Genomic DNA, 46,813 nt, shown 5'->3' on the forward strand with positions numbered 1-46,813 from the left:
TGTACTGACCGGGGAGGTTGGTCAGGCGGCTGATGGGCGGGTGGCCGCCGATGCCGGTGTGGGGCCGATGGTGGTTGTAGGTGTGCAGCCAACCAGGAAAGGCCGCCCGGCGGTCGGCCTCGCTGATGAACAGCTGGGCGAAGGCCCACTCGGCGGTCATGGTGCGGTGAAAGCGTTCGACCTTGCCGTTGGTCTGCGGCCGGTAGGGCCGGGTGCGCTTGGGCGTGAGGCGCAGCTGGCTGCAGGCGGTGATCCAATCGTGGCTGCGGTAGCAGCCGCCGTTGTCGGTGAGCACCCGGCGGGCGGTGACCCCGCGGGCGGCGAACCAGGCCACCGCTCGGTGCAGCACGCCGGCGGCGGTCGGACCGGTCTCGTCCTCGCAGATCTCGGCGTAGGCGGTGCGGGAGTGGTCGTCGAGGACGACGTGGATGAAGCCGTGGCCCATCAGCGGGTTGCGGTAGCGGTTGCGGGCGCGGCCGCCATCGAGGTGCCGGTTGGCCTTGCCGGCCCGCTGACCCACAAAGCGCCAGCCGCCGCCGGCGGGAATGTTGCCCAGCTTCTTCACATCGGCGTGCAGCAACTCGCCGGGTGCGAGGTGTTCGTAGCGGACCGGCGCCTGCTCGCGGCGCTCGAGCCGGGACAGCCGGCTGACGCCGCAGCGGCGTAACACCGCGCCGGCGGTGGAGGGCGCCACGCCGGTCTCGGCGGCCAGCCGGTGCGCGCCCCAGCGCTTGCGCAACCGCAGTGACACGATCCGCTTCGTCCTCGCTGGGTCGGTCTTGGCCGGGCTGGAGTGCGGGCGGCTGGAGCGGTCGGTCATGCCGGCGGTGCCCTCGGCGCGGTAGCGGTCGGCCCAGCGCCGGGCGGTGGTCGCCGAGACACCGAAGCGCTCGGCGGCCCGCGTCGCCGGCCACTTCTCCTCGACGATGAGCCGGGCCATCCGCAGCCGCTGGCGCGGAGTCAGCGCGGCATTAGCGTGGAGCACGAGGACCTCCGGTGTCGTGGCAGTGGTCGCCTTCAGCAGCTCCACTCCACGCCCGGAGGTCCTCCCTCACAAGATCCGTCAATCAGATCCCGTGGTCACACGCCCGCGACCAACGTCTCCGGTCAGTACAGCTAGCGGGGCACGCCGGGGACGGGGAGGTCCGGGGCGGGGTCACCGGCGAGGCGTCCCCAGAGCAGCTCGTCGTGCCGGAGCCCGTCGCCGTAGCGGTACGACGACCGCAGCCGCCCCTCGAGGGTGAAGCCGGCCTTCCGCGCCACCCGGCCGGAGGCGGTGTTCTCGACGGCGTGGTAGAGCTCGACCCGCTCCAGCGGCACGGTCGCGAAGGCCCACCGGCAGGCCGCGTCCACGGCGCGGGGGGCGACCGAGCGCCCACGGGCGGCCGCGGCGACCCAGTAGCCGATCTGCGCGGTGCCCTGCACCCCGTTGACCGAGTGCACCGACACCGAGCCGAGCAGCCGGCCGGTGGCGGCGTCGGTGACCGCCCACGAGATGCGGCCCGGCTGCCCCGCGAGGCGCTGCAGCAGGGCCACCGCCCCGTCCCGCGTCGTCACGCCGCCCGACCACCGCCGGATGGCCTCGTCCTGCTGGACGGCCAGCACCTCGTCGACGTCGTCCTCCCGCCAGGGCCGCAGGTGCAGGGCGCCGACGTCGAGCGCGACCGGGTCCACGGCCGGTCATCCTCCGGCACCGCGCACCCACAGGGACGTCACTCTCCGCTCACAGTGCCTTGACAGCGTGTCCCCGGAGGGCGGGGCGACGGTCGGAGACGCCGACCCGGGACGGGGAGTACACGTGCGCGAGGAGCTCGTCATCGCCGCCACCACCGGTGCGCTGACCCTCTCCGGCCCGGCCGTGGCCGTGCCCGCCGTGGCCGTGCCCGCCGTGGCCGACACCGACGACACCGGGGACGCCCGGTCGTCCCGGGTGGAGCGCATCCGGGACGCGCCGGCCGACCTCGTCGACGACGGTTCGCTCACCCAGGAGCAGGCCGACGAGGTGGCCACCACCCTGGGCGAGGCGGACCTGGGGCCCGGCGGAGGGCACGGCGGGAGGGGCCCGGACCCGGCGACGGCCGCCGAGGCCCTCGGCACGGGCGAGGACGACCTCCGCACCGCGCTGGAGGCCGACGGCGCGACGCTCGCGCAGGTCGCCGAGGACCAGGACGTGGCCGTCGACACGCTGGTGCAGGCGCTGGTCGCCGCGGAGCAGGAGCGGATCGCGCAGGCCGTCACCGACGGGCGCCTTCCCCAGGAGGAGGCCGACGAGCGGCTGGCCGACCTGGAGCAGCGGGTCACCGACCGCGTGGAGAGCGAGATCGGGGGCCGCGGCCCCGGCGGTCCGGACCGGGACGGCACCGCACCGGACCGGCCCGCCGGCGACTGAGCCGCCCGGGCGGCCGCGGCGGCGCCGTCCTCACCAGGACGCCGCCGCCGCGGGCCGGCTACCCCACCGGCACCGGCGAGCGGGCGGCGAGCCAGGCGGTGAGGTCGGCCGCCGTCATGGGCCGGCCGTGCAGGTAGCCCTGGACGCTGGTCGCCCCGACGGCGCCGGCGAAGTGCTCCTGCTCCGGGGTCTCCACGCCCTCGGCCACGGTCTCCAGACCCAGCCGGTGGGCCATCTCCACGATCGCGTAGACGACGGCCTCGTCGGCGACCGAGGTGGCGGCGCCGGTCACGAACGACTTGTCGATCTTGACGACGTCGACGGGCAGCTCGCGCAGCGCGGTCAGCGCCGCGTACCCGGTGCCGAAGTCGTCGATGGCGATCCGGACGCCGAGGGCGTCGAGCTCCTGCAGCGCGGCGCGCACGGCGGGGGTGTCCAGCGCGGAGGACTCGGTGACCTCGATGACCAGCCGGTCGGCGGCCAGCCCGTGCTCGACGAGGTTGCGGATGACGTCGGCGACCGCGCCCGGCGCGGACAGCTGGGCGGCCGAGGCGTTGACGTGCACGGCGACGGGGTGCCCGGCGTCGTACCAGGAGGCGACGTCGGTGCACGCCCGGGCGAGCACGTGCGCGCCCACCGGGACGATCAGCCCGCGGGCCTCGGCGACGCCGAGGAAGGTGGCCGGCGAGAGCAGGCCCCGCTCGGGGTGCCGCCAGCGGACCAGCGCCTCCACGGCGGTGCAGCGGCCGTCGGCGGTGGCCACGATCGGCTGGTAGAGCACCTCGAGCTGCCCCTCGGCGAGGGCGACGCGCAGCTCCGCGGCGAGCGTGGCGTCGTCGTCGGCGGCCAGCAGGTCGGGGGTGAACCGGTGCACCCGGCCCTTGCCGTGGCGCTTGGCGGCGTACATCGCCAGGTCGGCGTGCTGCACGACCTGCTCGGCGGTGAGGCCCGGGCGGGCGCACGCGATCCCGACGCTGGCACCGACCTGCGCCGGCCGCCCGTCGAGCTCCACGGGCACGCCGGAGAGCTCGACCAGCCGCTCGGCGACGTCGACGGCGGTCTGCTCGCTCGCCCGCGGCAGCAGCACGGCGAACTCGTCGCCGCCGAGCCGCGCGAACAGGTCGCCGTCGCGGATGGACGCCGACAGCCGCCCGGCGATGGCCCGGAGCAGCCGGTCGCCGGTGCCGTGCCCGCGGTTGTCGTTGACGGTCTTGAAGTCGTCGAGGTCGACGAACAGCATCCACGCGGGCTCGCCGTCCGGGCGCAGGGCGGCGACGGTCTCGGCCAGCGCGGCGGTGAACGCCGTGCGGTTGGGCAGGCCGGTCAGCGGGTCGGTGGAGGCCTGCACGACCAGCTCCTGCTGGCGGGTGACGCTGCTGATGGCCAGGGCCATCTTGTCCCGCAGCCGGGCGGCGGCGGCGACCACGTCGTCGGGGAGCCCGCCGGGGGCACCCAGGTAGAAGCGGCCCGGCAGGCCGCGGTGCGGGAAGGCCCACCACCGTGCCGGGGTGCCGGCCACCGCGTCGAGCACGGCGGGGTCCTCGACCGGTGACCCGCTCAGCACCGCGGTGCCGGGGACGGCGAGGACCTCCGGCACGGACGCGAACTCCCCGACCCGGCCGACGACGAGGTCGCCGGTGCCGACGGCGACCGCCCGGCCACCGGGCACGACGCGGCAGAGGTCCCCGAGCGCCCGCCACCCGGCCTCGACGACGTGGTCGAGGTCGTCGGCCGCCAGCAGGTCGGCGGCCAGCTCGGCGAGGACGGTGCCGCACCGGTGGGCCCGGTCGCGCTCGACCACGCCCACCGCCAGGTGGCGCGCCACGACGGTGGTCAGGACCACGCCGGGCAGCGCGGCCGCGAGCACCGCGGCCGGGACGGCGCCGGTGTGCCAGGGCACGCGGTCCCACAGGAGCACCGCGACCGCGACGGCCGCCGACATGCCGATCCCGTAGCAGGCGACGTGCAGCGTGGTGCCGTAGAGGGCCCGGAACCACACCAGCGCCATGAGGACGCCGACGCCGGTGACCGGGTAGGAGCAGGCGAGCAGGAAGGCTGCGGCGGCCAGGCACTCCAGCCAGCACAGCCGGGTGACCTCGTCCCCGTGGCGGTAGCGGTGGACCCAGGCCAGGACCATGACGACCGCCGAGGCGAGCAGCAGGCCGGCGGCCGGGGCGGGCGAGCCGGGCAGCGAGCCGGCGACCGCGACGGCCAGCGACGCCAGGGCCAGCAGCAGGAACAGTGCCCTGGTCCGGCGGACGAGGCTCGGTCCACCACGGCCCAGCGCGTCGTGCAGCAGAGCGGTCACGGGAGCCTCCAGGGGATCGTCGGCCCGCGAGGGTTCCGCGGTGCCGTCCCGACCCGTGTCGGCTCGTGGCCCGGGTCGGCTGGAGGCCCGGCGGACGGCCTTCACCCCTCGGGGGCGGGCGTGCCTCCCTCGGGGTTCGCGGTGCGACGTCCGGTCAGGCGCGCGGCCCGACCAGCAGCTGGTCGGGGTAGCACCACCACCACGACTCGCCGGGCTCGAACGAGCGCACGATCGGGTGCCCCGAGCTGCGGGAGTGGGCGGTGGCGTGCCGGCGGGGCGAGCTGTCGCAGCAGGCCACGTGCCCGCAGGACAGGCACTCCCGCAGGTGCACCCAGGAGCTGCCCTCCCGCAGGCAGTCGGTGCAGCCCTCCGTGCTGTCCGGGGAGACGGCGGGGTCGACCTGGTCGAGGTGCGTGCACACGGCCATGCCAGGAGTCTGCTCCCCGCGGGCCGTCCGTCCAATGCCCGTGGCGATCGCCGGGGCGCATGGACGGGCCCGCGCTCACCCCGCCGCGGCGACCTCCGACAGCGGCAGCCGCACGACGAACCGGGTGTCCCCGGGGCTGGAGCGGACCTTGAGCACCCCGCCGTGCCGGTTGGTGACGATCCGCCATGCGACGTCGAGGCCGAGTCCGGTCCCCTGGCCCACCGGCTTGGTGGTGAAGAACGGCTCGAACACCCGGCGGCGCACCTCCTCGGGGATGCCGGGGCCGGTGTCGGCGACCCCGACGACGGCGGAGTCGCCCTCGCGGGCGGTGCTCAGGGTCAGCGTCCCGGACCCGCCCATGGCGTCGAGGGCGTTGTCGATCAGGTTGGTCCACACCTGGTTGAGCTCGGCGGCGTAGGCCGGCACCAGCGGCAGGTCCGGGGCGTAGTCCTTCACCACCCGGACGCCGGGCGGGATCTTCGCGCTGAGCACCACGAGCGTGGCGTCGAGTCCCTCGCGCAGGTCGGTCATCTGGTGCGGCGAGCGGTCCATCTGCGAGTACTGCTTGGCCGCCGCGACCAGGTGCGAGATCCGGCTGGTGCTCTCCAGCACCTCGCCGATGAGCATCTCGGTCTCCACGGTGTAGGACAGCCACCGCAGCGCCGGCTCGAGGAACCCCTCGTCCACGGCCTCGGCGACCAGGTCCAGGCACTCGACGTCCAGTCCCGCCGGCACGAACACCGCCGCCAGCTCCCAGGGCCGGGCCAGGCCGTGGTCCTCGAGCCAGTCGGTGAGCTCGTCCTCGCGGTCGGACCGCTCCAGCGCCGACAGCTCGCCGGTGGTGCCGATGCGCGCGACGAAGCGTTCCTGCAGGTCGGTGAGCCGGCGCAGCTGCTCGCCGTCGATGGTGCCCTCCGACAGCAGCGCGAGCTTGTGCCGCATGCCGGCCACCCGCTCGCGCAGCGCCGCGGTGGCCCGGGCCGCCGCCGCGGCGGGGTTGTTGAGTTCGTGGGTCAGCCCGGCCGACAGCTTGCCCAGCGCCAGGAGCCGCTCCCGCTGGCCGACGAGCTCCTCGGAGTTGCGGATCCCCAGGAACAGGCCCTGCAGCAGGTGCACGGCCATCGGGTACCAGCGGCGGAAGACCGCGGCGAACTCGGCCGCCGGGAGCGCCAGGAAGGTCGTGTCGGTGACCGCGCGGACCGTCGCGGGGTAGACCTGCTCGACCTGGTCGCCGAGGTAGAACTGCACCGCGCCGCTGTAGACGCCCGGGTGGTCGGTGCGGACCGTCTCCACCTCGTCGCGGCCGACCTGGCGGACCATGCTCAGCGTCCCCGACAGCAGCACGAAGAAGCACTCGGCGGGCCGGCCCTCGACCGAGACGTCGCTGCCGGCCGGGTGGCTGACGACGTCGCCGGTGCGCGCCACCCAGTCGAGCTGGTCGTCGTCGAGGTCGGCGAAGAGGAACAGCTCGCGCAGCTGCTCGCGGGTCAGGTGCGGCGTCGTCTCCGGAGGTGTCGTCGCCGTGGGCAGGGTGGTCATCGCTCCTCCAGGTACCGGTGCACCAGGGTGACGGCCATGGCGCCCTCCCCCACCGCGGAGGCCACCCGCTTCACCGACTGGGCGCGCACGTCACCGGCCACGAACACCCCGGGCACGCTGGACTCGAGGAAGTAGGGGTCGCGGTGCAGCCGCCAGCCGGCGGGGCGGGCGCCGTCGAGGAGCAGGTCGGGGCCGGTGCACACGAAGCCCCGGGCGTCGCGGGCCAGCACGCCGTCGAGCCACTCGGTCCGGGGCGCCGCGCCGATGAAGACGAACAGGTGCTCGGCCGGGACGGTCTCCACCCGCCCGGTGGCGTCACGCAGGTCCAGCTCCTCCACGTGCTCCCCGCCGCGGACGGCGGCCACGGTGGTGCCGGTGCGCACGACGACGTTGGGGATCGCGGCCAGCTGCTGGATCAGGTAGTGCGACATCGAGGCCTCCAGCGATGGCCCGCGGACCAGCAGCGTCACGCAGCTGGCGTGCCGGGAGAAGAACACCGCCGACTGCCCGGCGGAGTTGGCCCCGCCCACGATGTAGACGTGCTTGTCCGCGCAGGCGGCCGCCTCGGTGAGCGCCGAGCCGTAGTAGACGCCACGCCCGGTGAACTCCTCGGCGCCGTCGGCCTCCAGCTGCCGGTAGGCGACCCCGGTGGCCAGCACGACGGCGTGCCCGGCGACGCTGCCGCCGTCGGCGAAGTGCACCACCCGCGCCGAGCCCTGGGCCTCCAGCCGGACGACCTTGCGGGTGGTGAGCACCTCGGCGCCGAACCTGGCCGCCTGCCGCCGCGCCCGGTCGGCCAGCGCGCCGCCGGAGACGCCGTCGGGGAAGCCGAGGTAGTTCTCGATCCGGCTGCTCTGCCCGGCCTGCCCGCCGGTGGCCTGCCGCTCCACCAGCACGGTGCGCAGCCCCTCGGAGGCGCCGTAGACCGCCGCGCCCAGCCCGGCCGGGCCACCGCCGATGACGACGAGGTCGTAGAAGTCGGTGCTGGGCTCGACGGTGAGCCCGACGGCGGCGGCGAGCTGCGCCTGGGAGGGCGCCCGCATCGGCTCACCGTCCGGCGGCACCACGACCGGCAGGTCGTCGGGGCCGGCCCCGGCGGCGTCGAGCAGCCGGCGCCCCTCGGGCTCCTCGACGCTGTACCACTGGTAGGGCACGGCGTTGCGGGCCAGGAAGTCCCGGGCGGCGAAGGACGGCGCCGACCAGCGGTGCCCCACGATGCGCACGTCGAGCACCGGCGCGTCCGGGCTGGCCAGCCAGGTCTCGACCATGGCGTCCACGACCGGGTAGAGCTTCTCCTCCGGCGGGTCCCACGGCTTGAGCAGGTAGTGGTCGACGTCGACCAGGTTGATCGCCTGGATGGCGGCGTCGGTGTCGGCGTAGGCGGTCAGCAGCGCCCGCCGGGCCGAGGGGAACAGGTCCATCGCCTGCTCGAGGAACTCGATGCCGTTCATCTGCGGCATCCGGTAGTCGGCCAGCAGCGCCGCCACCGGGTCCCCGCGCAGCTTGAGCTCGCGCAGCGCGGTGAGCGCCTCGTCGCCGGAGGAGGCGCGCACGACGCGGTACTCACCGCCGTAGCGCCGGCGCAGGTCACGGGCGACGGCGCGGGAGACCCCGGGGTCGTCGTCGACGGTGAGCAGGACCGGCAGGGCCTTGCCGGCGGTCCGGCCGGACGTGCCGGGGAGCTCGGTCATGTGGCCTCCTGGGCTGGTGGTCGTGCGTCGGCCGACGCGGCGGTGGCGCCCGTGCCGGAGGACACGGCGAGCGCGGCGAGGTCGGCCTCGGTGGGGTGGCGCAGGACGCGTTCGGAGCGCCACACGACCACGGGCAGATCGCCCTCGGTGACGTCGAGGTCGGCCAGCAGCTCGGTGACGTCGTCCTCGTCCTCGACGTCGACGACGACGGCGCTGAGCCCCCGCTCCTCGGCGACGCGACGGAGCCGCTCGGTCTCCGGTGACGAGCCGGTGCCGACGATGCGCACGTCGGCGGCGAGGGCGAGCAGGAGGGAGCGGCGGATGAGGAAGGCGCGCAGCACCGTCTCCTTGAGCGCGTGGTCCTCGGCGAACGCCGCACGCACCTGCGCGTCGGGGACGGTGACCACCTCGGCCTGCTGCAGGACGACGGCGGTGAGGAACACCGGGCGGTCGCTGAACAGGTCGAGCTCGCCGAGGAAGCGCCGCGCGCCGTGCACCGAGACGACCCGCTGGTCGGGGTGGCCGTGGTGCTCGACGACCGCGACGGTGCCGGACAGGACGACCTGGAAGTCGTAGCCGGGGTCGCCCTCGCGGAACAGCGTCTCCCCCGGCGCCCACGTGCGGCGGGTCCCGTGGCGCTCCAGGAGGGCCAGCTGCTCGTCGGTCAGCAGCGGGTAGGCCCCCTGCCGGTCGGGTGTCTCCTCGAGGTCGGCCGGCAGCGGCGCCGCCCGCGTCAGGGACACCGCGTCCGGTTCCCGGCGCCGCGGGCCCAGCACCGGCAGCACCGGGCTCCCGGGCTCCTCCCGCGGCGCCATCGGCAGCGCGTCCTCCCCGCCGACGCCGGCCAGCAGCGCGGCGGCCAGCGAGTCGGCGTCGTAGGGCCCGGTGTGCCGGCGGCCGCCGACGAAGAAGGTCGGGGTGCCCTCGACCCCGCTGGCCTCGGCGGACTCGACGTCCTGCTCCACCCGCCGGGCGTACTGGCCGGAGCCGAGGTCGCGGGAGAAGCGCACGACGTCCAGGCCCACGGCGGCGGCGTGCTCGAGCAGGTCGCCGGGGTCGAGCCGGTCCTGCCCGGCGAAGAGCCGGTCGTGCATCTCCCAGAAGCGGCCCTGGGCGGCGGCGGCCTCCGCGGCCTCGGCGGCCAGCCGGGCGTGGGGGTGGACGTCGGTCAGCGGCACGTGCCGGAAGACGTAGCGCAGCCGGTCGCCGAACCGCTCCCGCAGCTCCTCGACCGCGCCGGTGGCCCGCCCGCAGAACGGGCACTCGAAGTCGCCGTACTCGACCAGGGTGAGCGGCGCGTCGACCGGTCCCCGCACGTGGTCGCGGGCCGGGTCGACCGGCGGGTCGAGCAGCACCGGCCGGGTGGTGCCGGACGGGCGGCGGCGGTCGGCGAGGCGGAACAGCGCCCAGCCCAGCAGCGCGGCGAGCACCGACGCCGCCAGCACGCCGACGCGGGCCTGGTCGGCGCTGCGCTCCTGTCCCTCGTCGAAGGCCAGGTCGACGATGAACAGCGAGATGGTGAAGCCGATGCCCGACAGCGCGGCGCCGCCAGCCAGCTGCATCCCGGTGAGACCCGGGGCCAGCCGGCCGAGCCCCAGCCGGACCGCCAGGCCGGTGCCGAGCAGGATGCCGACGAGCTTGCCGAGCACCAGGCCGGCGACCACGCCGATGGTCACCGGTGAGGACGCCGCGTCGCGCAGCGTCTCCCCCGTGAGGGAGACGCCGGCGTTCGCCAGCGCGAACACCGGCACGATGACGAAGCTGGTCCACGGCTGCCACAGCGCCTGCAGTCGCTCGCTGGCCGACACCGACCGGTCGATCGACAGCCGCGCCGCCCGGGCGAACTGGGGGTTGGGCGACTGCTGGTAGGCCCGCATCAGCCGCGCGGCGTCGGCGACCTCCTCGCGCCGGGCCGCGTAGGCGGGGGTGAACAGCGCGATGACGACCCCGGCGAGGGTGGGGTGCACCCCGGACTCGTGCATGGCCACCCACACGGCCAGGCCGAGCACGAGGTAGGCCGGCCCGCGCCACACGTGCAGGTACCGCAGCCCGATCATCAGGCCCAGCCCGAGCACCGCGATGGCCAGCGGGGTCAGCCGCAGGTCCTCGGTGTAGAAGAGCGCGATCACGCTGAGCGCCCCGACGTCGTCGGCGATGGCCAGCGTCAGCAGGAACAGCCGCAGCTGGGCCGGGCAGGCCGGGCCCACCAGCGCCAGCACGCCGAGCAGGAAGGCGGTGTCGGTGGAGATCACCACCCCCCACGCCGCGACCGCCTCGTCGCCGAGGTTGAAGACGACGTAGACCAGCGCCGGCACCACCAGCCCGGTCACCGCGGCCAGCGCCGGCACCGCGGCGCGGCGCCGGTCGGTGAGGTCGCCGATGACCAGCTCGCGCTTGATCTCCAGGCCGACGACGAAGAAGAAGAACACCATGAGCCCGTCGTTGACCCAGTGCTGCAGGCTCAGGGACAGCTCGGTCTCGCCCACCCGGAAGGCGAACTCGGTGTGCCAGAAGGTCGCGTAGCTGTCCCCCATGGGGGAGTTGGCCCACGCGAGCGCGGCGAGGGTGGCCACCAGCAGCAGCCCGGCGCCGCCCGCCTCGGTGCGCAGCGAGCGCCGCAGCGGCGCGACGCGGGCGAGCAGCCCCCGCCCGCCGGGGGCCGACTGCCCCATCGGCTCCCGCGCGTCGGCCGCCACGCCCGGGACGCTGCCCGCGCTCACCGGGCGCCGTCCCCGGGGACGCCGACCGGCCCGCGCGGGTGCAGCCGGGGGCCGTCGACGTCGCAGTGCCGGCACTCCTCCACGTGCAGCCGCCCCCCGCCCGGCTCCGGTCCGCCGTCGGAGCGGGCCAGCGGGCGGCGCACGGTCGCCGCGGCCACCAGCGCGCCGACGACCAGCAGCCCCGCGCAGATGAGCATCGCCGTCCGGAAGCCGGACCCGAACGCCGCCGGGTCGGTGTAGTCGTCCCCGGAGATCCCCGCCGCGACGGGGACGACCGCGACGGCCAGCAGGCCGGCGGCGCGGGCGACGGCGTTGTTGACGCCCGAGGCGACCCCGGCGAAGCGGTCCTCGGCGGAGTCGAGCACGGTCGCGGTGAGCGGCGCGACCAGCAGGGTCAGGCCGGCGCCGAACAGCAGGGCGCCGGGGAGCACGTCGAGGACATAGGTCGCGGTCGGCCCGACCTCCCGCAGGAGCAGCAGCCCGGCCGCCGACAACAGGGGCCCGGCCGTCATGAGCAGCCGCGGCCCGATCCGCTGGGCGAGCGCCCCGACCCGGGCCGAGAACAGGAGCATGAGCACGGTGACCGGCAGCAGCGCGGTCCCCGCGAGCAGCGGGCTGTAGCCGGACACGACCTGCAGCTGCAGCACCAGCAGCACGAACACCACCCCGAGCGGCGCGTAGACCAGCAGCGTGACCACGTTGGCCGCGGTGAACTGGGCGTTGCCGAACAGCACCGGCGGCACCAGCGGGTGCGCCGAGCGCCGCTGGACGACGGCGAAGGCCACCAGCGCGAGCACGCCAACGGCGCCCCAGACGGCGACCTCGACCTCGCGGCCGGTCCCGCCGGCGGCGGTCAGCGCGTAGGTCAGCCCGCCGAGGCCGACGACGACCAGCGCCGTCCCCGTCCAGTCCAGGCGCGCGGCGGCGTCGGGATCGCGGGTCTCGGGCACGTGCCGGGCGGCGACGGCGACGATGACGACGGCGACCGGCAGGTTGACGAGGAAGACCGCCCGCCAGCTCCACTCCACCAGCCAGCCGCCGAGGAACGGCCCGACCGCCCCGGCGACCCCGCCGAGCCCGGACCAGGCGCCGACCGCGGCGGCGCGGTCCTCCCCGGCGAAGGACGCCGAGATGATGGCCAGGCTGCCGGGGGTCAGCAGCGCTCCCCCGACCCCCTGCAGGGCGCGGGCGGCGATGAGCATCTCCACGTTCACCGCGAGCCCGCACAGCAGCGACGCCGCGGCGAACCAGACCACGCCGACGACGAACACCCGCCGGCGGCCCAGCCGGTCGCTGAGGGAGCCGCCGAGCAGGATCAGCGAGGCGAGGGTGAGCGTGTAGGCGTTCACCGTCCACTGCAGGCCGCTGAAGCCGGCGCCGAGGTCGGCCCCGATGCGCTCCAGCGCCACGTTCACCACGGTGGCGTCGAGCATCGCCAGGCTGGAGCCGAGCACCGTCGTCAGCAGCACCCACCGGGCCCGGGGGGTCCCCATGCGCAGCCCGCCGGACTCGGGCACCGCCGGACCGGCGGCCGCGGCCGGCCGGCGGTCAGCCGACACCGGGGACCGTGCGGATCTGACACCGGCGAGCTCGTCGCGGCACTCGAGCCTCCTTGGCGTTGCCTCCGGAGCCTGGGTACACGGCCGGGGACTGTCCAATAGCGGGACCGATAGCGGTGAGGCATCGTCCCGCGCCGACCCGCCCCAGGTCCATGCCCGGCGTCGGGAGCACCCGGCGCGGGCCCGGGGAGGTCCGCCCGTGGTGGCTCACCTCACCGGCTGACCTGCGGGAACGCCCTCCGGCGGGGCATCGGCGCGGCGCGGGCGGTGTTGTACCCGGTGATGACCGCGCCCGCTCTGCCCGAGACCCCCACCCCCTCCCGGCTGTGGACCCCGAAGCGGGTCCTCGTCACCCGGTCGGCCGCCGAGCGCCCGCACGGGCAGCGGGTGCTCGCCCGTCTCGAGGCCGTCGGCGTCGACGCGATCGAGCTGCTGCCCGGTGACCGGCTGCCGTCGCTGCGGGGGGACGACGACCGTGCGGCGTTCATGGCCGCCAAGGACACGATGGCCCTCGTCGTGCCGCCGCCGTCGAAGCGGGAGCTGCAGCCCATCCCGCCGTCGGCGGACTTCCGGCTGGACCTGGCCGAGGGCTGCCCGGCGCACTGCCAGTACTGCTACCTGGCCGGGTCGCTGGGCGGCCCGCCGATCACCCGCGTGTGGGCCGACCTCGACGAGGTGCTCGGGACCCTCGACGGCTACGTCGGCCGCGGCGCCGTCACCTCCGGCACGCTCGAGCGCGGCGGCGAGGGGACGACGTTCGAGGCCTCCTGCTACACCGACCCGCTGGCGATCGAGCACCTGACCGGCGGCCTGTCGCGGATGGTCGAGCACTTCGGCACCCACGCCTGGCCCGGCCCGGTGCAGCTGCGCGCCACCACCAAGTTCGACGACGTCGCCGGCCTGCTGACCCTCCCCCACGGCGGGCGCACCCGGCTGCGGTTCTCGGTCAACGCGACGTCGGTGGACCGCCGCTTCGAGGGCGCGACGGCCAAGGTGCCGGCGCGGCTGCGGGCGATGTCGGCGGTGGCCGCGGCCGGCTACCCGGTCGGCGCCACCATCGCCCCGATCATGCCGGTGGAGGGCTGGCGTGAGCAGTACGCCGAGCTGCTCGACGGCATCGCCGCCGCCGTCCCGGCCGGTTCCGACCTCACCGTCGAGTGCATCACCCACCGGTTCACGCCGGGCAGCAAGGAGACGCTGCTCGACTGGTACCCGCGGACCAAGCTGGAGATGGACGAGTCGCGCCGCACCACCAAGCGCGGCAAGTTCGGCTCGGTCAAGCACGTCTACCGCAAGGAGACGATGGCCGAGCTGCGCACCTGGTTCGAGCGCGAGGTGGCCGAGCGGCTGCCCGGCGCCCGCCTCCTGTACTGGACCTGATGAAGGACCACTCGGGGCCCTTCCGCGGAAGTGCACGCACCCGGGCTCCCGGGGGTGCGGGGCGACCGCCACGTAGCCTGGCCCGTCGTGCTCGTGCTCCTGCCGCCCTCGGAGACCAAGTCCCCCGACGGCGACGGCGGCCCGCTGGACCTGGCCGCACTGTCGGCCCCCGAGCTGACCCCGGTCCGCGAGCGGCTGGTCGACGCGCTGGTCACCCTGGCCGCCGACGCGCCCGCCGCCCGCACCGCGCTGGGCCTGTCCCCCGGCCAGGACGCCGAGCTCGCCCGCAACGCCGCGCTGCGCACCAGCTCCACCGCGCCGGCGGTCGAGCGCTACACCGGCGTCCTCTACGACGCGCTCGGCGTCCGCACGATGACCCGCGCCCAGCGGGCCCGGGCCGACCGCCGGCTCGCCGTCGGCTCGGCGCTGTTCGGCGTGGTCCGCGCCGGTGACCCGATCCCGGCGTACCGCCTGTCGGCCGGCTCGGCGCTGCCCGGCCTGCCGGGGCTGCGCGCGCTGTGGCGGCCGGTCCTCGGCCCCGCCCTCACCGGCACCGGCGAGCTCGTCGTCGACCTGCGCAGCGGCGCCTACCAGGCGCTCGCGCCGGTGCCCGGCGCGGTGACCGTCGACGTGCTCAGCGAGCGCGCCGACGGAAGCCGCACGGTGGTCAGCCACGCCAACAAGGCGCACAAGGGCCGCGTCGCCCGGCTGCTGGCCACCACGACCGCCGAGCCCGACGGCGTCGTGCGGCTCCGGGCGCTGCTGCGCCGCGCGGGGTTGCACGTGGAACACGACGGCGGGACGGCGCTGACCCTCGTGCTGCCGCCGTCCTGAGCGGCCCGTCCTCACGCCTGGTGAGACGAGGCGCACCCCTCGTCAGGCCTGTTGGCCGCAACCCGGCGTCGCTTACGATGTACACCGCCCGCGCCGAGCAACGGCCGTTGCGGCGATGTCGAGTCGGCCACGAGCCGGGCGGAGAGGTTCGGTGGACGACACGTCGCGACTCCGCGAGGGGGGTCGGGTCGCTGACCGGCGCGCCGCCGCGCAGGTGCTGCAGGCCGACCGTCCCCGGACGCGGGCGGCCCGCCGGCTGCGGCTGCGCGACGCCAGCTCCGCGCTCGACCGGCTCACCGAGCTGGCCGCGCGGCTGCTCGCCGCGCCCATCGCCCAGCTGTCCCTGGTCGACGACGTCCAGGTCATCGTCTCGAGCACCGGGCTCCCTGCCGGGACCGTCGGCGCCGAGCAGCCGCTGGAGGCCAGCGCCTGCACGATCGCCGCGGCCGACCGCGTGCCCTACGCCGTCGCCGACGCGCACGCCGACCCCCGGGTGTCCGACCTCGGGCCCGTCGCGGCCGGCGCGGTGGGCGCCTACCTCGGCGCGCCGCTGATCGACCCCGAGGGCCAGGTCGTCGGCGTCCTCTGCGTCGTCGCGCCGGCGCCGCGGCCGTGGTCGGACACCGACGTCGCCACCCTGCGCCAGCTCGCCGCCGCGGCGATGACCGAGCTGGAGCTCGCCGCGCTGCGCACCGAGTACGAGAGCGACCGGCTGCGCTGGGGGCTGGCCATCGACGCGGCCGGCATCGGCACCTTCGACTGGGACCTGCGCACCGGCGAGCTGGTCTGGGACGCCCGGCTGATCGAGATGTTCGGCTACGACGCCGACGACTTCGGCGGCACCATCGAGGCCTTCAACGACCGCGTCCACCCCGACGACCTGCCGCGGGTCACCGACGCGCTGCAGGCCAGCATCGCCACCCGCGGCGACTACCAGGCCGAGTACCGCGTCGTGTGGCCCGGCGGGGAGACCCGCTGGGTGCAGGCCCGCGGCCGCACGCTCAGCGACGACGACGGCGCGGCCGCGCGCGTGCTCGGCGCCGCCTACGACACCACCGCCGAGCGCGCCGCGGGCATGCGCGTCACCCGCGTGCTCGAGGCCATGCCGGCCGGCTTCTACTCCCTCGACCGGGCGTGGCGGTTCACCCACGTCAACGCCGAGGCCGAGCGGCTGCTGGGCCGCAGCCGCGAGGAACTGCTCGGCCAGGAGCTGTGGACGGCGTTCCCCGCGGCGCTCGACAGCGCCTTCGAGGAGAGCTACCGCGCGGCCGTCCGCACCGGCACGCCGGTGCAGTTCGACGCCTACTACCCCGCGCCGCTCGACGGGTGGTACGAGCTGCGCGCCTGGCCGAGCCCGGAGGGGCTGTCGGTCTACTTCCTCGAGGTCACCGAGCGCCGCCGGGTGCAGGACCGCGCCGAGCGCGGCGCGCAGCGGCTGGCGCTGCTGGCCCAGGTCAGCGCCGAGCTCGCCGGCGCCCTCGACGCGCAGACCGCGACGGCGCACCTGCCCCGGCTGGTGGTGCCCGCGCTGGCCGACTGGTGCATCGTCACCGTCGTCGACCCCGACGGCCGGCCCCGCGACGTCGGGCACTGGCACGCCGACCCCGCGGCGCGCCCGCTGCTGGAGCGCTACGTGGCCCTGCGGCTGGACGCCATGCCGGCCACCGCCCCGCTGATGCGGGCGCTGCTCACCGGCGAGGCGGTCATGGAGCGTGCCGAGTCGGTGCTCGACCTGCTCGGCGACGGCGAGGCGCGCGACCTGCTCGGCGCGCTGGCACCCGAGTCGGCCATCGCGCTCCCGCTGCGCGGCCGCGACCGCACCCTCGGCGTCATGACGCTGTACTTCCGCCGGGGCTGGGCCCCGCGGGAGGAGGACCTCGCCACCGCCCAGGACGTCGCCGACCGGGCGGGCCTGGCGCTGGACAACGCCCGCCTCTACGGGCAGCAGCAGGCGCTGGCCGAGGGCCTGCAGCGCAGCCTGCTCACCGAGCCGCCCGAGCCCGACCACGCCGAGATCGCGGTGCGCTACCTGCCGGCCGCGGAGGCCGCCCGGGTGGGCGGTGACTGGTACGACGCGTTCCTGCAGCCCGGCGGGGCGACGATGCTGGTCATCGGCGACGTCGTCGGCCACGACACCGAGGCCGCCGCGGCCATGGGCCAGTTGCGCGGGCTGCTGCGGGGCATCGCCACCTACAGCGACGCCGGCCCGGGCGAGGTGCTGCGCGGGCTGGACGCCTCGATGGCGCTGCTGCAGACCCGGGTCCTCGCGACGGCGACCGTGGCCCGCTTCGAGCAGACCGACGACGAGCGCCGCCGCGGTGTCACCCGCATGCGCTGGGCCAACGCCGGTCACCTGCCGCCGCTGGTCACCAACCCCGACGGCAGCGTGGCCGAGCTGGCCTCCTGGCGCGGCGACCTGCTGCTCGGCGTCGACCCGGAGGCCCGCCGCGAGGAGTCGGTGGTGACCCTCGACCGCGGCGCGACCGTGCTGCTGTTCACCGACGGCCTCATCGAGCGGCGCGACGCCGACCTCGACGCCGGCATGGCCCGGCTGCGCGAGACGCTGCGCGAGCTGGCCGACCGGCCGCTGCAGGAACTGCTCGACGAGGTGCTCGAGCGGCTCGTCGACGGCCGCCCGGAGGACGACGTCGCCCTCGTCGCGGTGCGCCTGCACCGGCAGGACCGCCCGCGGCCCGCCGTCGCCGGGCCCAACCGGGTGCCCGACGTCGTCCCCGAGGACCCCGCCGGCCCTCCCCGCCGCTGACCGGCCGGGTCCCGAACCGGTCAGGAATCGAGAAGCCCGCCGACCGGGCCGCTCCCTAGCGTTCTCCCCGAGGCCGGCACGGTGCCGGGCCCCGGAGTGCGAGGGAGTGAGCGATGCCCACGAGGGACGTCGCGCAGGAGTCCACCGGCTTCACCGCCGAGGAGCGTGCCGCGATGAAGCAGCGCGCCGAGGAGCTGCGCGCCGAGGGGCGCAAGGGCGCGAGGAAGGCCGACGGGCTCCAGGCGGTCCTGGACGCGATCGCCGGGATGGCACCCGAGGACCGTGCGCTCGCCGAGCGGGTGCACGTCGCGGTGACCACGACCGCTCCCGGGCTGTCGCCGAGGACCTGGTACGGCATGCCGGCCTACGCCGACGCCGACGGCAGGGTCGTCGTCTTCTTCCAGGACGCGGGCAAGTTCAAGGCCCGGTACTCCACCCTCGGCTTCAACGACGCCGCGCGGCTCGACGACGGCGACCTCTGGCCGACGTCGTTCGCCCTGCGGGCCTGGAGCCCCGCGGTGGAGGCACGGGTCGTCGACCTGGTCCGGGCCGCCACCTCCTGACCCCGGTCCGCCGGGTTCACCGCTCGCGGCGGACGGTGACCTTCCGGCCCTTGACGCTGCTGGCGCGCAGCGCCGCGATGACCTCCTCGGCGGCCGCGGCGGGCACCTCCACCAGGCTGAACCGCTCGGCGATCTCGATCGCCCCGACGTCGCGGCCCCGCAGCCCGGTCTCCCCCGCGATCGCGCCGACCAGGTCACCCGGGCGGACCCCGGCGCTGCGGCCGGCGCCGATGAACAGCCGCTCGGTGTCCCCGCCGGCCGAGCGGGCGCGCGGCGGCCGGCCCGGGCCGCGGTCGCCGCGGTCGCCGTCGCGCCGCGGCCGCTCGGGCCGCAGCGTCACCTCGGGGATCTCCTCCTCGTCGTCCGGCCCGCCGGTGGCCTCGTGCGCGAGCTTGACCGCGGCGAGGGCCACCTCCACGACGTCGAACTCGTCGGTGAGCGTCTCGACGACGGCGCGGAAGCGCTCGAGGTCGTCGCCGAGCAGGCTCTCCCGCAGCGCGGCGCGGGTGAGCTCGAGCCGGCGGGCGCGCAGGTCGGCCACGGTGGGCACCCGCTCCACCTTGATCGGCGCGCCGGTGACCCGCTCGATCGTCTTGAGCATCCGGTGCGCGCGCGGCTCGACCAGCGTGATGGCCACGCCCTCGCGCCCGGCCCGGCCCACCCGGCCGATGCGGTGCACGTAGGTCTCGGCCGCGGCCGGCACGTCGTAGTTGACGACGTGGGTGAGCTGCTCGACGTCCAGCCCGCGGGCGGCGACGTCGGTGGCCACCAGCAGCTCCGCGGTGCCGCTGCGCAGCCGGCCCATCACCCGGTCGCGCTGCTCCTGGCTCATCCCGCCGTGCAGGGCCTCGGCGCGGTAGCCGCGGCCGTTGAGGGTCTCGGTGAGGTCGTCGACCTCGTCGCGGGTGCGGCAGAAGACGATCGCCGCGGTCGGGCTCTCGACGTCGAGGACGCGACCCAGCGCCGCGGGCTTGGCCGCCCGCGCGACGACGAACGCCGTCTGCCGGACCCGCGGGGCCTCGCCCTCGCTGGGCACCTCGCGGGCCACCTGGATGCGCAGCGGGTCGCGCAGGTGCCGGCGGGCCATGCTGTCGAGCCGGCGCGGCATGGTGGCGCTGAACAGCACCGTCTGGCGCTCCTCGGGCACCTCCTCCAGCAGCGCCTCGAGGTCCTCGGCGAAGCCCATGTCGAGCATCTCGTCGGCCTCGTCGAGCACCACCGTGGTCACGCCGCCCAGGTGCAGGCTGCCGCGCTGCAGCAGGTCCAGCGCCCGGCCGGGGGTGGCGACGACGACGTCGACCCCGGCCGCCAGCGCGCGCAACTGGCGCGGGATCGGCTGCCCGCCGTAGACGGGCACGACCCGGGCGCCGAGGTCGCGGCCGTAGCGGTGCAGCGCCTCCGACACCTGGATGGCCAGCTCGCGGGTCGGCACGAGCACCAGTGCCAGCGGGTCCCCGCCCGGACGGTCGTCGGGCAGCCGCTGCAGCACCGGCAGCGCGTAGGCGGCGGTCTTGCCGGTGCCGGTGGCGGCCTGGCCGAGCAGGTCGCGGCCGGCGACCATCGGCGGGACGGCCTCGCGCTGGATCGGCGTCGGCTCCTCGTAGCCGAGCCGGGACAGCGCCGCCAGCAGCTCCGGGCGCAGGCCGAGGTCGGCGAAGGCGCTGGTCTCGTCGGGTGCGTCCACCTGCGTCGTCTCGCCGTCCACCCGTCCAGTGTCGGCCATGTCCCCCGCTGCACCGACGTGGCACCCTCCCCGGGTGACCCGCGACACCCCGGCCCCGCCCGACAGCGACCTCTGCCTGCGCCCGGCCACCGAGCTGGCCGCCCTCGTGCGCACGCGCGAGGTGTCGGCACGCGAGCTGCTCGAGGCCCACCTGGCGCGCATCGAGCGGGTCGACCCGCAGGTCAACGCGATCGTCACCCTCGACGCCGAGGGCGCCCGGGCCGCCGCCGACGCCGCCGACGCCGCGCTGGCCGCCGGCGAGCAGGTCGGCCCGCTGCACGGGCTGCCCGTGGCGCACAAGGACACCCACGCCACCGGCGGCATGCGCACCACCTGGGGCTCGCCGCTGCACGCGGGGACGGTGCCCGAGCGCGACGAGCTCGTCGTCGAGCGGCTGCGGCGGGCCGGGGCGGTCCGGGTGGGCAAGACCAACGTGCCGGAGTTCGCGGCCGGCTCGCACACCTTCAACCCGCTCTTCGGCGCCACCCACAACCCCTACCGGCACGGGCTGTCGGCGGGGGGCTCCAGCGGCGGGGCGGCCGCGGCGCTGGCCGCCGGGCTGGTGCCGGTGGCCGAGGGCAGCGACATGGGCGGCTCGCTGCGCAACCCGGCCGCCTTCTGCAACGTGGTGGGGCTGCGGCCCACCCCGGGCCGGGTGCCCACCTGGCCGGCCGCGATGGGATGGTCGACGCTGTCGGTGCAGGGGCCGATGGGCCGCACGGTGGCCGACGTCGCCCTCGTCCTCTCCGCGATCGCCGGCCCCGACCCGCGGGTGCCGATCGCGCTGGCCGACGACCCCGCGGGGTTCGCCGCACCGCTGCCGGAGGACCTGCGCGGCCTGCGGGTGGCCTGGGCCCCCGACCTCGGCGGCCTGGTCCCGGTCGACCCGGCGATCCCCGCGGTGCTGCGCGAGGTGCTGCCGGTGGTCGAGTCGCTCGGCGGCGTCGTCACCGAGGCCTGTCCCGACCTGCGCGAGGCCGACGAGGTGTTCGGCACCCTGCGCGGCTGGCTGTTCGAGGCCACCTTCGGCGAGGCCGTGCGCCGCTCGCCGGACCAGGTCAAGGCGGCCATCCGCGGCAACGCCGCGATCGGGGCGGCGCTCAGCGGTGCCGACGTCGCCCGCGCGGAGATGGCGCACACCCGGCTGTACGAGGAGGTCGTGCGCTTCTTCGGGGACCACGACGTGCTGCTCGCCCCGACGACGCAGGTGCTGCCCTTCCCCGTCGAGCAGGAGTACCCGACGGAGGTGGCCGGCGTGCCGCAGGCGGACTACCTGGGCTGGATGCGCTCCTGCACGCTGGTGTCGGCCACCGGCTGCCCCGCGCTGTCGCTGCCCGGCGGGTTCACGCCCGACGGGCTGCCCGTCGGCCTGCAGCTGGTCGCCGCCCCCCGCGCGGACCGGCGGCTGCTGGAGATCGCCCACGCCATCGAGCAGGCCACCGGCTTCGGTCGCCGCCGTCCGGTCCTCTGAGGCCGTCTGCGGCTCTCTAGTTCCCCGGCTAGAGAGCCGCAGACGGCGGCATCGAGGGAGTCGGAGGCGGGCTCAGCGGCGGGCGTACCGCGGCAGCGGTGGGGCCACCGGGGTGTCGGAGGACTCCTCCAGCACGTCGGCGGCCGAGCCGACGATGAGCGGGTCGGGGTCGCCGACGACGTCGCCGTCCTTGTCCTGGTAGTCCAGCCGGCACAGCACGTGGCGCATGGCCTCGAGGCGGGCGCGCTTCTTGTCGTTGCTCTTGATCACCGTCCACGGCGCGTGCGCGGTGTCGGTGTGGAGGAACATCGCCTCCTTGGCCACGGTGTAGGCGTCCCACTTGTCGAGGCTGGCGAGGTCGGTGGGCGAGAGCTTCCACTGCCGCACCGGGTCGATCTGGCGCACGATGAACCGGGAGCGCTGCTCCCCGCGGGAGACCGAGAACCACAGCTTGAACAGCAGCACGCCGCTGTCGACGAACATCCGCTCGAGCTCGGGGGCCTGCACGAGGAACTGCTGGTACTGCTCCTCGGTGCAGTAACCCATGACCCGCTCGACGCCGGCGCGGTTGTACCAGGACCGGTCGAACAGCACGATCTCGCCGGACGCCGGCAGGTGCTGCACGTAGCGCTGGAAGTACCACTGGTTCTGCTCGCGCTCCGAGGGCTTGTCCAGCGCGACGACGCGGGCGCCGCGCGGGTTGAGGTGCTCGGTGAAGCGCTTGATCGTGCCGCCCTTGCCGGCGGCGTCGCGGCCCTCGAAGACGATGACCAGCTTCTGGCCGGTGTCCTTCACCCAGCCCTGCAGCTTGAGCAGCTCGATCTGCAGCCGGCGCTTCTCGATCTCGTACTCCCGGCGCTCCATGCGCTCGGTGTAGGGGTAGCCCTCGCGCCAGGTCTCCACCCGCAGGCCGTCGGGCCCGAACAGCTCGCGGTCGTCGTCCCAGTCCTCGTCGCTGTTCTCGTCGGGGAGGGAGTTGAGCCGCCACTTCGACAGGTCGACGACCTCGGCCTTCGCCGGCACGCGGATCGGGGTGTCGCCGTCGGCACCGTCGCTGTCGTCGCGATCCACCAGGGTGTCGGGCTGCACGGGAGCCTCCTCCCGGTCGGGTCAGGGACGTCCGCGCCCGTACCCGGCACGGGCGCGGACAGTCCTGCGCCGCCGCGACGGCGCGGCGCCCGGCGCCGGGCCCACCGGCACGGTCCCCCCGGCCTCCAGCACGTGGGCGACGGCGTACTCGGCCAGCGCGGCCAGCGGGCGGGGGTCGGCGCCCGGCTGCAGGGCCGGCAGCAGGTGCACCTCGACGACGCGGTCGCCGTCGGCGTGCCGCACGGCGACCGGGCAGACGGGCGCCCGGGCGTCGACGGCGGCGGCGAGCGCGCGGGCGCGGAACCGGCCGGGCTCGCCGTCGGTCGCCGCGCCGCCGGGGTGGGCGGTGACCGTGGCGCCACGGCGCAGCAGCTCGGCGACCTCACCGCGCACGGCACCGGTGCCGTCGTCGACGAGCAGGCCGCCGCGGCGGGTCAGCGAGCGCAGCAGCGCGGTGTCGACGAGGTCGGCGTCGACCACCGGTGTGCCGGGGACGACGGTGGCCAGCGCGAGCACGTCGGTCCAGCCGGCGGCGTTGGCGACGACGAGGCGGGGACCGCGCGGCCAGGCGAGCGGGGAGGGGACCACCCGCACCCGCAGCCCCCGGGCGCAGAGCAGTTCCGCGGCGGTGCGCACCCGCAGGCGCTGCCGGCGGCGGTCCCCGCCCCAGGTCGCGGTGGCGGCACGGACGGCGGTGCGGGCCAGCACCGGTGTCAGGGCGGGGCGTGCGGCGGTCGGGCTGTCCATCGGGGCCTCCCGGGGTGGGCCGGTGTGTCCGGGGGCCAGCGTGGGCGGCGCAGGTGTCCGGCGGGTGACGGGCGCCTTCCCAGCCGTTGATCATCGGGTGCGTGCACGGGACACGCGCGGACACGCCGACGCGAGCGGCACGCACCCGATGATCAACGGACGGAGGGGCTCCTAGCGGCCGCGCAGGCCCCGCAGCGTGCGGACGGCGACCACCAGCTCGGGCAGCTCGTGCCGGTCGCCGGCGGCGATGTCGGCCAGCTGCGCGGCCGCGCGGCGCTGCGGGGCGTCCCAGCCGCCGACCCAGTCCGCCACCAGCCCGGCCGCGTCCGAGCCGCTCCGCCCGGACAGCACCTCCACGGCCAGCTCGGCCTGCTCGGCGGCGAGGTCGTCGCGCAGCGCGGCGCGCGCCATCGACGGCCAGCGCCGGTCCCGCGGCAGCGCGATGACCAGCTCGCGCAGCGGCACCAGCGACAGCCGGTCGGCCAGCTCCTGCGCCACCCGCCCGACCAGCTCGATCGGCGCCCCCGTCCGCTCGGCGACGACGGCGAGGTCGAGTGCCGCGGGCAGCAGCGCCGCCGCGGCCAGCTCCCCGGCGAGGTCGGTGGGCACCCCGGCGGCGCGCAGCCGCTCGGCGCGCGCGGCGTAGGCGGCCGCCTCGTCGCCGAGCAGCCAGCCCGGCAGGCCCGCGCGCACCGCGGCCACCGGCGCGGCGAACCGCTCGGTCACGGCGGTGATGCCGACCGCCGGGCGACCGGCCAGCTCGGGCAGCCGCAACAGCCACCGGGCCGCCCGCTCGGCCAGGCGCGTCGCCTCGACCCGCAGCTCGACCTGCACCGGCGCGGGCACCCGGTTGTCCAGCGGCCGGACCGCGTCCCACAGCCGGTCGACCTCGAACACCGCCCGGGCCACCGCGTGCGCCCGCACCACCGTGGCGAGGTCCAGGCCGGTCTCCTCGGCCAGCCGGAAGACCCCGGTCACCCCGGCGGTGTTCACCGCCCGGTTGGTCAGCGCCGTGGCGACGATCTCGCGGCGCAGCGGGTGGGTGTCGACCGCCGCGGGGAACCGCTCGCGCAGCGGCGCCGGGAAGTAGTCGCGCAGCAGGCGGGCCAGCGCGGGGTCGTCGGGCAGGTCGGAGGCCAGCACGGCGTCGTTGACCTCGAGCTTGGCGTAGGCCAGCAGCACCGACAGCTCCGGGCTGGTCAGCGCGTGCCCGTCCCGGCGCCGCTGGGCCAGGGCCCGGTCGTCGGGCAGCGCCTCCACCGCCCGCACCAGCCGGCCCGAGCGCTCGAGGTGCCGGATGAACCGCTCGTGCGCGTCGAGCAGGCTGCGCGCCCCGGCCACCTCGGCGGCCAGGGTGGCGTTCTGCGCGTGGTTGTCGGTGAGGACGGCGGTGGCGACCTCGTCGGTCATCTCCTCCAGCAGCGCCGCCCGGCCCCCGGCGTCGAGCTGCCCGGCGTCGACCACCCCGTTGAGGGCGATCTTGATGTTCACCTCGTGGTCGGAGGTGTCCACGCCGGCGGAGTTGTCGATGGCGTCGGTGTTCACCCGGCCGCCGGCCAGCGCGTACTCGACCCGGCCCCGCTGGGTGAGGCCGAGGTTGCCGCCCTCCCCCACGACCCGCACCCGCAGCTGCCCGCCGTCGACCCGGACGGCGTCGTTGGCCTTGTCGCCGACGTCGACGTGGCTCTCGGTGGCCGCCTTCACGTAGGTGCCGATGCCGCCGTTGAACAGCAGGTCCACCGGCGCGAGCAGCACCGCCCGCACCAGCTCCGGCGGGGTGAGGGTGTCGACGTCGTCGTCGAGGCCCAGCGCGGCGCGCATCGGCTCGCTCACCGGGATCGCCTTCGCCGTGCGCGGCCACACCCCTCCCCCGGCGCTGATCAGCGTGGGGTCGTAGTCGGCCCACGACGAGCGCGGCAGGTCGAACAGCCGCCGGCGCTCGGCGAACGACGTCGCCGCGTCCGGGTCGGGGTCGACGAACACGTGCCGGTGGTCGAAGGCCGCCACCAGCCGGATGTGCTCGGACAGCAGCATGCCGTTGCCGAACACGTCGCCGGACATGTCACCGATGCCGACGACGGTGAAGTCCTGGCTCTGCACGTCGACGTCGAGCTCGCGGAAGTGGCGGGTCACCGACTCCCAGGCGCCGCGGGCGGTGATGCCCATGGCCTTGTGGTCGTAGCCCACCGAGCCGCCGGAGGCGAAGGCGTCGCCCAGCCAGAACCCGCGCTCGATGGCGACGGCGTTGGCGATGTCGGAGAACGTCGCCGTCCCCTTGTCGGCCGCGACGACGAGGTAGGCGTCGTCGCCGTCGTGCCGGACGACCCGCGGCGGGGGCTGCACCCGCCCGCCGACGATGTCGTCGGTGAGCGAGAGCAGGGCGCCGATGAACAGCCGGTAGCAGGCCTGCCCCTCGGCCTGGACCTCCTCGCGGGAGGCGCCCTCGGGGGGCGGGTTCCGGACGACGAAGCCGCCCTTGGCGCCGGTCGGGACGATGACGGTGTTCTTGACCATCTGGGCCTTGACCAGGCCGAGGACCTCGGTGCGCAGGTCCTCGCGGCGGTCGGACCAGCGCAGCCCGCCGCGCGCGACGGCGCCGAAGCGCAGGTGCACGCCCATCACCCGCGGCGAGCTGACGAACACCTCGCGGGCCGGCCGCGGCTCGGGCAGGTCGGGGACGGCGTGCGGGTCGAGCTTGATCGCCAGCGGCCCGCCCGCGTAGTAGGTGGTGCGCTGGGTGGCGAGCACGGCGGCCAGCAGGCTGGTGAGCACGCGGTCGGCGTCGAGGGACTCGACCCGGCCGATCGCCTCGCGCAGCGACGCGGCGAGGTCCTCCTGCCGGGCGGCGCGGCCGGCCTCGCGGTCGGGGGAGAAGCGGGTCTCGAACAGCGCGACCAGCCGGGCGACGACGTCGGGGTGCCCGGCCAGCACCGACTCGACGTAGGACATGCCGAAGGGCAGGCCGGCCTGGCGCAGCCACTGCACGTAGGCGCGCACCACCGTGACCTGGCGCCAGTTCAGCCCGGCCAGCAGCACCAGCGCGCCCAGGCCGTCGTCCTCGGCGTCGCCGCGCCACACCGCCGCCACGGCCTCGGTGAACCGCTCGGGCAGCGAGCCGGGGAAGGGCAGCTCCCCGCCGGGCGCGGTCAGGCCGAAGTCGTAGATCCACGCCGGCCGGGCGCCGATCCGGTCGATCTCGTAGGGCCGCTCGTCGACGACGTCGACGCCCATGTGCTGCAGCACCGGCAGCACGTCGGAGAGCAGGAGCCGCTCCCCCACCCGGTAGACGGTCAACCGCGGCTCGGCGGCGTCGGCCCCCCGGGGACGGCGCAGCCGCAGGCCCAGCTCGCCCGGCGCGAGCGCGTCGAGGCGGGCGAGGTCCTCCACGGCCGTCGTCGCGGGGAAGTCGTCCTGGTAGGCGGCCGGGAAGGCGTCGGCCACCCGGGACAGCACCTGCTCGGCCTCGGCGCCGTACCGCTCGCCGAGGGCGTCGGCGAGGTCGTCGGTCCAACTGCGGGCGACGGCCGCCAGCTCCCGCTGCAGCAGGTCGGCGTCGACACCGGGCAGCGTGGGCGCACCGCCGCGGCCGACCGGGACCCGCACGACGAAGTGCAGCCGCGTGAGCACCGACTCGGTGGAGTAGGCGCTGAACTCGATCTCGCGGCCGCCGAGCCGGGACAGCAGGATCTGCTGCATCGCCAGCCGGACCTCGGTCGTGTAGCGGTCGCGCGGCACGTAGACCAGCGCCGACCAGAACCGGTCGTAGGGGTCGCGGCGCAGGAACAGCCGGGTCCGGCGGCGCTCCTGCAGGTGCAGCACCGCCATCGCCACGGGCAGCAGCTCGCCGGCGGAGGCCTGGAACAGCTCGTCGCGCGGGAGGGTCTCCAGCACGCCGACGAGCTCCTTGCCGGTGTGGCTGTCGGCCGGCACGCCGGAGCCGGCCACCACCTCCTCGACCCGGCGGCGCACCAGCGGCACGTCGCGCACGCCGGTCGCGGCGGCGGTGGTCGGGAACAGCCCGACCAGGCGGTGCTGGCGGGCCGGGCCGCCGTCGGGGCCGGGGAGGGTGACCGCGACGAGGTCGAGCCAGGCGCGCCGGTGCACGGTGGAGCGGATGTCGGCCTTGGTGACGGTCACCAGCGCCGGTCCCAGCGGCCCGGCGGCCTCGGGCAGGGCCGCGGCGGTGTCGCTGCGCAGCACCCCCAGCCCGGACCCGGGGACGGCGCGCACCGTCGTCCCGACCTCCACCTCGCGGGCGCCGAGCAGCACGAGGTTGCCGTCGGCCAGCCAGCGCAGCAGCGCGGCGACCTCGGCGGGGTCGTCGGCGGGGTCGGCGGTGTCGAGGGTGCCGATCTCCTCGAGCCGGGTGGCCAGCTCCAGCGCGCGGGCGGCGATGCGGGGGGCATCCTCGTCGACCGCCCGGACGTCGGCCAGCACGGTGCGCAGCCCGGCGACCAGGTCGTCGGCGGCCTCGTCGTCGAGCGGGCCGTCGAGCACCACGGCCATCCACGACTCGGCCAGCGCGTCGGGCCCGCAGTCGGCGACCTCGGTGCCGCCGCTGTTGCAGAAGGCGCGCAGCCCGCCGGAGACGTCGCGGCGGACCACCACCACCGGGTGCACCACGTGCTGCAGGCCCACGCCCTGGCGGACCACCTCGGCGGTGACCGAGTCGACGAGGAAGGGCATGTCGTCGGTGACGGTGAGCAGCAGGCGGCGGCCGTCGTCGAGCCGCTCGACGACGACGGTCGCGGCGCCCTGCGCGCGGACGGCGGCCACCCGCAGGTGGCGCAGCGCCAGCGCGGCGAGGTCGGCCGGTGCGTGGCCGAGGACCTCGGCGGCCGGCTCGCTCCAGTAGTAGCGCTGCAGCAGCGCCGGGAGGTCGGTGAGGCCGCAGCCGGCCGGGAGTCCCGGCCCCTCCTCGAGGGTGTCGGCAGCGACGGCGGCGGCCTCGGTCAGCAGTGCCCGTTTGCGGTCGTTGGCCGCCTCGAGGGCGACCAGTCCGGGCGGGACCTCGTCCTCCGGTCGGCCGGGGACGACGGTGTCCACGGCGTTGGTGCTCATGTACAGCGAAACTACTGCGGCTGCGGGCGTGCGTCAGCGGGAGGTCACCCGACCGGCGCGCCGCGGCGCTCAGCCGCGGTCGAGCACCTGGTCGGCGGCCCACCCGACGACGGCGAGCACCAGGCCGCCGAGGACCGCGGTGCCGAAGCCGTCGACCGACAGCCGGTCCGACAGCGCCGCGGTGATCCCGAGCAGCGCCGCGTTCACGACCAGCAGGAACAGCCCGAGGCTGAGCAGGATCGCGGGGAAGGAGAGGAGGCGCAGGATCGGCCCGACCACGGCGTTGACCACGGCGAAGACGAGCGCCACCCAGAGGAACGTGCCGCTCACGCCGAGGGCGCCGTTCTCGTTGCCCTCGATCTGGATGCCGGGCAGCAGCCGCGTGAGGCCGTAGAAGGCCAGGGCCATGACGACGACCTTGAGCGCGAACCTGATCACGGCGGCCACGCTAGCGGCGCTCCCTGGGAGTCCCCCGCTCCCGTCGTCTCTAGCGCTGTCTCGGGTCGGCGCCAGAGAGCCGTAGACGACCCACGACACCCCTCCCGTGCACTTCCGCGGAAGTGCACGGGTCACGACACGCCCTCGCCGGCTCTACCGGTCTCTACCCCACCGGCTAGACGGGGCCATACGGTGCTCGACGTGGACCCCGTGCGGAACCCCTACGCCCCGGGCGCCGGCCAGCGGCCACCCGAGCTGGCCGGCCGCGACGACGAGCTGTCGGCCTTCGACGTCGTCCTGGAGCGGATCGCGCGCGGCCGCCCGGAGCGCTCGCTGGTGCTCACCGGGCTGCGCGGGGTCGGCAAGACCGTGCTGCTCAACCAGCTGCGCTCGGCGGCGATCGGCCGCGGGTGGGGCACCGGGAAGATCGAGGCGCGGCCGGACCAGTCGCTGCGCCGGCCGGTGTCCTCGGCGCTGCACATGGCGCTGCGCGAGCTGCGCCACCCCGACCAGGAGTCGATGGACGCCGTCCTCGGCACCCTCAAGGCCTTCGCCCAGCGCGGGGCGGGCGGGGACGGCACGGCCGCGAAGGTGCGCGACCGCTGGCAGCCGGGCATCGACGTCCCTGCCACCACCGGCCGGGCCGACTCCGGCGACATGGAGATCGACCTCGTCGAGCTGCTCACCGACGCCGCCGGGCTGGCCGCCGACGTCGGCCGGGGCATCGCGCTGTTCGTCGACGAGATGCAGGACGTGCAGGCCGCCGACGTGTCGGCGATCTGTGCCGCCTGCCACGAGCTGTCCCAACAGGGCGCGCCGCTGATCGTCGTCGGCGCGGGGCTGCCGCACCTGCCGGCGGTGCTGTCGGCGTCGAAGAGCTACTCCGAGCGGCTGTTCCGCTACCTGCGCATCGACCGGCTCGACCGGCCCGCCGCCGACCGCGCGCTGCTGGCCCCGGCCGAGCGCGAGGAGGTCACCTTCGAGCCGGCCGCGCTCGACGCCCTCTACGACGCCGCCGACGGCTACCCCTACTTCGTGCAGGCCTACGGCAAGGTCACCTGGGACGTCGCGGCCGCCTCCCCCATCACCGCCGGCGACGTCGCGATGGCCGCGCCGATGGCCGAGGCCGAGCTCGCCGTCGGGTTCTTCGGGTCGCGCTACGACCGCGCCACCCCCGCCGAGCGCGAGTACATGCACGCGATGGCCGAGCTCGGCGGCCCGGCCGGTGCCCCGGTGGCGACGTCGGAGGTGGCCGCGACGCTGGGCCGCAAGCCGGCGTCGCTGTCCCCCGCGCGCGACTCGCTGATCAAGAAGGGGCTGGTCTACTCCGCCGAGCGCGGCCAGATCGCCTTCACCGTTCCCCACTTCGGCCGCTACCTGCTGCGCCACCCCGACTGAACCGCTGCCCCGGGATCACCGGGGCAGGAGGAAGGCGTTCACGTCCGCGGCGACGTCCTCGGGGCGTTCCCAGTTCGGGCAGTGTCCGGTGTCGGGGTAGACCCGCAGGCGCGCGTCCGGGAGTGCGGCGACGAGCCGGTCCTCCTGGCCCCGGTCGAACAACGCGTCCGCCTCGCCCCAGAGCACCAGCGTGGGCGCGGTCACGTCGCCGAGCCGGTCGCGGTCGCGGGAGTGCGCGAGCCCCTCCCAGACGTCCCGGAAGACGTGCGCCGGCGCCTTGCGGCTCTCGGCCACGATCGCGTCGAAGAAGTCCGGCGGGAGGGGGCGGTGGACCGTGCCGGCCTGGAACTCCCGGGCGAACTCCACCGGGACCGGGTCGGGCAGGTCGGCGATCGCCGACCGGACCTCCCGGACCAGCCCGTCGCCCATCCGGTCGGCCGCGCCCATCAGCACCATCCGGTCGACGCGGTCGGGGTGCTCCTGGGCCGCGCGGCGGACCACGAAGGTGCCGAAGGAGTGGCCCACCAGGTGCGCCCGTCCCACGCCGAGCACGTCGCAGAGGGCCACCACGTCGTCGGCGAACGCGTCGAGGTCGTAGCCGGTCGCGGGGTGGTCGGAGTCCCCGAACCCGCGCTGGCTGTGGGCGACGGCGTGCAGCCGCGGGTCCAGGTGCGGGAGCACGCGGCTCCAGGAGAACCACGAGTCCGGCCAGCCGTGGACGAGGACGACCACCGGGCCGGCCGGGTCCCCCTGCTCCACGGCGTGCACCCGCAGTCCCCCCGGGAGGAGGACGGTGCGGTGGCGGAGCGTCTGCGTCGTCCCGGACACGAGGCCCCCTGAGGAGTCCGCCCCGTACACGCCCACGGTAGGCCCGTGGCCGCCGGCCGGGAACCGGTCCCGCGGCGGGCCGGCGTCCGGAGGAGGACGCGGACCGGCTCGTGACCGCGTCCTGTGCACGGAGCGCGCCCGGGTGGGGCCCGTGACGACGACAGGTGCACGAACCGCACCCGGAGCGAGCGCTCAGCGGACGAGGACCAGCTTGGTCGCCGGCTGCAGCCACACCTCCGCGGCGTCGGCGAACGGCGCGGTCGTCGTGGGGACGGCGAGCGGGTCGAACACCCCCGACGCGGCGAGCGCGAGGACCTCGGGCAGGTGCCGCCGGGAGTCGGCGCGGGACAGGTGCACGGTGATCCCGCGCGTGTACATCTCCAGCAGCGGCAGCGCCGCCTCGCCGAACACGATGCCGACGACGGTCAGCAGCCCCTGGTCCTCCGTCGAGCGCACCGCGCAGGCCAGGCCGGCCGGGTCGGCGGTGCCGTCGACCACCACCTCCGCCCGGTCGAACCGGCGCGGCCAGTCCCCGTCGAGCCGGGTGACCGCGGCGCCCAGCCCGGCCGCCGCCGCGCAGCGCGGCCCGTCCCGGTCGACGTAGCGCACCCGCCCGGCGCCGAGGGCACCGGCGAGCGCGACGGCGTAGAGCCCGATGGAGGGGACCGCGCCGGCCAGCACCAGCACCTCGGCCCCGGGCCGCTCGCGCAGCTGCGGCCCCACGGTGCGCCAGGCGTCGACGGCGTTGTCCGGCAGCGTCGCCAGCGCCACGTCCGGCAGGCCCTCCGGCGCGGGGAGCAGCGCGTGGTCGGCGTGCGGGACGGCGAGCAGGTCGGCGACCGCCCCGCCGTGACCTCCCCCGCGCTCGCCGAACCCGTACGCCGCGCCGGCCGGGGCCCGGTACGTGGTGCACGCCACGGGGCGCCCGGCCCGGCACGGCCGGCAGGAGCCGCAGGAGACCTGGAACGGCACGCTCACCCGCGCCCCGGGCCGCAGCGCGACGTCGGCACCCACCTCGACGACCTCGGCCACCAGCTCGTGACCGACGGGGATCGGGCCGGGGAAGAGCCCGAGCGCCACCATCGGCGCGTCGAGGTCGCAGCGCGCCACTGCCAGCGGCCGGACGAGGGCGCCGTGCGGCTCGACCCGCGGGTCGGGCACCTCCTGCCACGCGACCCGGCCGGGGGCGGTGGAGACGAGGGCGCGCACGTCAGGCCCGGGACGGCGGCGCGGGCACGGCGTCGGTCACGGGCACGGCGGTCTCCTCGGCGGCGGGAACGGTCGGCACGGGAACTGTGCCGGTGGGCACCGGACCGCGTCGACGGTTGGAGAGAGCAACGGTGGGCACGGACCGCTCCGTGCCGGGTGCTGTCGAGGCGGGTCTGTGGGGGCTGCTGGGCGGGGCCGCCCTCGTCCTGGGGGCGCTGGTGGCCTGGTTCGTGCGGGTGCCCCGCACGCTCATCGCGTCGGTCATGGCGTTCGGCTCCGGGGTGCTGTTCTCCGCCGTCGCCTTCGACCTCGTGGAGGAGGCCGCCGACACCGGCGGGCTGGGGCCGACGGCGATCGGCTTCGTCGGCGGCGCGCTGGCCTACCTGGTCGCCAACGCCCTGCTGGCCCGCCGCGGGGCACGGCACCGCAAGCGGTCCGGCGGCGAGGGGCCCGAGCGGCAGCCCTCGGAGGACGAGCAGTCCGGCAGCGGGGCCGCGATCGCGATCGGGGCGCTGCTCGACGGCGTCCCGGAGTCGGTGGTCCTGGGCCTGAGCCTGCTCGGCGGCGGCGCGGTGAGCGCGCCGGTGCTGGCCGCGGTGTTCATCTCCAACGTGCCCGAGGGGCTCTCCAGCGCCGCGGGCATGAAGGCCAGCGGGCGCCGGGCGGGCTACGTGTTCGGGGTCTGGGGCGGCATCGCGGTCGTCAGCGGCGTCGCGGCCCTGGTCGGCTACCTCGCCCTCGGCGATGCGCCCCCGGAGGCCGTCGCGGTCATCACCGCCGTCGCCGCGGGCGCGATCCTCACGATGATCGCCGACACGATGATCCCCGAGGCGTTCGAGCGGACCCGCACCTGGACCGGCGTCATCACCACCGTCGGGTTCCTTGTCGCCTTCGCGATCGAGCGCCTCGGCGCGTGAGCGGGCAGGGTGGCGGCATGACCGAGCCCGTGCAGATCAGCATCCCGGTCGACGGCGGGGACCTCGCGGCCCTGCACTGGGCCGCCGACGCCCCCGGCTCCCCCATCGCCGTCCTCGTCCACGGCATCACCGCCAACGCCCTCGCCTGGGCCCCGGTGGCCGCGGCGCTGGCCGGGGAGTTCGAGGTCGTGGCGCCGGACCTGCGCGGCCGGGCCGGCTCGGCCGGGCTGCCCGGCCCCTACGGCCTGGAGCGGCACGCCGACGACGTCGCCACGCTGCTGGACCGCTTCGGCGCCGACGGCGACGCCGGTGCCGACGCCACCGTCCTCGTCGGCCACTCGATGGGCGCCTTCGTCGCGGCCCTCGCCGCCGCCGGCACGGCCCGCGACCGGGTGCACGGCCTGGTGCTCGTCGACGGCGGCCTGGCGCTGCCCGAGCCGCCCGGTGCCGACGTCGACGCCAAGCTCGCCGCCGTCCTCGGCCCCTCCCTGGACCGGCTGTCGACGACGTTCCCCGACCTGGCCGCCGTGCGCGCGTTCTGGGCGCAGCACCCCGCCGTCGGCCCGTGGGTCGACGTCCCCGCGGTCGCCGCCTTCCTCGCCCGCGACCTCGTCCCCGGCGCGGTGCCGCTGCGCAGCGCCTGCGTGCCGGAGGCCGTGCGGGTCGACGGCGGCGACGTGCTGCTCAACGAGCGGGTGCTGGAGGCGACGGCGAACCTGCCGGTGCCGGCGACGCTGCTGTGGGCCTCCGGCGGCATGCTCGGTCAGCGGCCGGGGCTCTACGACGAGGTGCGGCTGGCCGGCCTGGGCCTGGAGCCGGCGGGCATCACCGCCCGCGAGGTCCCCGGCACCGACCACTACTCCATCCTGTGGGCCGACCAGGGCGTGGCCGCCGTCGCCGACGCGGTGCGGGCCGCGGCCGCCCGCACCTAGCCGTACGCTCGATGCTGTCGCATCGCCCGGAGCCTGCCGATCCAAACCGCCAAGATCCGTCAGACACGCCCTAGCCGTCGCGACCCCTAGCGCGCCGGGCGGCCCACCACCGGCGGCAGCACCTCGGGCCCGGCCTCGGGCGGCCGCTCCCCCCGCACCGGGTGCGCCCGCACGGCGAGCACCGCGACGTCGTCCTCCACGCCGTCGCCGAGCATGCTGGCCAGCAGGTCGTCGCACAGCGCGGACAGTCCCCTGCCGGCGGAGGCGGCCAGCAGCGCGCGCACCGCGTCGCGGCCCTCGTCGAGGGGGACCCCGCGGCGCTCGAAGAGCCCGTCGGTGAACAGCAGCAGCGTGGCGCCCTCGGGCACCAGCACCTCGCCGTCGGCGCGCGGGCCGCGCCAGCCGATGCCCAGCGGCGGGCCGACCGGGGCGCTCAGGTCGCGCACCGTGCCGTCGGGCAGCAGGAGCATCGGGTCGGGGTGCCCGGCCGAGGACCAGCGCAGCCGGCGCACCCCGGCCGCGCGCTCGGCGGCGTCCTGCTCGACCCGGCAGACCAGCGCGGTGGCCATCGCGGGGACGGCGAGGCCGACCAGGGCGTGGTCGACCCGGCGCAGCACTCCGGCCGGCTCCTCCAGCCGGTCGAACGCGATGCCGCGCACCAGCGTCTTGACCTGGCCCATGGCCGCGGCGGCCTCGATGTCGTGCCCCATGACGTCGCCGATCACCAGCACGGTGTCGCCGTCGGGCTGCAGGAAGGCGTCGTACCAGTCGCCGCCGATGGACACCCCGCGGGTGGCCGGCCGGTAGCGGACGGCGAGCTCGAGGGAGTCCGGCTGCACGGGCGGGGAGAGCAGGCTGTGCTGCATGCGCTCGGCCACCTGCTGCGCGGCGCTGGCGAGGCGGGCGTTGTCGAGGGCCAGCGCCGCGCGGCGCGAGGCGATCTCGGCGGTGCTCAGCTCGGCGTCGGTGTGCGGCCCCCGCTCGGGGCCGTTGACCAGCGTGAACGCCCCGAACAGCTCGCCGCGGGCGAGCAGCGGGAACGTGGCGACGGCGGAGACCCGCAGCGCCGCCAGCGCCTCGCGGCTGGCCTGGTCGGCCACCATCGCGCGGACGTCGTCGTCGGTGACGTGCCGCAGCACCACCGGGCGGCCGCTGGCCAGCGCCGTGGGCACCGGCGCCGAGGGCCGGTTGCTGCGCACCCGCAGGTCGGCGTAGCGGTGCATCGCCGGGACCATCGCGGGGTCGCTGTGCGCGCGGCCGACGTCGCGGCGGCTGCCGTCGGGGTCGACCACGCTGACCAGGCACCAGTCGGCCAGCAGCGGGACGACGAGGCGGGCCAGCCGGGCGACGGCCTCGTCGACGTCGGTGGTGGCGGTCATGGCCTGGCTGATGTCGCCGAGCAGCACCAGGTGGCGGGCCGCGGTCTCGGCCCGCGCCGCGGCCTCCGCGGCCGCGGCGGCGGCCTGCTCGCGGGCGGCGACGGCCGCCGCCCGCTCCTCCTCCGCGCGCCGCTGCGCGGTGACGTCGTCGTAGGTGACGACGAGGCCGGCGTCGGTGAGGAAGGCGTCGGCGTGGAACCAGGTGTCCAGCGGCGCGTACCACGCCTCGGTGGAGCCCGACCCCCCGCTCCGGCGGACCTGCCGGTAGAGCTCGTCGAACGGGCCGCCGACGGCCTCGGGGAACTCCTCCCAGATGCCGCGCCCGGTGAGGTCGGCGGCGGTGCGCCGGAGCAGCGTGGCGCCGGCGGGGTTGACGTAGGCGAAGCGCCAGTCCTCGTCGAGCACGAACAGCGGCCGCTGCATGCCCTCGACGGCCTGCACCAGCAGGTCGTTCGGCGGCGGGGCCAGGCCGTCCGGGGTCACGGGAGGACATGCTGCCGCATGCACCTGCCCGCACCCGCCCTCCGGTACCGGACCGCCCCGTACAGGTGACGCGCCGGTGCGGCGGCTGGTTGGCAGCCGGGGCCGCCTCCGCCACGATCACGGTGGTGTCCGCGGGAGCCAGCCTCGCCCCGACGGCGCCGGGAGGACCCACGACGATGGCCGAACCGCTCTTCGAGCCCGGCTCCGTGCGCGGCGTGCCTCCCGGCCCCCAGCCCACCGTCCCGCTCCCCCGCCGCACTCCCCCGCCCGGCGACCCGGCCGCGCTGGCCGCACTCGTCGACCGGCTGCCGGCCGCCGTCCTCGCGCTGGACCCGGAGGGGCGGCTGACCTGGCTCAACGCCGCCGCCGAGCGGCTGCTCGGGCACCTGCAGGCCGACCTGCTCGGTCGGGTGCTCACCGAGGTGCCCGGCACCGCGGGCCGGGCGCTGGCCTCGGCGGGGGCCGAGGCCGCCGACTCCGCCGAGCCGGTGACCGTGCAGGCCGGCGGCGGCTGGTACGAGGTCCGCGCCGCGCGGGCGGCCGAGGGGCTCGCGCTCACCGTCTCCGACGTGTCCCGCCGCCGGACGGTGCAGGAGCGCGCCGACCGCGCCGCCGCGCGCGCGACGCTGCTGGTGCGGGTCGCCGCGGAGCTGTCCGGCGCGCTCGACGGCGTCTCCGCGCTCGGCCGGCTCGCCCGGCTGGTCGTCCCGGTGCTGGCCGACGGCTGCGTGGTCACCGTCGTCGACCGGGAGGGCCGCACGCGCGACGTCGGCTCGTGGCACGCCGACCCCGAGCGCCGGGACCTGCTGGCCCGCTACGCGCGGGTGCGGCTGGACACGCTGCCGCCGGAGTCGCCGGTGGGGCGGGCGCTGCGCACCGGGGAGCCGGTGTCGGCCCCGGTGACCGAGGTGCTCGCGCTCATGTCCGACGAGCGGACGCGGGAGATGCTGCGGGACCTGCGCGCGGAGTCGGTGCTGGTGCTGCCGCTGCCGGCCGAGTCGCGGACCGTCGGCGTCCTGTCGCTCTACCTCGACGCCGGCCGGCTCCCGACCCCCGAGGACCACGCCACCGCCCGCGCGGTGGCCGTGCAGGCCGGCCGCGCCATCGACCGGGTGGGCCGGCAGAGCCGCCAGATCCAGCTCGCCGAGGCGCTGCAGCGCAGCCTGCTCACCGCACCCCCGGCCTTCCCCGGCGTGGAGCTGGTGGTCCGCTACGTGCCGGCCGCCGAGGCGGCCCGGGTCGGCGGGGACTGGTACGACGCGTTCTCCCACCCCGACGGCGACGCGGTGGTGGTGATCGGCGACGTGGTCGGGCACGACACCGCCGCCGCGGCCGCGATGGGCCAGCTGCGCGGCCTGGTCCGCGGCATCGCGCACTCCAGCCGGGGCGGGCCGGCCGAGGTGCTGCGCGGCCTGGACGAGGCGATGGCCACGATGCACGCCGGGACGCTGGCCACCGCCGCCGTCGCCCGGCTGGAGGCCGGGGGCACCCGGCTGCGCTGGGCGAACGCCGGGCACCCGCCGCCGGTGCTGCTGCGGCCCGACGGCGGCGTGACGGCGCTGGCCCACGAGGAGGCCGACCTGCTGCTCGGCGTCGACCCGACCGCGGAGCGCCGGGAGGACGTGGTCCCGCTGGCTCCCGGGTCCACGGTGCTGCTGCACACCGACGGCCTGGTCGAGCGGCGCGGCAGCACCCTCGACGAGGGCAGCGAGCGGCTGCACCGGACGCTGGCCGAGCTGGCGGGGCTGCCGCTGCCGCGGCTGTGCGACGAGCTGCTGGCCCGGCTGCTGCAGGGGACACCGCAGGACGACGTCGCCCTGGTCGCGCTGACCGTCGGCCGGCCCTCCCCCTGAGCCCATCCTGCGGCGCCGGACACGGTTGGGCGGACGGCGGGATGGGCACCCGATGACCGTCCGAGAACGGGACGCGACGACGGAGAGAGGACATGGGCCGACTCACCTGGCCGCTGCGGCCCCTGCCCGACGGGCGGGGTGAGCTGTGGCGATGGGACCTGGAGGACGTCGCCGAGCTCCCCGGGGCGCGTGCCGGCCTGCGCGAGCACCTCGGCTCCCTCGGCTTCCCCCGCGACCCCGACGACCCGGCGTCGGACCGGCTGGTGCTCGCCTTCGACGAGCTGGCCTCCAACGCGCTGCGGCACGGACGGTCGCCGGTCGTGGCGACGGTGGTCGCCGGCACCGGCGGCTGGCTGCTCGACGTGAGCGACCGGGACGCCGACACGATGCCCTCCCCCGCCGTCGGGCGGGACCCGTCGAAGGGCGGGCTCGGGCTCTACCTGGTGGCCCGCCTGTCGGTGGCGCACGGCTGGTACGTCGACGACGGCTGCAAGCACGTGTGGGCGTGCCTGCCGACGAGCGTCGAGGAGTGCGCGGTCACCTCCGCGTGAGGCGCCCGGGGCGGCGGACGACGAAGGACCCCCCTGCGCCCCGCCACGAGCGGGCTCGCGGCGGGACCCTGCAGGGGGGCCGCTCCGTTCCGTCACGCGGGGCGGTCCTCAGGGGACGACGAGGGAGAGCCGGCCCCTGCCGTAGCCGGGGACGTCGACGGCGAGGTCGAGCCGGTGGAAAGCGGCCAGCATCCCGGCGACGTCGCCGGGCAGGTCCTCGCCCGGCACGTACAGCCGGTACAGCTTCGAGTGCGGCGCGCCGGGCACGTTGAACAGCGCCGACAGCACGTTGACGACCTCGTGCAGGGCCTCGGCGAGCATCGCGGTGAGCTCCCCGTCCTCCTCGACGGCGTCCCGGACGCCGCCGGGCGGCAGCAGCGCCAGCGCGCCGCCGGTCCAGGCCGACAGCGGCAGGTCCAGAACGCACAGGGCGTTGACGGCCATCGACGGGCCGACGTAGACCGCCACCGAGACCGGGTCCCGCTCCGTGGGCGTGACCGGGGCGCCGGGGGTCACGCCCACCGGCTTGCCGACCAGCCCGGACAGCATGTCCTTGACGGCCTTGGCGTCGGGCAGCGAGACGGTCAGCGGCGCGGTCACGACAGCACCCCCTCGAGGTTCTCCCGGAAGGACTCCTCGGTGAACGGCTTGGCGATGAGGAACAGCGCGCCGGCGTCGGCGGCCTTCTCCCGCATCTCCGCCGACCCCTCGGAGGTGACGAACCCGAAGGGCACCGCCGAGCCGGAGGAGCGCAGCGCCTGCAGGAACTCCAGGCCGGTCATGTTCGGCATGTTCCAGTCCGACAGGACCAGGTCGGGGTTCTCCGACCGGACCTTGTCGTAGCCGTCGCGGCCGTCCTCGGCCTCGACGACCTCGTGGTCGTCGTAACCGGCCTGCCGCAGGGTGCGGATGACGATCTGCCGCATCACGCGGCTGTCGTCGGCGACCAGGATCTTCACAGGGGCACCTCGTTCTCTCGCTCGGTGTGCAGGGGGGACTGCACGGAGACGGTCAGCGGCTGACCGCGCCACAGGACGGCGACGCGGCGGGTGTCGGCACGGGAGCCGGCAGGTGGGGTGGCGCCGACCTCGGGCAGGCCGAGGACGGACGGTCCGGGGAGGACGGCCTTGACGTTGCCGCCCACCACGTTGGCGAGCTCGCCGAGGGCGTCGTCGACGTCCTCGGCCTCGAGCACCGCCGGGGCGTGCTCGCCGAGCAGGGCCCGCGTGAGCTCCGCGGCGGTGTCGCGGCCGCAGGTCAGCACGACGGCGCCGGTCCACGGGCCGACGATCTCGACCCAGGAGCTGCTGGTGTCGGCCGGCAGCGGCGCCGGCAGCGGGACGAGCACCTCGTCCTCGCCGACGAGGGCCAGCCACGCCTGCTCGGCGATCTGCAGCAGCGTGTCCCCGTCGAGCAGGTCGACGACGGCCGGCGGGCGGTCGCTCGCGCGGCGGCGCAGCCCGGTGTCGCGGGGGGCGGTCACAGGGCGACCTCCTGCGGGAGCAGGCCGAGCAGCGCGAGCTTGTCGCGGATGGCGTCGGCGGTGAACGGCTTGATCACGTACTCGTGGGCGCCGGCGGCCAGCGCGCGCACGATCTGGCCGTGCTCGCTCTCGGAGGTGACCATCATCAGGGTCACCGCGCGCCAGGCCGGGTTGGCGCGGACGGCGTTGACGAACTGCAGCCCGTCCATCACCGGCATGTTCCAGTCGATGGTGCACAGGTCCGGAGTCCAGCCCTCGTGCAGGACGTCGAGCGCCTCCTGCCCGTGGCCGGCCTGCCGGGTCTCGTAGCCCAGGCCCTCGAGGATCCCGGTCACGATGCGCCGCATGGCGCGGGAGTCGTCGATCACCAGAGCGCGCACGGTCATGCCCCCTTCAGCGGGCGGTAGGCGGAGGTCCGGCCGAGCACGACGCGGCTCCAGGAGTCGTCGACGCCGAGGGTGGTCTCGGCGGCACCGAGGAACAGCCAGCCGTCGGGGCGCATGAGCTCGCGCACCCGGCGGAGGATCGCCTGCTTGGTGGGCAGGTCGAAGTAGATGAGGACGTTGCGCAGGTAGACCACGTCGAACGGGCCCATCCGCGGCAGCGGGGCGGCCAGGTTGCACTCGCGGGCGGTGACCATGCGGCGCAGGCCGGGGGCGACCTCCCACTCGCTGCCCGCCCGCTGGAAGTGCCGGACCAGCATCGGGGCGGGCAGGCCGCGGTTGACCTCGAGCTGGGTGAACCGGCCGGCCCTGGTCCGCTCGACCATCTCGCGGGAGATGTCGGTGGCGGTGATCGTGACCCGGGAGGCCGCGCCGGGCAGCGCGTCCTCGAGCAGCATCGCGATCGTGTAGGGCTCCTGGCCGCTGGAGCAGGCCGCCGACCAGATCTGCAGCCGCTCGGCCGGACCGCGGGCGGCCTGCAGCGCCGGGAGGACGGTCGAGGTCAGCCCGGTGAACGGGTCGCCGTCGCGGAACCACGACGTCTCGTTGGTGGTGAGCGCCTCGACGATCTGTCGGGTCTCGTCCGGCCGCGGGCGGCTGCGGACGGCGTCGACGAGCTGGTCGACGTCGGAGAGCCCCATCCTGCGGGCCAGCGGCAGCAGCCGGGCCTCGACCAGGTACTCCTTGCCGGGGGCGAGCACGATCGCGCTCTCCCGGTGCACCAGCTGGCGCACCCAGTCGAAGCGGGTGGCGGTGAGGGTCATCGGAGGGCTCCCCTCGCGAGGGCCGGGGCGGCCGGGGCGTGCGGCACGGCGCGCGCCAGGTGGCGGGTGATGGCCTCGGCGATGCGGTCGAGGGGCAGCACCTCGTCGGCCAGGCCGGCCGAGGCGACGGCGCCGGGCATCCCCCAGACGACGGAGGTGGCCTGGTCCTGGACGACGACGGTGCCGCCGGCGTCGCGGACGGCGCTCGCGCCCTCCCGCCCGTCGGCGCCCATGCCGGTGAGCACCACCGACAGCACCGCGCCGTCGTAGGCGGTGACCGCGGAGCGGAACAGCGGGTCGACGGCGGGCCGGCAGAAGTTCTCCGGCGGGCCCTGGGAGAGCACCGTCGTGGCGCCCCGGCCGCTGCCGCGCACGGTGAGGTGGTGGTCGCCGGGGGCCAGGTGGACGGTGCCGGGCAGCAGCGGCGAGCCGTCGGCGGCCTCGACGACCCGCAGCGCCGAGAGCCGGTCGAGGCGCTGGGCGAACTGGCGGGTGAACACCGGCGGCATGTGCTGCACCACCAGGACCGGCACGGGCAGGGCCGCCGGCAGCGCCGGCAGCACCCGGGCGAGGGCCTCCGGGCCGCCGGTGGAGGAGCCGACCACCAGCACCGCCGGGGCCTTGTGCGCGGCGCTGCGCGGCGCCGGGGTGCGCGGGGCGACCGGGGCGGCCGCGGGCCGGGGCGGGCCGGTGACCGGGCGGCCGGTGAGCGCCTTGATCCGGGGGATGAGCTGCTCGCGCACGCTCTCCATCGACGCGGCGACGCTGCCGACGTTGGCCGGCTTGGTCACGTAGTCGTTGGCGCCGGCCGAGAGGGCGTCCAGGGTGGCCGCGGCGCCGCGCTCGGTGAGCGTGCTGAACATGACGATCGGCAGGCGGTTGCGGGCGGCCCGCAGGGCGCGGACGGCCTCGATGCCGTTCATCTCCGGCATCTCGATGTCCATCGTGACCAGGTCGGGGCGCAGCTGGTCGACCTTGCCCAGCGCGAGCTTCCCGTTGACCGCCGTCCCGACCACCTCGATGGCGGGGTCGGAGGACAGCACGTCGGTCACGATCTTGCGGACGACGACCGAGTCGTCGACCACCAGCACCCGGATCGGGTCCACACGTCCTCCTGCTCCAGCGGCGTCCGGCCGCGGAGGGCCGTTCGTCGGGTACTCGGCAGCGGCGGGTCGGATCCGGGGATCACCCGGCGTCCCACGCGCACCGCCTGTCCCAGGAGTTGTCGGCCGACCCGGCGGTCGTGTTGACGCGGGGCGCGCAACCGTTACGGCGCCGGGCGGTCACCGGTGCCGTCGCGGGCACATGTCGACCGCGCCGCCCACCGCCCGTCCGGGGCCGCGGGGAGCTGACCTGCGCCGACGCGACCCGGCCGCCTGTCGATCACCGGACGCGTGCACGTCCGGGGGCGTGTCGTCCCGTGTCGCGTGCGCGCAGCCGAGGATCAACCCGGAGCGCGCCGCCGCGTCCCCCTCAGCGGGCGGTGACGCGGTGCCAGGGGGCCAGGAGGACGTCGAGGGCGCCGCCGCCGAGCAGGTCGCCCATCGTCAGCCCCTGCACGACGCCGGCGAGGGCGTTCCACGAGCCGGAGGCGCCGTCGCGGGCGTCGAACCCGCCGTCGGCGAACGCGCGGACGGCGAGCAGCTGGGCGGTGGCCAGCGTGCGGGTGCGGCCGGAGACGTGCGCGGCCCACGAGGCCTCGTGCATGGCGGTGGCCCACGGGCGCTGCTCGGCACGGCCGTCGTCGACGGCGCCGCGCCAGCGCTCCCGGCCGCGGGCGTCCAGGCCCGAGAAGGTGGCCAGCAGCGAGCAGAGCCCGGGCGTGGCGGGGCCGAGGTCGGCGTCGGCGCCCCGGGTGGCCGCGTCGGGGACGGCGGCGGTGAACGGCGCGACCAGCTCGCGGCGGACGAGCGGCGGCAGCACCCCGGCGGCCCACTCCCCCACCACGGCGTCGGCGAGCACCTCGGCGGCCCGCTCGCGGACCTCGGCGCCGGCCTGGGCGGCGGCGGCGTGCTCGGGCCCGAGGACGTCCTCGCGCAGCACCCGCTCGACGGCGGCGGCCGTGCCGATGGTGCCGCGCTCGAGCTGGGCGACGAGGACGGCGGTGCGGTCCTCCGCGCCGGGGGTGACCGAGCGCAGCTGCGGGACGGCGGCGGCCAGCTCGCGGGCCCGCCGGGCGCGCACGGCGAGCACGGCGCGCTGCTCGCGGTCGGCGCGGCCGGTGCGGGAGGCGGCGGCCAGGGCGGCCAGGTCGTCCGGCCCGGCGGTCAGGCCGGTGAGGAGCACGTCGGCGGCGGCGCGGCCACCGGGCAGGCGCACCAGGTCGAACCCCAGCGTCGCGGCACTGACCAGCGAGTACGGCACGTCTCCCCCTCCGACGGCACCGTCCGGACACGGACGGCCCGTCCATGCTGGGGGTGATCACGTCGCAACGCCACGCGGCCGTCACCCGATCGCCGGAGAGGCGTGGGGGAACGGCCGCGTGTCGGGAGCGGTCAGGTGAGGGGGCAGTGACGCTCCGCTATGAACCGACGGCCTTCTGCACGTCGAGTGCCAGCAACAGCGTGCCGTCGAGCTTGTAGGCGCCGCGGATCAGCTCGCGGGCCTGCCCGCCGAGGGTGTCCGGCGGGGCCTCGAAGTCGGCGGCGTCGACGTCGACGACGTCGGCGATCGAGTCGACCAGCAGGCTCACCGCCTCCCCGTGCAGCCGCACGACGATGACGACGGCGTCGGTGCCGGCCGGCCGCGGCGGGCGGCCCAGCCGCTCGCGCAGCTCGATGGCGGTCACCACCTGCCCGCGCAGGTTGATCAGCCCGGCCACGGCCGGCGGCGCCAGCGGCACCCGGGTCAGCTTCTGGCTGCGCAGCACCTCCTGCACGTGCTCGACCTCGACGCCGTACAGGTCGCCGTCGAGCCGGAAGGTGGCCAGCTGACCGCTGGCGGCACGGGTCGGGGTGTCGGTCGCGCTCGTCACGTCAGGCCTCCAGCAGGGCGGTGGGGGAGGAGGAGTCGGCGGCGTAGAAGGCCGGGTCGGCGGCGAGGATGGCCGCGCGCACGTCGAGCAGCTCGGTCACCCGGTCGCCCAGGACGGCCGAGCCGAGCAGACCCAGGTCGTCGATGTCGCTGCGCACCGCGGCGCCGCCGTCGACGATGTCCAGGATCTCCTCGACGACGATCGCCACGCTGCGGCCGTGGTCGCTGTAGACGATCACCTCGAGCACCTCGCGGTCGCCGCCGCCGTAGGCGCCCAGGTGCCGGTCGAGGCGGACGATCGGCAGGATCGCGCCGCGGTACTGCACCACCTCGCGGTTGCCCACCCGCTCGACGGCGTCGGCCCGCACCTGCTCGAGGCGGGTGACGGTGTCCAGCGGGATGGCCACCCGCCGGCCCTCGCCGATCGCGGCGAGCAGCATCCGCTGCCGCTCGGCCTCGACGGCGGCGGTGCGGGCGGCGGCCTCGCGGGCCTCCTGCCGCTCGGTGATCTCGGTGCGCAGCGCCCGGCGGGCCAGGGCCTGCACGTCGAGGATGAGCGCCACGGCGCCGTCGCCGAGGACGGTGGCGCCGGAGTAGAGGCCGATCGCCTTGAGCTGGCCGCCGACGGCCTTGACGACGATCTCCTCGGTGTTGATGACCCGGTCGACGACCAGGCCGAAGCGCCGGCCCTCGGAGCGCAGCACCGCGATGACGACGTGGCCGTCGTGGCGGTCGGAGGTCAGGCCGAGGACGTCGGTGAGCCGCACGAGGGGGAGCAGCTCGCCGCGCAGCCGGTAGACCGGTGCGCCGCCGACCTCCTCGACGGCGTTGGCGGCCTTCTCGGCGTCGAGGCTGACCAGCTCCTGCAGGCTGATCTGCGGGATCGCGTAGCGGTCGCCGGCGCACTCGACGGTGAGCGCGGGGACGATCGCCAGGGTCAGCGGGATCCGCAGCCGGCAGACGGTGCCCCGGCCGGGCTCGGACTCGACCTCGATGGTGCCGCCGATAGCCTCGATGTTGGTCTTGACGACGTCCATGCCGACGCCGCGGCCGGAGACGTTGGTGACCGCGGCGGCGGTGGAGAAGCCGGGCAGGAAGATCAGCTGCAGGACGTCCTGCGGGCTGGTCCGGGCGAGCTGCTCGGCGGTGACCAGACCGCGCTCGAGCGCCTTGGCGCCGATCCGCTCCGGGTCGATGCCGGCGCCGTCGTCGGCGACCTCGACGACGACCTGACCGCTCTCGTGCCGGGCGCGCAGCGTGAGCACGCCCTCGGCGGGCTTGCCGGCGGCGCGGCGGCGGTCGGGGGACTCGATGCCGTGGTCGACGGAGTTGCGGACCAGGTGGGTCAGCGGGTCCTTGACCGCCTCGAGCAGGGTCTTGTCCAGCTCGGTGTCCCGGCCCTCCATCTCCAGGCGGACGGACTTGCCGCACTGGATGCCGAGGTCGCGGACGACGCGCGGCAGCTTGGACCAGATGTGGTCGATCGGCTGCATGCGCGTCTTCATGACGCCCTCCTGCAGCTCGCTGGCGATGAGGTTGAGCCGCTGCGAGGCGCGCACCAGGTCGGTGTCGGTGGAGCGGCCCACGTACTGGACGATCTGGTTGCGGGTGAGCACCAGCTCGCCGACCAGCAGCATGAGCGAGTCGAGCAGGTCGACGTCGACGCGGATCGTCGAGTCGGCCACGCCGCGGCGGCCCTGCGGACCGCCGGCACCCTCCGGGCGGGCGGCACCGGTGGGCGCACCGCCCTCGGCGTGCTCGTCGCCGTGCTCGCCGTGCTCGCCGTGCTCGTCGTGGGCGTCGTCGGCGTGCTCGTCGTGCATTTCGTCCGGCACCGGCTCGGCGACGGGCTCGGCGACGGCCTCGGCGACGGCGGCGGGCTCCGCGACGGCGACGGGCTCGGCCGTGGGCTCCGGTGCCTCGGGGACCTCGGCGGGGGCGGGGGAGGGGGCGGCGGCCGGCGCCGGCCGGTCCTCCATCGCCGCGCTGATCTCCGCGACGACGGCGGAGACGTCCACGCCGCCCTCGCCGCCGGTGGCCTCGATGGAGGCCAGCAGCGAGCGGACGGTGTCGACCATCCGCAGCAGCACGCTGGTGCGCTCGGGGGTCAGCGCGAGGACGCCGTCGCGCAGCCGGGAGAGCATGTTCTCCCCGACGTGGGTGACCTCCTCGAGGCGGCCGAAGGCGAGGAAGCCGCTGGTGCCCTTGATCGTGTGGATGGTGCGGAAGATGCTCGACAGCCGCTCCCGCGAGTCGGGCTCCTGCTCGAGGGCGACCAGGTCCGTGTCGAGCTGGTCGAGGTTCTCGTGGCTCTCGACGAGGAACTCCTCGACGATGTCGTCCAGACCGTCCACCGTTGCCTTCTCTCTCGCTGCCGGGGGGCCGTGGGGTCCCCGATGGGTCTTCGGCGGTGGGGTGGCGGACTCAAGGTGAGTCCGCCACCCCACCGGGCGCGGTCGCCTAGTAGGTGAAGCGGGCGACGCCGGTGCGCAGGTCGGCGGCCATGCGGGAGAGCTCGTCGACGGCGACCCGCGTCTGGCTCAGCGCCTGGGTGGTGGCGTCGGCGGCGCCGGAGACCCCGGCGATGTTGTCGGCGATCTGCCCGGATCCCTGGGCGGCCTCGGCCACCGAGCGGGACATCTCCGCGGTGGTGGCGGTCTGCTCCTCCACCGCCGAGGCGATCGTCGTCTGCCGGTCGGAGATCTGGGCGACGATCTGGGAGATCTCCCCGATCGCGCTCACCGCGGCGCCGGTGTCCCTCTGGATGGCCTCCACCCGCCGCGCGATGTCCTCGGTGGCCTTGGCCGTCTCCTGCGCCAGTTCCTTGACCTCGTTGGCGACCACGGCGAAGCCCTTGCCGGCCTCGCCGGCGCGGGCGGCCTCGATGGTGGCGTTGA

At 76.1% G+C, this 46,813-nt stretch carries 37 protein-coding genes; 11 read left to right on the top strand and 26 right to left on the bottom strand.

Features of this window, described 5'->3' with window-relative positions:
* The coding region (locus CHC04_RS22950; RefSeq protein WP_089406313.1) for an IS481 family transposase at nt 1-985 on the bottom strand (985 nt) is incomplete at its 3' end.
* Nucleotides 986-1,116: 131 nt separating this feature from the next.
* Nucleotides 1,117-1,674 (bottom strand): GNAT family N-acetyltransferase, encoded by a 558-nt coding sequence (locus CHC04_RS22955; protein ID WP_089406287.1) that lies wholly within the window; start codon nt 1,672-1,674, stop codon nt 1,117-1,119.
* Between the two features lie 124 nt (nt 1,675-1,798).
* On the opposite strand from CHC04_RS22955, the gene CHC04_RS24415 reads away from it, so the two are divergent.
* Nucleotides 1,799-2,389, top strand: a complete 591-nt coding sequence (locus CHC04_RS24415; RefSeq protein ID WP_089406288.1) for a hypothetical protein — start codon at nt 1,799-1,801, stop codon at nt 2,387-2,389.
* A gap of 58 nt (nt 2,390-2,447) precedes the next feature.
* On the opposite strand, the gene CHC04_RS22965 is transcribed toward CHC04_RS24415, so the two are convergent.
* From CHC04_RS22965 to CHC04_RS22990, 6 genes are all read right to left on the bottom strand, one after another.
* A complete protein-coding gene (locus tag CHC04_RS22965) occupies nt 2,448-4,697 on the bottom strand; it encodes a putative bifunctional diguanylate cyclase/phosphodiesterase (RefSeq protein WP_089406289.1) in 2,250 nt (749 codons plus the stop codon).
* Nucleotides 4,698-4,851: 154 nt separating this feature from the next.
* On the bottom strand, nt 4,852-5,124 hold the full coding sequence (locus CHC04_RS22970) for a UBP-type zinc finger domain-containing protein (RefSeq protein ID WP_089406290.1): 273 nt from the start codon (nt 5,122-5,124) through the stop codon (nt 4,852-4,854).
* 75 nt (nt 5,125-5,199) lie between these two features.
* Nucleotides 5,200-6,663 (bottom strand): ATP-binding protein, encoded by a 1,464-nt coding sequence (locus CHC04_RS22975; protein ID WP_089406291.1) that lies wholly within the window; start codon nt 6,661-6,663, stop codon nt 5,200-5,202.
* Nucleotides 6,660-8,354, bottom strand: a complete 1,695-nt coding sequence (locus CHC04_RS22980) for an NAD(P)/FAD-dependent oxidoreductase (protein ID WP_089406292.1) — start codon at nt 8,352-8,354, stop codon at nt 6,660-6,662. Before CHC04_RS22980 ends, CHC04_RS22975 begins: the two co-directional genes overlap by 4 nt.
* A complete protein-coding gene (nhaA, locus tag CHC04_RS22985; protein ID WP_176450160.1) occupies nt 8,351-11,050 on the bottom strand; it encodes a Na+/H+ antiporter NhaA in 2,700 nt (899 codons plus the stop codon). The genes CHC04_RS22980 and nhaA overlap by 4 nt, the downstream gene beginning before the upstream one ends.
* 20 nt (nt 11,051-11,070) lie before the next feature.
* Nucleotides 11,071-12,633 carry an MFS transporter gene (locus tag CHC04_RS22990; RefSeq protein WP_245817679.1) on the bottom strand — a complete coding sequence of 521 codons (1,563 nt, stop codon included), beginning with the start codon at nt 12,631-12,633 and terminating at the stop codon, nt 11,071-11,073.
* Between the two features lie 282 nt (nt 12,634-12,915).
* On the opposite strand from CHC04_RS22990, the gene CHC04_RS22995 reads away from it, so the two are divergent.
* The 4 genes from CHC04_RS22995 to CHC04_RS23010 all read left to right on the top strand — a co-directional run bounded on the left by CHC04_RS22995 (nt 12,916) and on the right by CHC04_RS23010 (nt 18,174).
* Entirely contained in the window at nt 12,916-14,013 is a 1,098-nt protein-coding gene (locus CHC04_RS22995; RefSeq protein ID WP_089406315.1) for an SPL family radical SAM protein, read from the top strand.
* 87 nt (nt 14,014-14,100) lie between these two features.
* Entirely contained in the window at nt 14,101-14,847 is a 747-nt protein-coding gene (yaaA, locus tag CHC04_RS23000; RefSeq protein WP_089406316.1) for a peroxide stress protein YaaA, read from the top strand.
* A gap of 151 nt (nt 14,848-14,998) precedes the next feature.
* On the top strand, nt 14,999-17,611 hold the full coding sequence (locus CHC04_RS23005) for a SpoIIE family protein phosphatase (protein WP_245817681.1): 2,613 nt from the start codon (nt 14,999-15,001) through the stop codon (nt 17,609-17,611).
* A gap of 113 nt (nt 17,612-17,724) precedes the next feature.
* Entirely contained in the window at nt 17,725-18,174 is a 450-nt protein-coding gene (locus tag CHC04_RS23010; protein ID WP_089406295.1) for an iron chaperone, read from the top strand.
* A 16-nt stretch (nt 18,175-18,190) separates the two neighbouring features.
* Here CHC04_RS23010 and CHC04_RS23015 read toward each other — a convergent pair whose 3' ends face one another.
* Entirely contained in the window at nt 18,191-19,879 is a 1,689-nt protein-coding gene (locus tag CHC04_RS23015) for a DEAD/DEAH box helicase (protein ID WP_245817683.1), read from the bottom strand.
* Nucleotides 19,880-19,931: 52 nt separating this feature from the next.
* Between CHC04_RS23015 and CHC04_RS23020 the strand changes: the two genes are divergently transcribed.
* Nucleotides 19,932-21,368, top strand: coding sequence for an amidase (locus CHC04_RS23020; RefSeq protein ID WP_245817685.1), 1,437 nt, complete (start codon nt 19,932-19,934; stop codon nt 21,366-21,368).
* A 72-nt stretch (nt 21,369-21,440) separates the two neighbouring features.
* Here CHC04_RS23020 and ppk2 read toward each other — a convergent pair whose 3' ends face one another.
* The 4 genes from ppk2 to CHC04_RS23040 form a co-directional block, all read right to left on the bottom strand.
* Nucleotides 21,441-22,457, bottom strand: coding sequence for a polyphosphate kinase 2 (gene ppk2, locus CHC04_RS23025; RefSeq protein WP_245817687.1), 1,017 nt, complete (start codon nt 22,455-22,457; stop codon nt 21,441-21,443).
* Between the two features lie 21 nt (nt 22,458-22,478).
* On the bottom strand, nt 22,479-23,204 hold the full coding sequence (locus CHC04_RS23030; protein ID WP_089406298.1) for a 1-acyl-sn-glycerol-3-phosphate acyltransferase: 726 nt from the start codon (nt 23,202-23,204) through the stop codon (nt 22,479-22,481).
* Between the two features lie 171 nt (nt 23,205-23,375).
* On the bottom strand, nt 23,376-28,265 hold the full coding sequence (locus CHC04_RS23035; protein ID WP_089406299.1) for an NAD-glutamate dehydrogenase: 4,890 nt from the start codon (nt 28,263-28,265) through the stop codon (nt 23,376-23,378).
* Nucleotides 28,266-28,334: 69 nt separating this feature from the next.
* Entirely contained in the window at nt 28,335-28,703 is a 369-nt protein-coding gene (locus tag CHC04_RS23040) for a phage holin family protein (RefSeq protein WP_089406318.1), read from the bottom strand.
* Nucleotides 28,704-28,904: 201 nt separating this feature from the next.
* On the opposite strand from CHC04_RS23040, the gene CHC04_RS23045 reads away from it, so the two are divergent.
* On the top strand, nt 28,905-30,101 hold the full coding sequence (locus tag CHC04_RS23045) for an ATP-binding protein (RefSeq protein ID WP_089406319.1): 1,197 nt from the start codon (nt 28,905-28,907) through the stop codon (nt 30,099-30,101).
* Nucleotides 30,102-30,116: 15 nt separating this feature from the next.
* Here CHC04_RS23045 and CHC04_RS23050 read toward each other — a convergent pair whose 3' ends face one another.
* Nucleotides 30,117-30,929, bottom strand: coding sequence for an alpha/beta fold hydrolase (locus CHC04_RS23050; protein ID WP_176450161.1), 813 nt, complete (start codon nt 30,927-30,929; stop codon nt 30,117-30,119).
* Nucleotides 30,930-31,121: 192 nt separating this feature from the next.
* Nucleotides 31,122-32,138, bottom strand: a complete 1,017-nt coding sequence (locus CHC04_RS23055) for an alcohol dehydrogenase catalytic domain-containing protein (RefSeq protein ID WP_089406301.1) — start codon at nt 32,136-32,138, stop codon at nt 31,122-31,124.
* A 149-nt stretch (nt 32,139-32,287) separates the two neighbouring features.
* Here CHC04_RS23055 and CHC04_RS23060 point away from each other — a divergent pair, with 149 nt between their 5' ends.
* Together CHC04_RS23060 and CHC04_RS23065 are read left to right on the top strand one after the other, a co-directional pair.
* Entirely contained in the window at nt 32,288-33,055 is a 768-nt protein-coding gene (locus CHC04_RS23060; protein ID WP_089406320.1) for a ZIP family metal transporter, read from the top strand.
* 17 nt (nt 33,056-33,072) lie between these two features.
* Nucleotides 33,073-33,987 carry an alpha/beta fold hydrolase gene (locus CHC04_RS23065; RefSeq protein ID WP_089406302.1) on the top strand — a complete coding sequence of 305 codons (915 nt, stop codon included), beginning with the start codon at nt 33,073-33,075 and terminating at the stop codon, nt 33,985-33,987.
* An 86-nt stretch (nt 33,988-34,073) separates the two neighbouring features.
* On the opposite strand, the gene CHC04_RS23070 is transcribed toward CHC04_RS23065, so the two are convergent.
* A complete protein-coding gene (locus CHC04_RS23070) occupies nt 34,074-35,849 on the bottom strand; it encodes a PP2C family protein-serine/threonine phosphatase (protein WP_089406303.1) in 1,776 nt (591 codons plus the stop codon).
* 176 nt (nt 35,850-36,025) lie between these two features.
* Between CHC04_RS23070 and CHC04_RS23075 the strand changes: the two genes are divergently transcribed.
* Together CHC04_RS23075 and CHC04_RS23080 are read left to right on the top strand one after the other, a co-directional pair.
* Nucleotides 36,026-37,702 (top strand): SpoIIE family protein phosphatase, encoded by a 1,677-nt coding sequence (locus CHC04_RS23075; protein WP_089406304.1) that lies wholly within the window; start codon nt 36,026-36,028, stop codon nt 37,700-37,702.
* 92 nt (nt 37,703-37,794) lie between these two features.
* A complete protein-coding gene (locus CHC04_RS23080) occupies nt 37,795-38,253 on the top strand; it encodes an ATP-binding protein (RefSeq protein ID WP_089406305.1) in 459 nt (152 codons plus the stop codon).
* 108 nt (nt 38,254-38,361) lie between these two features.
* Here the strand turns inward: CHC04_RS23080 and CHC04_RS23085 are convergent, their stop codons facing one another.
* The 10 genes from CHC04_RS23085 to CHC04_RS23130 all read right to left on the bottom strand — a co-directional run.
* Nucleotides 38,362-38,853, bottom strand: a complete 492-nt coding sequence (locus CHC04_RS23085; protein ID WP_089406306.1) for a hypothetical protein — start codon at nt 38,851-38,853, stop codon at nt 38,362-38,364.
* Complete coding sequence (locus CHC04_RS23090) at nt 38,850-39,212, bottom strand: response regulator (RefSeq protein WP_089406307.1); 363 nt, start codon at nt 39,210-39,212, stop codon at nt 38,850-38,852. Before CHC04_RS23090 ends, CHC04_RS23085 begins: the two co-directional genes overlap by 4 nt.
* Nucleotides 39,209-39,736 (bottom strand): chemotaxis protein CheX, encoded by a 528-nt coding sequence (locus CHC04_RS23095; RefSeq protein WP_089406308.1) that lies wholly within the window; start codon nt 39,734-39,736, stop codon nt 39,209-39,211. Before CHC04_RS23095 ends, CHC04_RS23090 begins: the two co-directional genes overlap by 4 nt.
* Entirely contained in the window at nt 39,733-40,122 is a 390-nt protein-coding gene (locus CHC04_RS23100; protein WP_245817689.1) for a response regulator, read from the bottom strand. Before CHC04_RS23100 ends, CHC04_RS23095 begins: the two co-directional genes overlap by 4 nt.
* The gene (locus CHC04_RS23105; RefSeq protein WP_089406309.1) at nt 40,119-40,943 is read right to left on the bottom strand and encodes a CheR family methyltransferase; all 825 of its coding nucleotides are present in this window, start codon (nt 40,941-40,943) and stop codon (nt 40,119-40,121) included. Before CHC04_RS23105 ends, CHC04_RS23100 begins: the two co-directional genes overlap by 4 nt.
* Nucleotides 40,940-42,049 carry a protein-glutamate methylesterase/protein-glutamine glutaminase gene (locus CHC04_RS23110; RefSeq protein WP_089406310.1) on the bottom strand — a complete coding sequence of 370 codons (1,110 nt, stop codon included), beginning with the start codon at nt 42,047-42,049 and terminating at the stop codon, nt 40,940-40,942. The genes CHC04_RS23105 and CHC04_RS23110 overlap by 4 nt, the downstream gene beginning before the upstream one ends.
* 367 nt (nt 42,050-42,416) lie before the next feature.
* On the bottom strand, nt 42,417-43,307 hold the full coding sequence (locus tag CHC04_RS23115; RefSeq protein ID WP_089406311.1) for a hypothetical protein: 891 nt from the start codon (nt 43,305-43,307) through the stop codon (nt 42,417-42,419).
* 157 nt (nt 43,308-43,464) lie between these two features.
* Nucleotides 43,465-43,917, bottom strand: coding sequence for a chemotaxis protein CheW (locus tag CHC04_RS23120; RefSeq protein ID WP_176450162.1), 453 nt, complete (start codon nt 43,915-43,917; stop codon nt 43,465-43,467).
* A 1-nt stretch (nt 43,918) separates the two neighbouring features.
* The gene (locus CHC04_RS23125; RefSeq protein ID WP_089406312.1) at nt 43,919-46,270 is read right to left on the bottom strand and encodes a chemotaxis protein CheA; all 2,352 of its coding nucleotides are present in this window, start codon (nt 46,268-46,270) and stop codon (nt 43,919-43,921) included.
* 106 nt (nt 46,271-46,376) lie between these two features.
* A partial coding sequence (locus CHC04_RS23130; protein WP_245817690.1) for a methyl-accepting chemotaxis protein occupies nt 46,377-46,813 on the bottom strand: 437 nt, incomplete at its 5' end.

Origin of the sequence: Geodermatophilus saharensis, assembly GCF_900188205.1 — a bacterium.
In the GTDB taxonomy this organism is placed as follows: Bacteria; Actinomycetota; Actinomycetes; order Mycobacteriales; family Geodermatophilaceae; genus Geodermatophilus; species Geodermatophilus saharensis.

Bases quoted from the DNA above. Each gene is read 5' to 3' on its own strand.
- CHC04_RS22970 (WP_089406290.1), bottom strand. From the start codon at position 5,124: ATGGCCGTGTGCACGCACCTCGACCAGGTCGACCCCGCCGTCTCCCCG.
- CHC04_RS22975 (WP_089406291.1), bottom strand. From the start codon at position 6,663: ATGACCACCCTGCCCACGGCGACGACACCTCCGGAGACGACGCCGCAC.
- CHC04_RS22980 (WP_089406292.1), bottom strand. From the start codon at position 8,354: ATGACCGAGCTCCCCGGCACGTCCGGCCGGACCGCCGGCAAGGCCCTG.
- CHC04_RS22995 (WP_089406315.1), top strand. From the start codon at position 12,916: ATGACCGCGCCCGCTCTGCCCGAGACCCCCACCCCCTCCCGGCTGTGG.
- CHC04_RS23010 (WP_089406295.1), top strand. From the start codon at position 17,725: ATGCCCACGAGGGACGTCGCGCAGGAGTCCACCGGCTTCACCGCCGAG.
- CHC04_RS23030 (WP_089406298.1), bottom strand. From the start codon at position 23,204: ATGGACAGCCCGACCGCCGCACGCCCCGCCCTGACACCGGTGCTGGCC.
- CHC04_RS23035 (WP_089406299.1), bottom strand. From the start codon at position 28,265: ATGAGCACCAACGCCGTGGACACCGTCGTCCCCGGCCGACCGGAGGAC.
- CHC04_RS23065 (WP_089406302.1), top strand. From the start codon at position 33,073: ATGACCGAGCCCGTGCAGATCAGCATCCCGGTCGACGGCGGGGACCTC.
- CHC04_RS23075 (WP_089406304.1), top strand. From the start codon at position 36,026: ATGGCCGAACCGCTCTTCGAGCCCGGCTCCGTGCGCGGCGTGCCTCCC.
- CHC04_RS23080 (WP_089406305.1), top strand. From the start codon at position 37,795: ATGGGCCGACTCACCTGGCCGCTGCGGCCCCTGCCCGACGGGCGGGGT.
- CHC04_RS23100 (WP_245817689.1), bottom strand. From the start codon at position 40,122: ATGACCGTGCGCGCTCTGGTGATCGACGACTCCCGCGCCATGCGGCGC.
- CHC04_RS23105 (WP_089406309.1), bottom strand. From the start codon at position 40,943: ATGACCCTCACCGCCACCCGCTTCGACTGGGTGCGCCAGCTGGTGCAC.